The following is a 44,852-nucleotide window of genomic DNA, read 5'->3' as shown; positions in this document are numbered from 1 at the left end:
GCCGAAAAAGGCTGGACCACCCGCACCAACAGCCACGGCCAAACCGAATGGATACCACCGCCACACCTCGACCACGGCCAACCCAGAACGAACGCGTTTCACCACCCCGAACGATTCCTACACGACGACGACGATCCCGTTTGACCGCGAGATGGTCGTTCGGCCAGCGCACGCACGAAAAACATTAGATTGGCTGGCCGCTCGGCCAACCTCCGCATGAAATAGCCGTACCACTGGGTACCGTACGGCACGTACACCCGCACCTGGTTCCCGGCGGCGACCAGTCGCCGCTGCTCGTCGCCGCGGATGCCGTACAGCATCTGATACTCGAAATCGCCCACGCCGCGACTGAACTCGTGAGCCAACCCAGGGACCGCATCGATGATCTGCGGATCATGCGTGGCCACCATCGGATAACCACTGCCGGCCATCAGCACCCGCAGACACCGCAGATAGGAGTCGGTGACCTCGTCCCGGTCCCGATAAGCCACCGAGGCGGGCTCGTCGTAGGCGCCCTTGCACAACCGGACCCGCGCCCCGACCGTAGCCAGCTCTCGGCAATCGTCGAGCGTACGCCGCAGGTAGGCCTGCAAAACAGTACCCAGCCAAGGAAAGTCGACGCGTAGATCACCCGAGATCGACAACGTCGAATCGGTGGTGCGGTGATCTTCGGCATCTACTGTGACCCAGACCCCGGCCTGCTGGGCCCGCTCGCAGATGGTGCGGGCGTTGTCGAGCGCGATCTTCTGGCCGTCACGTTCCAGCGCCTGCCCCAGCGCCGAAAGCTTCACCGACACTTCCAGCGGCCACACACCCTCACCGGCACTGTCGGCACTCAGCGCATCGAGCAGACGAAGGTAGGCCTGCACGGTAGCCACCGCGCCGTCGATATCGGTCACGTCCTCACCCAGATAATCGACGCTGACCAGGCAGCCCGAGCCGCGCAGTGCGGCAACGCTGTTCAGTACCGAGCCAACTGTCTCCCCCGGTACGAACCGGTGTACCACGCCGCGGGTGACCGGCAAACGTTCGGCGGCGCGCCGCAATCGCTCGCTACGGCTCACGGCCAGGATGGCCGGACGCAGAGTGTTTGCGAACAGCCCGGCCATCAGTCCGGCCCCATATGCGGATAGATGTGATCGGTAGCGGGTACGAAAGTCTCCTTGATTGTGCGGGCCGAGGTCCAGCGCAACAGATTCAGCGGTGAGCCCGCCTTGTCGTTAGTACCCGAACCGCGCGAACCGCCGAATGGCTGTCGCCCGACCACCGCGCCGGTTGGCTTGTCGTTGACATAGAAGTTGCCGGCCGCGAACCGTAGCCGCTCCTGCGCGGTCAGCACGGCCCGGCGGTCGTCGGCAATCACCGCGCCGGTCAAGGCATAACGTGATCCGGTGTCGATGACGTCGAGGATCCGTTCGAATTGGTCGTCGGGGTAGACGTGCACCGACAACAGCGGGCCGAAGTACTCGGTAGCGAAGGACTCGTCGGTGGGGTCGTCGGACAGGAAAACGGTCGGACGCACGAAATAGCCCTCGTGGTCGTCGTATTCGCCGCCCACTGCAATGGTCACCGCTGGGGCGCCTTTCGCACGTTCGATGGCGTCGACGTTCTTGAGGAAGGCGCGCCGGTCGATCAGCGCACCACCGTAGTTCGTCAGGTCGGTGATGTCTCCATAGCTCAGCTCCTCAGCCGCACCAAGGAAGCTGTCTCCCATCCGCTGCCATACGGAATGCGCGATGAACGCCCGCGAGGCCGCCGAACACTTCTGGCCCTGATAGTCGAAGGCTCCCCGAATCAGCGCGGTGCGCAACACATCCGGGTGCGCGGAGGTGTGGGCGAGTACGAAGTCTTTGCCGCCCGTCTCGCCGACCAATCGCGGATAACAGTGGTAGCGACCGATATTGGTGCCGACCTGGTACCACAGCCGCTGGAAGGTGGCCGTCGACCCGGTGAAGTGGATGCCGGCCAGCCGCCGATCACCCAGCGCCACATCGGAAACCGCGAAGCCGTCGCCGGTGACCATGTTGATCACCCCGGGCGGCAGTCCGGCGGCCTCGAGCAGTTGCATCAGCAGGTATGCCGAAAGCGTCTGGGTAATAGAGGGTTTCCAAACGACGGTGTTGCCCATCAGCGCCGGGGCGGTCGGCAGATTTCCGGCGATCGAGGTGAAGTTGAACGGCGTGATCGCATAGACGAAGCCGTCCAGCGGACGGTAGTCGGACCGGTTCCACTCTCCCGGTCCGCTGATCGGCTGCTGCGCCAAGATCTGTCGCGCGAATTCGACGTTGAAGCGCCAGAAGTCGATCAGCTCGCACGGCGCGTCGATCTCGGCCTGGTAGACGGATTTGGATTGGCCGAGCATCGTTGCGGCGGCGATCTTTTCCCGCCACGGCCCGGCCAGCAGATCGGCGGCACGCAGAAACACTGCGGCACGTTCGTCGAACGGTGTTGCCGCCCATGCCTTCTTGGCATTCATCGCCGCCTCGACTGCTGCCGATGCGTCGGCGTGCACCGCGTTGGTCAGAGTGCCTAGCTTCGCGGCATGCCGGTGCGGCTGCACCACGTCGATCCGCTCGCCGTCGCCCATCCGATGTCTGCCGCCAATGACATGCGGTAGGTCGATCGGGTGGTCGGCCAACGCCGCAAGTTCGGTAGCAAGTCGGGCACGTTCCGGGGAATGCGGGGCGTAGTCGTGAACCGGCTCGTTGACCGGTGCGGGAACCTGGCTGATCGCGTCCATGCTTGCCAGGATCCCCGCCAAGCGACCCCAAACACTTGGTCGATCAGACAACGATTGCCAGGTTTGCTAGTACGATCGGACAATATGAATGCGGCTGGTGTCGGGCTGGGCCAATTGCTACTGGCGCTGGACTCGACCCTGGTCAGCCTGGTCGAGGCGCCGCGGGGCCTGGACCTTCCGGTTGCGACGGCAGCGCTGATCGATTCGGACGATGCGCGGTTGGGACTGGCCCCGGCCGCAGGGTCTGCCGACCTCTTCTTCCTGATGGGCATCACCGAAAAAGAGGCGTTGCGCTGGATCGACCAGCAGGTCGGGCGCGCGCCGGTGGCGATCCTGGTCAAGGAGCCGTCCGACGCGGTGGTGGGCAGGGCGGTCGCGGCCGGATCGGCGGTGGTTGCCGTTGAGCCGCAGGCCCGCTGGGAGCGGCTGTATCGGTTGGTGAACCACGTACTGGAGCATCACGGGGACCGCGCGGACCCGGCGGATGACTCGGGCACCGATCTCTTCGGCCTCGCACAGTCGTTGGCTGACCGGATCCACGGCATGGTCAGCATCGAAGACGCCCAGTCACACGTGCTGGCCTACTCGGCCTCCAACGACGAAGCCGACGAGCTTCGGCGGCTGTCCATCCTGGGCCGCGCCGGCCCGCCCGAACATCTCGAATGGATCGGTCAGTGGGGCATTTTCGACGCGCTGCGTGCCGGCAGCGAGGTGGTGCGCGTTGCCGAACGGCCGGAATTGGGCTTGCGCCCGCGACTGGCGATCGGGATTCACCACCCACCGGTGGGGGCACGGCGGCCGCCGGTATTCGCCGGCGCCATCTGGGTGCAGCAAGGGTCCCAGCCGTTGGCCGACGACGCAGAGGAAATCTTGCGTGGCGCGTCAGTGCTTGCGGCCCGTGTCATTTCGCGGCTCGCTGCGCGGCCGTCGAGCCATGCGCGGCGGGTGCAGCAACTGCTCGGTCTGAGCGACGGGGATGCCCTCGACGTGGCCGGCATCGGCCGCGAACTCGGCCTGTCCGCTGACGGGAACGCCGCGTTGATCGGGTTCGACATCGCCGGCACCGGGCCACGCCATCCTCGTCTGACAGATGTCTTGGCATTGAGCGCCAGCGCTTTTCGGCCCGATGCTCAGGTCGCTTCATCCGGATCGCGGACGTATGTGTTGCTGCCTGCGACCGCAACAGCCAGATCTGTCACTTCGTGGGTTCGCGGCACGATCGGCGCGCTGCGCACCGAGCTCGGTGTACAGCTGCGGGCCACCGTTGCCGCACCGCTACCGGGCTTGGCCGGGGTCGCCGCGGCGCGCAGCGAGGTGGACCGCGTGCTGGAAAGCGCTGCGCGACATCCGGATTTGGGACAAGTGATCTCGTTGACGGAAGCACGCACCACGGTGCTGCTCGACGAGATCGTCACCTTGGTCGGCAGCGAACCGCGACTCGTCGACCCGCGGGTACGGGACCTGCGCGCGCAGGATCCGGTGCTGGCCGAGACGTTGCGGGTGTATCTCGACAGCTTCGGCGACATCGCCGCCGCGGCACGACTATTACAGGTACACCCCAACACCGTTCGTTATCGGGTGCGTCGAATTGAGAAGCAGCTGTCCACCTCCCTGGCCGATCCCGATGTGCGACTGCTGTTTTCGCTGAGTCTGCGGGTGCTGGAACGGTCATAGGCGCCGCCGTCGACCGTGAGCGTGCAATTCAACGAACGGGCAACGACCGGCCTCGGGCCTCGCTATGCTCAATGCCGTGGCGGAAACGTCGTATGCCTCGTGCGGCGATCTCAGCCTGGCGTATCAGGTGTTCGGCGACGGACCCGTCGAGCTGGTCTTCGCCGGGCCGTTCGTCAGCCACCTCGAGTTGTTCTGGACCGCGCCAGAATTCAAGGCTTTCTTCGACCAGCTCGCGACGTTCTGTCGCATCGTTGTGTTCGACAAGGCCGGGGTGGGGCTGTCGGACCCGGTCCCGCGAGTTCGCACGCTGGATGAACGGGCGGCTGAGATCGAGGCTGTCATGGATGCCGCCGGCTTCAAAAAGGCCGTGCTCTTCGGGTGCAGTGACGGCGGCCCGGCCGCCATGATGTTCGCGACCACCCGGCCAGAACGAACGCGGGCGTTGATCCTCTGTGACACATACTCGTTTCAGCCGGGCGGGTGGGACACCATAGACCTCGATCCGGTCGAGCTTCGGGCGCGCATCCTTCCCGAGGTGGGTGAAGACTACGTCCCGTCGGCGGAGCAGATCGCCCGCCTCCAGGAAATTCACCGCGCCGTCCGCGCCGGGTGGGGTAGCGGTGCGACACTCAGGATCGCTGGGCCGTCAGTGTCGTGGGGATTACGCCAGCTCGCCATGTTTGAACGCATGTGCGCGAGCCCGGGGATGGCGCGGGTGTCGCTCGAGGCGTCGTTCCGGCTCGACGTGCGGCCGATCCTGCCGACGATCACGGCCTCAACCCTGGTCATCCATGCCCGCGGGGACGCGGTGGTTCCAGTACAGTCTGGCCGCTACCTCGCCGACCACATCCCGGCCGCGCGGTACCTCGAGGTCGACGGCGAGCACCTGCCCTGGTTCGCTGAGCCGGACAAGATCCTGACCGAGATCGAGGAATTCCTCACCGGCACCCATGCGGCACCGGCGCCGTCGCGTCGCGCGCTGCGCACGGTGTTGTTCACCGACATCGTCGCCTCGACCGAACGCGCCGCGGCTACGGGGGACGAGCGGTGGCGGGCGCTGCTGGAGCGCTTCGGTGAAATCACCGCCGACCTCGCAGGCCGTTTCGGGGGCACGGTGGTAAAAAGCACCGGCGACGGTCACTTGGCCACGTTCGACGGGCCGACCCAGGCGATCCGCTGCGCCGAGGCCCTGCGCACCGAGGCCGAGATGCTGGGCATCCAGATCCGCGCCGGCATTCACACTGGCGAGTGCGAACTGCTGGATGCGGACATCGGAGGAATCGCCGTCCACATCGCGGCGCGCATCCTCGGCCACGCCGGTGCCGGCGAAATCCTGGTCTCGCGCACCGTGCGTGATTTGGTCGTCGGGTCGGGCACGGGTTTTGAAGACCGCGGCAGCGTCGAACTGCGCGGAGTACCCGGCAGCTGGCAACTGCTGGCGGTCGATCGCGAGGGGCCTCGGGCCGGGTCCGCCGAGGCGCAATTGATATCGACACCCACTCCCGGAGCCCGGAGCGCGATGCGCCGCTCGGATCGGGCCGTCGAGGTGATGGCGAGGCGGGCACCGTGGCTTCTGCGCGGAATGGCCCGCGTCGCTCCGGCCAGCGGACGCAGGTAAACGCTCGACGCGTTAAATGTCGCGGCGGTGAGGCGGTATCAGGAATCACATGGGTCACATATGCACCCATGCCGAACGTTTTGCACGCCGACGATGTCAAAACCGCTTGCCCGGCCCGCAATGGTTATCTTCAGCGTGAAGGAATTCCCTGCGTTGCACGGCTTTTGCCTCCCGCTATCCTGCCAGGGTGGCAGGCACCCCGTCGTCATACCTGGTCTTGGCGTCCCAGCGCAGCGGCAGCACGCTGCTGGTCGAATCGCTGCGCGCGACCGGCGTCGCCGGCGAACCCCAGGAGTTCTTCCAATATCTGCCTGCGACCAGCCAGGCTCCGCAGCCGCGGGAGTGGTTCGCCGGGGTCGAGGACGAATCGATCCTGCGGCTGCTGGACCCGTTGGACGTAGGGACGCCCGACCTGGCGCCGGCCGAGATCTGGCGTGATTACATCCGCACGGTCGGGCGAACACCGAACGGCGTCTGGGGCGGCAAGCTGATGTGGAACCAAACCCCCCTACTGTTGAATCGCGCGCGCCAATTGCCCAATCGCTCCGGCGACAGCCTGCTGGCCGCGATCCGCGACGTCGTCGGCGAGGAGCCCCTGCTGATCCATATTCACCGGCCCGACGTGGTGTCGCAGGCGGTGTCGTTCTGGCGCGCGGTGCAAACTCGGGTCTGGCGCGGCAGGCCCGATCCGGCTCGCGATGCGCGCGCCACCTATCACGCTGGAGCGATTGCCCACATCGTTTCCATGCTGCGCGCCCAAGAGGAGGGCTGGCAGAGCTGGTTCTCGTCAGAAGGCGTCGAACCCATGGAGGTCTCGTATCCGGTGTTGTGGCGCAACCTGACTCAGGTGGTGGCCACCGTTCTCGAGGCGTTGGGACTGGACCCGCGGCTGGCGCCTGAGCCGGTATTGGAGCGGCAGGCCGATCAGCGTTCGGACGATTGGGTGGACCGCTATCGGGCGGACGCCGAAAGAGAGGGACTACCAACATGACTGCGACCGTGGTGACCACCGAACTACGAAGAGTCGACGAACTTCGGCTGCTGGAAGCCGAAGCGGTACACATCATCCGCGAGGTCGTCGCCGAACTCGAGAATCCGGTGCTGCTGTTTTCCGCCGGTAAGGACTCGATTGTGCTACTTCGCCTGGCGGAGAAGGCGTTTCGCCCACTGCCGCTGCCGTTCCCGGTGATGCACGTGGACACCGGCCACAATTTCCCCGAGGTCATCGAGTTCCGCGACCGTCGGGTCACCGGCCAGGGACACAAGCTGATCGTCGCGTCGGTTCAGGAATCCATCGACAACGGCCGGGTACCCGACCCGGGTCCCGGGGCGTCGCGCAACCGCGCGCAGACCCGCACCCTGCTCGACGCGCTGGACACCGGCGGCTTCGACGCGGCGTTCGGCGGCGCCCGCCGCGACGAGGAACGAGCCCGCGCCAAGGAACGCATCCTGAGCTTCCGCGACGAGTTCGGCCAATGGGATCCACGTGCGCAACGCCCCGAGCCGTGGACGCTCTACAACGGCCGCATCAAGAAGGGCGAACAGGTACGGGTGTTCCCGTTGAGCAACTGGACCGAGCTTGACGTGTGGCGCTACATCCAGCTGGAAGATTTGGAGCTGCCGTCGATCTACTTCGCGCACGAACGCGAGGTGTTCGAACGCGACGGCATCCTGCTGGCAGTGTCGGAATATGCCAGCCCTCAGGCCGGTGAATCCTCCGCGGTGGAATGGGTGCGCTACCGCACCGTCGGCGACCTGACCATCACCGGGGCCGTGCGCTCCACCGCCACCGACATCGTCCGGGTCATCGGCGAGATCTCCGCGGCGACGGTCTCCGAGCGCGGCGAAACCCGCGCCGACGACCGCACCTCGGCCGCCGCGATGGAAGACCGCAAGCGCGAAGGATATTTCTGATGACCACGACCGTCACCCGTCAGCTGCTCCGCATCGCCACCGCAGGCTCGGTGGACGACGGCAAGAGCACCCTGATCGGCCGGCTCATGCACGACACCGACAGCCTGCCGCTTGATCACCTCGAGGCCGTCACCGACGCAGAGGGCGTCGCCGATCTCGCCGCCCTGTCCGACGGCCTGCGGGCCGAACGCGAACAGGGCATCACGATCGACGTCGCCTACCGGTTCTTCTCCACCGCAACGCGCAGCTACATCCTGGCCGACACGCCCGGTCACGAGCGCTACACCCGCAACATGTTCACCGGCGCATCCAACGCACACGTGGCGATTCTGCTGGTCGACGCCCGCGCCGGCGTGCTGCGGCAGACCCGCAGGCACGCCCGGATCGCAAGCCTGCTGGGCATCAGGCACTTCGTCGCGACGGTGAACAAGATCGACCTGATCGACTTCGACCAAGCCCGGTTCGCCGAAGTAGAAGCCGAACTGCGCCAGATGACGGCACGGCTTGGCGACACGGACATCACGGTGATCCCGATCGCGGCCAAGCACGGCGACAACGTCGTCCACCGCTCCGATCGCACGCCGTGGTACAGCGGCCCCACTCTGCTGGAGTACCTGGAGGGCATCGAGTTGGCCGCGCCGCAGGCCGAGGCATCGCGCCTGCGGCTGCCGGTGCAGTGGGTGTCGCGGCCGACCGCCGAGATGCGGCGCCGTTACACCGGACGCCTCGCGGCCGGCACGCTCAGCGTCGGCGATCCGGTGGTGTCGCTGCCCGCCGGCACCCGCTCGACGGTGACCGCGCTCGACACGCTCGACGACGACCGCACCACGGCCGTCGCGCCGCTGTCGGTGTCGGTCGAACTGGCCGACGACATCGATGTGGGACGCGGCGACGTGCTGGTCAGCGGCGCCGACGACGCCGTTGCGCCGGTACTGGCCCGCGAAATCGACGCGACGGTGTGCTGGTTCGTCGATACCCCGCTCCGCGCCGGTGACCGGCTGGCGCTCAAACAGGCCACCAAGACTGTGCGCGCAACCGTACAGGCGCTGCACTCCCGGCTGGACCCCGAGACGCTCGACGAGCTCGACGGGCCGGTTGAGTTGGCGCTCAACGACATCGGCACGGTCACATTGCGGACCAGCTCGATCGTGGTGGCGGACAGCTACGCCGAAGGCCGTGGCATGGGCGCATTCATCCTCATCGACGAGTCCACCAACGACACCGTCGGCGCGGGCACCATCGTCGAAGCCCGGGAGGTCAAACCGGGCACTCATCCGCGCACCGACATCCGCTGGCATCCGTCGTCGCTGGACCGCGGATACCGCTGGGGCGCCACCGGCCAACCGGGGGCCACGATCTGGTTCACCGGCTTACCGGCGTCCGGCAAGTCGACGATCGCGGTAGCCGTTGAGCGCGCGCTGGTGGAGTCCGGGCGGGTGGCCTACCTGCTCGACGGCGACAACCTGCGCCACGGCCTGTCCGACGATCTGGGCTTCTCACCGGGCGACCGCACCGAAAACATCCGGCGCGTAGGGCATTTGACCCGTTTGCTCGCCGACGCCGGTGTGGTGGCGCTGGCCTCGCTGGTGTCGCCGCTCAAGTCGGACCGCGAGATCGCCCGCGCTTTGAACGCCGCCGCCAAGCTGCCCTATATAGAGGTATACGTTGCGACGTCGCTGGCCGAGTGCGAGAAGCGTGACCCCAAAGGCCTGTATGCGCGTGCGCGCAGCGGCCAACTCAGCGGACTGACCGGTGTCGACGCACCCTACGAGCCACCGGAGGACCCGGACCTCACGCTCGACACCACCAATGCCGACATCGACGAACTTGCCGCGCAGGTCATTGCGCTGCTCAACGAGCGCAGCCCGCGCACGCCCGGCTAGCTCGTCGCGGGCGGCTATGGGCACGTCGAACGTGGGGGATATGTATGCGGTGCCAGCAACTTTCATCCATATCACCCACGTTCGGCGAATCAGGCGACCGCTAGCTGCCGAACGCGCGCCGTTCGGAGCTCTGCCGATCCGACGCGTACACCTCGGCAAGGAACTGCTCGACCGCCACCGCGGCGTGCGCCGCGCGGGCCGACCCGAAAATGTCGAAAGCGTGTTGCGCGCAAGGTAATTCGGCGTAGACGACGGGGTTGCGGCTGACCTGGCGCAGCCGGGCCGTGAAGCTGCGCGCCTGCTCGACCGGGACCAGCGAGTCGTTGCGGCCATGCAGCACAAAGAAGGGCGGCGCGTCCGCAGAGACGTGGGTGATCGGCGAGGCATTGCGAAACGGCTCATCGATCTCGGTGCGGCTCAGCTTGAACACGTTCTTCGCCACCGTCGGGGTCAGCAACGGATGCGAACTCTCGGACCGGGTGAAGTCGTAGACGCCGTAGAACGGCACCGCCGCTTGCACGCGGGTGTCGGCAGCTTCGAAGCCCGGCTGGAATTGAGGATCGTTCGGTGTGAGGGCGGCCAGCGACGACAGATGCCCGCCCGCCGAGCCGCCGGTGATCGCGATCCACTCCGGGTCTCCGCCGTACTCGGCGATGTGCTCCTTGACCCACGAGATCGCGCGCTTGACGTCGACGATGTGGTCGGGCCAGGTGGAGCGCGGGCTCAGCCGGTAGTTGATGGCCACACACACCCAGCCCAGCTCGGCGAGGTGGCTCATCAGCGGATGCGCCTGTCCGCGCTTGTTCCCCACCATCCAGGCGCCGCCGGGAACCTGCAGCAAAACCGGGGCCCGTCCGCCGCGGTCGAGGTCCGGCCGGCGCCAGATGTCGAGGTGATTCCGGGAGCCGAACTCGCCATAGCTGATGTCGCCGTCGTGCGCGTAGTCGCGGTAGATCCGCATCATCCGCACCAGTCCGGGCTGCTTGGCGCTGCCTCCCCCGGGCTCCGGACGCTTCCACAAATCACCCGACTCGGTACGACGGTTCAGACCCAGCCCTTGGTCCAGCGCCGCGGTCAACGGCTGGTCAGCCGACTGCCCGCTGCGGCGCAAGCCCAGCAACCCCAGCCAAGACACTGCCGACACCAGCCAGCTGAACAAGCGCACCCGTGGAGACAGCCGGCGTGACACCGACGCCAGCGCCGCCAACTGGGCAGCCAGCGTCGGCACCGGAAGCTCTGAGGCGAATAGGCCGAACCCGAATGCGTACAGCGAGGCGTACCCGTTCTTGGTCAGCGGCCGGTAGCCGTTGGCGGTGAACGCCAAACTGAAAACGGACACCAACACCGCCGCCACTCGCCTCACCGCTGACATTCCTTCGAATCCCTCCGAATGCGTCGAATTCTTACTGGTAGCCGAATCTAACTGTCTTCCGAGTCCGGACTTTCACCGGCGTCGGCGGTGTCTGTTTTCGCGGGATCTTCGATGATGTGGTAGGCGGGGTCGACCATCGTTATCGGACGGTTGCCGCTCTGGCGCGGTTTCCCGATGATGCGCAACAACTGACCGGGCTGGATGTCAGCACCTCCGTGGCCGGGGCGGAACGAAATGCTGATCTCGCCCGTGTCATCGCCGACCACTATCGAGCGGAACGTCCGCCGCCCTTTGGCGATGTCCTCGACTTCGCTGACCCGTCCCTCGAAGGTGGCGCGCTGTCCGGGAATCAGGCCCGCCACCGTGATCACTGACGATGGACGGTCGGAATGCTCGGGATGCTCGTAGGCGTCGACGTTTTGCTCTTCGCCCTGAGAGACCCAGGCTTCCAGCTTGTCGAGTTCGCGCGCGATCCGTTGCTCGAAGCGCTCGGGGTATGCCTCCTGGACCCGCGATTGCACGTCGTAAGGAACGATCGTCGCGGCCGCGTCCGGAAGGAGGCTGACCGCGCGGGCGATCTTGTCTGCGGTTCGGTCATGCAGCAATCGGCCCAGCAGCGGCGCATACGTCCGGCGTGGCAGCAACACCGTCACGTTGGTGTTCGGGTGCTCTTTGCTCGCCTTGGCGACCAGTAGCTGTGCGGACCGGGTGACCCGCCGGTCGGGGCAGTCCACCACCCGCAGCCTGGTGTCGAGATCGAAGTCCTCCCAACGCTTTCGCAAGTGCGCGGCGTGGGCCGCGTCGACCATGAAGTGCACCGCGATCAGCTCGTCTGCCCGCAGTCCCTTGCCGTACCGCAGGGCTTCGAGCACCGCGAGGTCAAGCGAGTTGACGAAGATGAACACCCGGTGCCTGGCGTACTTCACCACCTCGGGTCGGTCGGTGCGGAACATCTCGAGGATGGCGGCCTCGGCCCGATATTCCTTGTTGAGCCGGATCAGCACGAACACCAGAATCGGAAAGACCACGACTACCAGCCAGGCACCCTCGGTGAACTTGGCCACCGCGAAGATACCGACCACCACCGTCGACAGGATCGCCGCGGAGAAATTGATCGCCAGTCGGCGCCTCCACCCGGTTTCCCGGTGCGTCAGATGGTGTTTGGTCATGCCGTAGCCGGCCATCGAGAATCCGGTGAACACCCCGATGGCGTAGAACGGCACCAGCGCGTTGACCGACCCACCGGTGATCACCAGCAATGCCACCGACAGCGCGGTGAGCGCAATGATGCCGTTCGAAAACACTAGGCGGTGACCACGTTTCGTCAGCTGTCGCGGCAGGAATCGGTCTTCGGCGACGAAGCTGGCCAGTGCCGGGAAGCCGTTGAAGCTGGTGTTCGCACCGGTGAACAGGATGGCGGCAGTCGAGGCTTGGACGAGAAAGAAGAAGATGCCGCCGACGACTCCCGTGCCGAAGACGGCCTGGCCGACTTGCGAAAGGACCGAAGGATATTCACTCTTGTACGGCGTGGCGTGAGTGGCGTAGGCAAGGTAGGCGACGCCGGCGAGCAAAAAGCCGAGAACACAAGCCATTGCCGTGAGCACGCGACGCGCGTTGCGGCCCTGAGGCTTTCGGAAGACGTCGACGGTATTGGAAATCGCCTCCACGCCCGTCAGCGACGAACCGCCATTGGCGAAAGAACGCAGCAGCACCAGAATCGTTGCGCCCATGACCAATCCGTTGCCCGAATGGACGTCAACCATTCCGTGTTGATGGGTATCGGAAACCGGTAATCCCCAGAATATTTGGCGGATGACGCCGACGACTATCGTCAGTCCGATCATGATGATGAACGAGTACGTCGCCACCGCGAACGGCATCCCCGCTTCCTTCAGTCCGCGCAGGTTGGCGTAACAGATGGCAATGACCACGCCGACGGTGATCTCCAGGCTGTAGGGACCCAATGGCGGGATCGCCGAGACCACCGCCACCGTGCCGGCCGCCGACTGCACGGCCACGGTGACCACGTAGTCGATCAGCAGTGCCGCGGCGGCGACCTGGGCCACCCGGGGTCCGAAATTCTCCCGAGCGACGATGTAGGACCCACCCGCTCGGGTGTAGGCCATGACGACCTGCCGGTAGGACGCGGTGACCAGCACCAGAATCAGCAGGATGACGCCGGTGACGGGGAGCAGCAGAACGAACGCCGCCAGGCCGGCATGGGGTAGCAGCTCGATCAGGATCTGCTCCGGACCATACGCGGTCGACGAAATTGCGTCCGGCGAAAGTGCGCCGAGCGCAACCGGATTCGACAACTTCTCGGCGTGCAGGTCATCGGTGATGAGCGGCTTTCCCAGAAAGACGCGCTTCGCGATGTCGCCGATCGTCAGCGGGATTCGCGGCCGTGGCGTCGAACCCGCCGAACCAGTAGACCCGGCTGAATCAGCCGCACCAGGAGCACCCGCAGTACCAGTAGTAGAAGCCACGACCAATTCCACCGCGAGCGGAGGCAAAATCACACCAACTCGCCGGACTTTTTTCGATTTTGCGCGGTCTGAGATCAGCCGAGCCTGGCGACAGCTGCGCCGATGCGTTCGTCGGTGGCGGTCAGCGCAACGCGCACATGCTGCGCGCCGCGGGGACCGTAGAACTCTCCGGGCGCCACCAGGATGCCGCGGGCTGCCAGCCACATCACGGTGTCCTGACACGGCTCGCCGCGGGTGATCCACAGGTAGAGGCCGGCCTCGGAATGATCGACGGTGAAACCCCCCGCTCGAAGCGCCGGTGCCAAGGCTGACCGCCGCCGCTCATAGCGGTCTAGCTGCACCTTCTGGTGATCGTCGTCCTCGAGTGCGGCCACCATGGCGGCCTGCACCGGGGTCGGCACCATCATCCCCGCGTGTTTGCGCACTGCCAGCAACTCAGCCACTATGCCCGGATCTCCGGCGACGAAGCCGGCCCGGTATCCGGCCAGCGACGAACTCTTCGACAGCGAGTGCACCGCCAGCAGGCCGGTGTGGTCGCCGTCGCTCACGGCGGGATGCAGTACCGACAGCGGTCCCGGAGGCTCGACGTCCCAGCCCAAACTCAGGTAGCACTCGTCGGACACCACGACAACGCCTCGCTCGCGCGCCCACCCGACGACCTTGCGCAGGTGCTCGACACCGAGCACCCGCCCCGTCGGGTTGCTCGGCGAATTGATGTAAATGAGCGCCGGCGACCGCGGGCCCAGCTGGGTCAGCGAGTCCGCGCGCAGCACCTGCGCTCCGGCCAGCCGCGCACCCACCTCATAGGTCGGATACGCCAGCTCCGGTACCACGACCACGTCGGCCGGGCCGAGACCGAGCAGGGTCGGCAACCAGGCGATGAGCTCCTTGGTGCCGATCACCGGCAGCACGGCCGGCTCGGCCAGCCCGGTGATGCCGAACCGGCGGGCCAGCGCGGCCACCGCGGCTTCGCGCAGCTGCGGGGTGCCGGCGGTGGCCGGATACCCGGGCGACCAGGCGGCGGCCGTCAGCGCCTCTTGGATCAGCGGAGCGACGGGGTCGACCGGTGTACCGACCGACAGGTCGACGATGCCGTCCGGATGGGCCCCGGCCAGCGCTTTCGCGTCGACCAGGGTGTCCCAGGGGAACACCGGCAGGGACGCCGACACGACAGCCCGGCCCATCGCAGGCTCCCGCCGCACCGGCGTGCTCAGTCGCCTTCGCCCTGCGGCGGCAGGTCCTTGACCTCTTGCGGGTCGTTCTCGGTCATGCCCACCTTGGCCGCACCGCCCGGCGATCCCAGCTCGACGAAAAAGTCGGCGTTGATCTGCGTGTACTGGCTCCACTGTTCGGGCACATCGTCTTCGTAATAGATCGCTTCGACGGGGCAGACCGGTTCGCATGCCCCGCAGTCGACGCATTCGTCGGGGTGGATGTACAGCATCCGGGCACCCTCGTAGATGCAGTCGACCGGGCACTCCTCAATGCATGCCTTGTCCTTGATGTCGACGCAGGGCTGGGCGATCGTGTACGTCACGGACGTCTCCTCAACGTGTCCTCCATGTACTGGGTGTCCTCCATGTACTGCTCACTCTGGGCTGATGCTGCTCGCCTCGCCGGGAGCCGCCGGGACCCCGATCGGCGCAGCGTTCGGTTACTGATACTAGACGTTGCACATACACGTCGACCACTGGGCACGCCCGCAAATGTGTCCAGCCGTACGCACTGAGTTGGATAGCAGTGCAAAGCCGCGCTGCAGAGGCATTTATGCTGCCGGGATGGTGGGTGCGCGCTGGATCGCCGACGCCGTTCGGACGTTGCGGGAGAACCCGTGAATTCGTACCCGAATCTGTTGTCTCCGTTGGACCTTGGCTTCACCACGTTGCGCAATCGGGTGGTGATGGGTTCCATGCACACGGGCCTGGAAGACCGCCCCGGGCACACCGATCGGCTGGCCGCCTACTTCGCCGAACGCGCCCGGGGCGGTGTGGCACTGATCATCACCGGGGGCTACGCCCCGAACCGCACCGGCTGGCTACTGCCGTTCGCGTCGGAGCTGGTCTCCACGGCGCAAGCCCGGCGGCATCGCCGCGTCACCAGCGCGGTCCATGACTCGGGCGCCAAGATTCTGCTGCAGATCCTGCACGCCGGACGATACGCGTACCACCCGCTTTCGGTGAGCGCGTCGTCAATCAAGGCACCGATCAATCCGTTTCGCCCGCGCGCGCTCACATCGCGCGGCGTCGAAGCGACCATCGCCGATTTCGTCCGCTGCGCCCAGCTGGCCCGCGACGCCGGTTACGACGGGGTCGAGATCATGGGCAGCGAAGGATATCTGGTCAACCAATTCTTGGCGCCCCGCACCAACAAGCGCACCGATTCCTGGGGCGGTACGCCCGCCGGCCGTCGGCGCTTCCCGGTCGAAATCGTGCGACGCACCCGCAAGGCGGTCGGGCCCGATTTCATCATCTGCTACCGGATGTCGATGGCCGACTACGTCGAGGAGGGTCAGAGTTGGGACGAGATCGTCTCGCTGGCAATCGAATTGGAGGCGGCGGGGGTCACCGTCATCAATTCCGGGTTCGGCTGGCACGAGGCGCGGGTGCCGACGATCGTCACCTCGGTGCCCAATAGCGCGTTCGTCGACATCAGCAGCGCGGTCGCCGAACATGTCACCGTCCCGGTGGTGGCTTCCAACCGGATCAACATGCCCCAGGCCGCCGAACAGATACTGGCCGACACCCAGGTGCAACTCATCTCGATGGCCAGGCCGCTGCTGAGCGACCCCGAGTGGGTGCTCAAGGCGCAGTCCGATCGTGCCGACGAGATCAACACCTGCATTGCGTGCAACCAGGCCTGCCTGGACCACGCCTTCGTGAAGAAGTCGGTGTCGTGTCTGCTCAATCCGAGGGCCGGTCACGAGACGAAGTTGGTGTTGTCCTCGACGCGGCGCGCCCGCGCGGTGGCCGTCGTCGGGGCCGGCCCGGCCGGGTTAACGGCGGCGATCAACGCCGCCCAGCGTGGTCACTACGTCACGCTCTTCGAGGCCAACCACTACATCGGCGGCCAGTTCGACATGGCTCGCCGCATTCCGGGCAAGGAGGAATTCAGCGAGACCATCCGGTACTTCTCGACGATGCTGGCCAAGCACGGCGTCACGGTCCGGCTGGGCACCCGGGTCTCGGCTGCGGAGTTGACCGGCTTCGACGCGGTGGTGCTGGCCACCGGCGTGGCGCCGAGGATCCCGGTCATCCCCGGCATCGACCACCCGAAGGTGCTGACCTACGCCGAAGTAATCACCGGTGCCAAACCGGTCGGTAAAACCGTGGCCGTGGTCGGGGCCGGCGGCATCGGCTTCGACGTCAGCGAGCTGCTGGTCACCGATCATTCGCCGACCCTCAACATAAAAAATTGGAAGGCCGAATGGGGTGTCACCGACCCGCAGGAAGCCCGCGGAGCGCTGACCACTCCGCTGCCCGCACCGCCTGCTCGCGAGGTGTATTTGTTACAGCGCACCAAAGGCCCGCAAGGCAAGCGGTTGGGCAAGACCAGCGGGTGGGTGCACCGGGCATCGCTGAAGGCCAAGGGCGTCCACCAGCTCTCCGGGGTGAACTACGAGCGGATTGACGACGACGGCCTGCACATCAGCTTCGGTGCTGATCGCCGGCGCCCCCAGGTGCTACAGGTGGACAATGTCGTGCTCTGCGCAGGCCAGGAGCCGGTTCGCGAGCTGGAAGGCGAATTGCGGCGCCGCGGCGTCGACGCGTACGTCATCGGCGGTGCGGCGTTGGCGGCCGAGCTGGACGCTAAGCGGGCTATCAGGCAGGGCACCGAGCTGGCCGCGCAACTCTAATGCTCTACATGGCGGATTCACAGCTTGGCCGCAAACACGGCGCTGACCTGCGAAAAGTAAGACGTCGAGCGGCTATTGCGATAACGTCCGTGATGGAAGCCGGCCCACGGGGGCTGGTACCCTCAACGAAAGACGGCAGCCGCTGGGCGGATGTAGTCGCCGTCTCTCGCGACGGTACAAATAATCTGGGAAAGGTCCACAAATGGTGAGGTTGTCGTTGACCAAACTGGTCGCCGGGTTCGGCGGTTTCGCGTTCGCCCTGGGCGCCGCGACCGGGGTTGCCCACGCGGATCCGGACGCACTTAACACGACGTGCAACTACGGGCAGGTGATAGCGGCTCTCAACGCGACCGACCCTGCGACCGCCGCGCAGTTCAACAAAAGCCCTGCTGTGCAGGGCTACTTGAACAACTTCCTGGCCGCGCCTCCGGGTTCGCCGGAGCGTCAGCAGATGTTGTCGCAACTGCCTCCGCGGTACCAGGGGACTGTCCAGCGGGTCGCGGCGGTCTGCAACAACTACTGAGCACTCAGTAGCCGCTGAGTAGGCGGCGCACCCGGCCCAAGGTTTCCGGTCCGACGCGACTGCAAATCCGCGACGGATCGCCGGGTCGCCGCCCCCACAGCAGCAAAACTCGCGCGGCGGCGTCGGTTTCCAGAGTTGCCTGACCTTCTGGTTCGGTGAGCTCGATAGCGGTGTGGTAGGCGTCGGCGCTCACTAGCACATCGTCGGCGCCCGGCACTCGCAGCCGGGCCTCGATTTTCTGGCGCAGCTGCTGCGCGCCCTTGGCCAGCAGCGGCCGGCCCACCGCTACCACGCTGTGAGTCGTCATCCAGGGCTCGGCTAGCCGCGCCTGCGCGGCCGGGTCGTCGCCGGTGATGTCCCAGCCGTGCAGGACGAGCTCTTCACGCATGTGCTCGGCAAACCAGGGCACTTTCATCGTGCGACCTGTCCAGGCGACGTCGGTGTCAGTCGGGACCTCGTCGGCTGCAGCTGCGACCTCGTTCAGGCCGGCCATCCGATCGTGCAGCGCGTCCCACAGGTCCGTGTCGTTCATGTTGCGCAGCGGACCCTCGCGTTCTTCGAATGACCTGGTGTTGACGGGCTCGCCTTTCAGGTGGGCGCCCAGCACACGGGCGAGTTCTTCGGCGTTTCCCGCCTGGTGAATGACGATGTCACGCACCGTCCATGCCTCACACCAGGTGCCGGCATCGGGTCGCCGCTGCTGCACCGCGTCGAGGAATGGCTGCCATTCGGGGAAACGCTCGGTGTCGATCCGGTGCCGCATGGAGTAGGTATACCCGCTCATCCCACTGGCGAGCGTGCGCAAAATGCCATGCCCAACGGCGTGTCGCTGTACAACTGCGCACCCTCGCGGGGGGTCCAGAGTCTACGCCTGATGGTGGCGACCCGCTTCGCCCGGCTCCGCCGCGCTCGCGATCGCCACTACGCGGCGAGCGGGGCGTACGTGGTAGTCCGTTGACGTGCGGGGCGGCCGATGCCCTCGGCGATCGCGACCAGCTCGGCGACGGTCTTGGCCGACCCGTGTTCTGAACCGGCCATCCGTGAGATGGTCTCCTCCATCAGCGTGCCGCCCAGGTCGTTGGCACCGCCGTTGAGCATCACCTGGGTGCGCTGCTCGCCCAGCTTCACCCAGCTCGTCTGGATATGAGAGATGCGGCCGTGCAACATGATCCGCGCCAGGGCGTGCACCGCACGGTTGTCGCGATGGGTGGGCCCGGGACGGGAAGCGCCGGCCAGGTACAACGGCGAATTCTGGTGTACGAACGGCAGCGGAACGAATTCGGTGAAACCGCCGGTACGGTCCTGGATGCCGCGCAGCACGTTCAGGTGAGCTACCCAGTGTCGTGGACTGTCGACGTGCCCGTACATCATCGTCGACGAGGACCGCAGGCCCACTTCGTGTGCGGTGGTGACGATCTCGATCCACATCGACGTCGGCAACTTGCCCTTGGTGAGCACCCAGCGCACCTCGTCGTCCAGGATTTCGGCGGCTGTGCCGGGGATGGTGTCCAGCCCGGCCTCGCGCAGGCCGACCAGCCAGTCGCGAATGCTCATGCCGCTCTTGGTGACTCCGTTGGCGATCTCCATCGGGGAGAAGGCGTGCACGTGCATCGACGGGACCCGGGCCTTGACCGCGCGCACCAGATCGGCGTAACCGGTGACGGGTAGTTCTGGGTCGATTCCGCCCTGCATGCACACCTCGGTGGCGCCGGCGACGTGGGCCTCCCAAGCGCGCTCGGCAACCTCGTCGGTCGACAGCGAGTAGGCGTCGGCGTCACCCTTGCGCTGAGCGAACGCGCAGAACCGGCAGCCGGTGTAGCAGATGTTGGTGAAGTTGATGTTGCGGTTGACCACGAAGGTCACCTCGTCGCCGACGACCTCGCGGCGCAGCGAATCAGCCAGCGCGGCAACCGCTTCCAGGGCTGGGCCGTCGGCGGTGGCCAAGGCCAGGTATTCGTCGTCGGTGCAGCCGGCTGGGTCTCGTTCGGCCGAGCGCAGCGCCGAAAGCACGTCGGAGTCGACACGCTCAGGGGCGCGGGCCGCCAGCTCGTGTACGTGCGTCCGAATCGATTCCCAGTCCCCGAAGGCACTGTCGAGGTCGCTGCGGGTATCGGTGTTGCGGCCTTCCGTGTCGATGGCTGCGTTGAGGTCGACGCGGCCAGCGGACTCCACGTCGTCGGGTTCCTGCCAGGGCATACCCATCGGGTTCACATCGCGAGCGAGGCCGGTCGCCGGATCCGCAAGCGCCGCAACATGTCCCCGCACCCGCGGATCGATCCACGCGGCACCCGCCTGTACGTACTTCGGCTGGGCGGTCAAGCGCTGCACCAGCTCGTAACCGGATTCCGCGGTGACGGCGGCCAGTTCGTCCAAGGCCGGCCAGGGCCGTTCGGGGTTGACGTGATCGGGGGTCAGCGGCGAAACGCCGCCCCAGTCGTCGACACCGGCGCCGATCAGGGCCAGACACTCGTCGCGCGACACCAGGTTCGGCGGTGCCTGAATGCGCATGCCAGGGCCGAGCACCAGCCGCGCTACCGCGACGGTGGCCAGGTAGTCCTCGATCCCCGCGTCGGGCACGGCGGCCATCGCGGTGTGCTCCTTGGCCCGGAAGTTCTGCACGATCACTTCTTGAATGTGCCCGAACTCCTTGTGCGACTTACGAATCGCGTGCAAGGTATCGGCGCGCTCGGTCAGCGTCTCGCCGATGCCGACCAGCAAGCCGGTGGTGAACGGAATGGACAGCCGGCCGGCGTCGGTCAAGGCGCGCAGCCGGACCGCAGGGTCCTTGTCGGGACTGCCGTAGTGAGCCAGGCCCTTGGTTTCGAACAGCCGCCGCGACGTCGTCTCCAGCATCATGCCCATTGACGGCGCAACGGGTTTGAGCCGCGCCATCTCCGACCAGCTCATGACGCCGGGGTTCAGATGCGGCAACAGCCCGGTCTCCTCGAGCACCCGGATCGCCATCGCCCGCACATAGGAAAGCGTGGAGTCGTAGCCACGTTCGGCAAGCCAGTCGCGCGCCTCGGGCCAGCGTTCCTCGGGGCGGTCGCCAAGCGTGAATAGTGCTTCCTTGCAACCGAGTTCGCCTCCACGGCGCGCGATGTCGAGGATCTGGTCCTGTTCCAGGTACATGCCCGCGCCCTGGGCGCGCAGCTTGCCGGGCACGGTGACGAAGGTGCAGTAATGGCAGTTGTCCCGGCACAGATGGGTTACCGGGATGAACACCTTGCGGGAATACGTGATCGGCAACCGCCCCGAGGGTCGGCGGCGTCCGGCCGACTCCAGGCCCGCGTCGCGCACCCGCGCCGCGCTAGCGCACAGATCGGCGAGGTCGTCGCCGCGCGCGGTCATGGCGATCGACGCCTCGTCGATGTTCAGCGCGACGCCGTCTCGCGCCCGCCGCAGCACCCGCCGCATCGCCGAAGCAGTGGCCTGGCGCGGGACCCCGGCGCGAGCAAGGGGGTTTGGCAGGGCGATCGGCTCCTCGCCTGGAGTCAGCGGCACGTTGGTGTAACTTCCCGACGATCGATTTTCATCCGCAACAGTAGCGGCAGGACGCGGCGAGCCCGCGCTCGACCATACTGGCCCAACCGTGCAGCCACCCGTCACTGCGGGTGGCTGGTCCGCCAGAGCACCAATACCGGCGGCACGACCCCCGTCAGAATCAGCAGCGGAGCCGCATACGCCATCAGCCCGTTGCCCCCCAGAATGACGTCGTCACCGGGACCGCCCAGGCTCATCGCCGCGACCGTCAACAACCAGGTCCACAACGGCAGTGCGGCCACCCGCGGCGACGTGGTCCAGCGGGCTGCCGCCCACACCAGCGCCGCATTGACCAATCCGCTGATCAATCCGCTGATGGGAATGGGAACAGAGCCGACATAGGAGGGCAGCAGCAGCGCGCCGGCCAGTGCGGACAAGATGCCATCGACGGCCAACAGCGCCAGGACAACTGCGCGAATAGCTGGATCCGCCGCGCCGCTGTCCTCGACCGACGCGGCGCGTGGCTTCGTTTCGGTCAGGTCGGGACGCTGTCGATGTTCGAGAGTATCGAACCGATCACCCACTGAAAGCTGTCAAGTCGGTCTTGCCAGTGCTGCAGGTTGGGGTCCAGGTCGGGGTCCATACGAAATCCTTCTGAGTATTTCCAAGACGGCCTGGATAGGAGCCTACCGCTTATCGGAATCGTTGAGACCCAGTCCCGCGAGCAGATCTGTTTCCCATCCGCGCCGGTCGCGGCCGCCCGCGGAGCCGGCGGCCAGGACATAGTGCTCCTGCGCGGAAATCGGCAGGGCCATATTGTTCGACAGCGCGCAGGCCCGCCGGGTAGGCCCCACGGCGACCTGGGTGGAGTGCGCCAGGAGCGCCGCGGTCTTGGCCGCGTGTGCCTGGGGATCGGCCTCGATCACGGCGTCGATGTCGTCGTCCGCATACCCGAAGTCGAAGTCCTCGGGCGACGGGATCGTCCACTCGGGCCGCAGATCGTCGCGCTGCAGGGCGCGCCAACCCTCCGTCACCGCGCGTTCGGCTAGGACGGTCCAGTAGAACTTCGGCACGGCCCAGGGATTTCCGGGGTAAGAGTCGGCGGCGCCGGCCGCCGTCACTGCCGCGGTGGTGACGGTGTGAGCGTGGACATGATCGGGATGGCCGTAACCGCCTCTGGGGTCATAGGTCACGACCACGTGCGGGCGCTGCTCCCGAATTATCGCGACGAGCGCGCCCACGGCCTCCTGTTCGTCGGCGTCGATGAAGCGCTGGCGGCGCCGCGGCGCGGTGCCTTGCATTCCCGAGTCGCGCCAGCGGCCCGCTCCACCGAGGTAGGTGGGCTCCCCGGCCCCCAACGCGCGCAATGCCTCGGTGAGTTCGCCGACGCGATAACCACCGAGTTGATCGGCCTGGTCGACGGCCAGCGCGGCCCAGCGCTCGCCGATGACCTCGCCTTCCTCGCCGAGGGTGCAGGTGACCACACGCACGTCGGCCCCGCGGGCGGCGTAATGCGCGATCGTCGCGCCGGTGCTGAGACTTTCGTCGTCGGGATGCGCGTGCACGAACAACAGCCGCGGCGTCTCAGCCATGGACGCACCCTACCCGCCGTCCGCCGACGGTCTTCAGTAGTCGGCGGCGTTTCTTATCGGCGTGGCAGCAAATAGGAACGAGAGCGGCTACTATCGTCGAATGGCGCAGCTGACCCGAACCAGCACGAAGGCGGCCCGGAACCGCCGACGAGGCGAAGTGCTCGAACGTGCGCTGTACGAGGCCACGCTGGCCGAGCTGGCTGAAGTCGGCTACGGCAGGCTGACGATGGAAGGCATCGCGGCGCGCGCCCAGACCGGCAAGGCGGCGTTGTACCGGCGCTGGGCCAGCAAGCACGATCTGGTGCGGGCAGCGCTGCTGCATGTGCTGCCGCCGCTGACCGAGCCGCGCGCCGGGCGGTCAGCCAGGGAGAATCTGCTGACGGTGTTCACCGCCCACCGCGATGTCCTCGCCGGGAAGACCGCATTTCCCGGCCTGGGCATCATCGGCCAGTTGGTTCACGAACCCGAATTGCGCGCCATCTTCGCTGACGCCGTGGTCGGCCCGCGCCTGACCGTCGTCGAGGCGATCCTGCAAGCCGCGGTCCGCGACGGCGACATCGACCCGGCCACGCTGACCCCGATGACCGCTCGGGTGGGCCCCGCCCTGATCAATCAGCACTTCCTGCTCACTGGCACCCCGCCGAGCCGGCGGGAGCTCTCATTCATCGTCGACACCGTGATCCCACCGAAAAAGGCTGCCGCGCAGGATAATTGACGACGGCCGCAGGTCAGGCGGGCGGGACCACCGACATTGCCTGCAACGGCACCGTGTTGGCCGCCTCAGCGCCGGCATACGACGCCGCGCCGGAGCTCAACAGCCGGACAAACTGGTCATGGAACAGCGCCGCCTGACTGCTGAGCGATTGGTATGCCTGGCCGTGGCCGGCAAACAGAGTCGCGATCGCTTGTGACACCTCGTCGGCACCCGCCGGCACCACGCCGGTTGTCGCGGCCGATGCCGCGGTGTTGGCCTGGCTGATCGTCGAGCCGATATCCGCCAAGTTGGTCGCCGCGTCAGCGATCGGTTGTGGAACTGCGGTCAGAAAGGACATCTCTGCGATCCTCGCCCTCCGGGCTCGGCCACGATGGCCTCGCTCCTGGACCGATCGTGAAGCTGTCTTGCAATCAGCGGATGGTATCGCGATGTGAGCGCGGCTACGGCGTTTTGGCGGCCTGACTATCTTGCCGGAGCTAAGGGCCCGTTTTGATCCATTGACCGGCGTCGCCGACGATGCCAACCGGTACCGCGCCGGACAGGCTGACGTGCTGCACACTCGGGCCGGCCGCGACGATCGTGGTGTCCTGCAGGATGGGCAGCACGGTCGACATGTTCCACAGCCGCGGTTCGACCGCCGTGATCACGTCGCCGATGCTCTTGGTGCCGTTCAGAGCGGCATCGATATTCGACTGAATGCTGCGGTCGCAGATGCCGGTGAGGTTCGACGGCGCTCGCACCAGCGCGCCGGGGTCTGACGGGCGGCTGGTCGGCGCCGGCGCGGTAGTGCTGGGGGGCGTGGCAGATGGCGTCGCACCCGCGGGTGTCGTGGTCGGCGCATTGGATGGCGGCAGTTGGCTGGTTTGCAGTGCGGGGCAGCCGTATCGCGAGGCCAACACCGTCGCGAGGTTGCCGCCGGCTTGATGCCAACCGACGATGGCGTCCACCCGGTTGTCGTTAAGCGCGTCGCGGTAGAGCGTGACGGGGTCCAGCGGCATGACGGTCGCGGCCATACCGACGCTGCGTAACTGGTCGGCGGCGGTGTTGGCCACGGCCACCGCAGTCGGGTCGTTGGCCGCCACGCCGATGACCAGGGCCAGCTGCTGGCCGTCCTTGCTGATCCGGCCGTGGATGACTTCCGGCGGCCCGGTGCTGGCCGGGGTACCGGACGGACCAGAAGGAGTAGCCGGCGCAGTCGTGGCCGACGCGTTGCTCTCTACCTGGTAACCGGCCGCCGTCAACAAATCCAGCGCCGCCTGTTTGGATATCGCGGGCGGCGCCGTCGGCTCGTAGCCCGGGTCGCTCGGCGACCGGATCTGGGCTTGGGCCAGGGTGACGGTGTTATCGCTGCCGGCGCCCACCGCGGCCAGCAGGTCGACATCGAGCAATCCCAGAATCGCCTTGCGAACCTGGCTGTCGGCCAGCTTGGGCTTGTTGGCGCGCAGCGTGAGCTGCATGACCCGCGGCGTGACTATCCGGGCGGTCCGGACGTCGGGTATCGCGGACAGCTGCGCGAACGCCGCCGAACCGCCGTGTACTTGGGCCACCTGGGTGTCGCCGTTGCGCACCGAATCGGCCAGCGCGGCCGGGGCACCGGCGCGGCGGAACAGGATGAGGGCCGGGGTGGCCGGCGGTCCCCAATAGCGGTCGTTGCGGGCGATCAGGATCTCGTCGCGCTGCGGGTCGATGTTCTCGACGCGGAACTGCCCACCTGTGACGGGCAGGGCGCGGGCCAGCCCGGCCGCGAAACCGCCCGGCACGTCCTTGACGATGTGCGCGGGCAGGATGTTGCTGAACAGTTCCCGCCAGGCCGGGTACGGCTGCGCGAAGGTGACGACGGCCTGCTTGCCACCCTCGAGCGACTGCACGCCGGTGATCAGGTCATAGCCGGCCGGGTCGACGACGCCGGGCTGGCTGACCATCTGGCGCCACAGGTACCAGAAGTCGTCGGCGCCGATCGGGGCGTTGTCCGTCCATTGCGCCTCGGGCCGGATCTTGTACGTCACCGTGAACGGGTTCTGGCTGGTCACGTCGGCCGAGACCAGCAGGGTCGGGTCCATCTCCCAGCGCGAACCCGTCGGCGTGCCGTGGTCGGATACCGGCCGAAACGCGCTGGGCAACACCAGCGCGCTGATCGCCGCGTTCACCGGCGACAGGTCCGACAGCAGATGCGGGTTGAACCCGGCGCCGATCGAGTCGATGCCCATGATGATCTGAATCGGGCGCTGCGGCGGCGGCGGCGAGTTGTGCGGGGTATCGGTGCTTTGCGGAGCGGGCGGCGGGTTGACGGTACAGGCCGCCAGACCCAGGCCCACCATCGCGACCAGCACACCGACCAGCACCAGGAGGTGACGGGCTCGGTGCAGCACGCCCATCAGGGTATCGAGCGTCTGCCCAATAGCCCGGCTGACCACGCGCCGCACAGCTAACCCCGGGCCTTGGCCCGCGCCCTGCTACGGGCCCGCGCGGTGGCGTCCAGCTCGACCTTGCGGACCCGCACGATCTCCGGAGTCACCTCGACGCATTCGTCGGGCGAGCAGAACTCCATGGCCTGCTCCAGGTCGAGCTCGAGCGGCTTGGCCAGCGTCTCGATGACGTCGGCGGTCGACGACCGCATGTTGGTGAGCTTCTTCTCGCGAGTGACGTTGATGTCGAGATCCTCTGGGCGCGGGTTGATTCCGACGATCATGCCCTCGTAGGTGTCCTGACCGGGCTCGACGAAGAACTGGCCGCGGTCCGCGAGTTGCAGCAGCGCGAACGGGGTGATGGTGCCGGACCGATCGGACACCAGCGACCCGGTGTGGCGGGCCCGGATCTCGCCCGCCCACGGCCGGTAGCCGTCGAACACGGCGTTGGCGATGCCGGTGCCGCGAGTAAGGGTGAGGAAGTCGGTGCGAAAACCGATCAGACCGCGGCTGGGCACGATGAAGTCCATCCGGACCCAACCGGCGGCGTGGTTCTTCATCTCTTCCATGCGGCCTTTGCGGCCGGCCATCAATTGGGTGATGGCCCCAACGAATTCCTCGGGACAGTCGATCGTCATCGCCTCGAACGGCTCGTGCAGCTGACCGTCGATCGTCTTGGTGACCACCTGCGGCTTGCCGACGGTGAGCTCGAAACCCTCCCGGCGCATCGTCTCGACCAGCACCGCGAGCGCGAGCTCGCCGCGGCCTTGAACCTCCCACGCATCGGGCCGGCCGATGTCGACGACCCGGATCGACACGTTGCCCACCAGCTCCGTGTCCAGGCGGCTGCGGACCATGCGGGCGGTGAGCTTGTGTCCGGAAACCTTGCCGGCCAGCGGCGAGGTGTTGGTGCCGATGGTCACCGAGATGGCCGGCTCGTCGACGGTGATGCGCGGCAGGGCGTGGGCGTGGTCGGGGTCGGCCAGCGTGTCACCGATCATGATGTCGGGCAGTCCCGCCACGGCCACGATATCGCCGGCGACAGCCTCGTCAGTGGCGCTGCGCTCGACGCCCTCGGTGGCGAGCAACTCGGTGATCTTCGCGCTGGTGATGACGGGCAAACCGTCGACCTCGCGCATCCAGGCCACCTGTTGGCCCTTGCGCAGCTTGCCGTTGTAGATGCGGACCAGAGCGAGCCGGCCGAGGAACGGGGAGGCGTCGAGGTTGGTGACCAGGGCCTGCAGCGGCGCCTCGGGGTCGCCTTTCGGTGGCGGTACGTGGTCCAGGAGCACGTCGAACAGTGGGTCGAGGTTGGTGCCGTCGGGCACCTGGCCGTCTGTCGGTTGCGTGGTGCTGACCACGCCGGCCCGTCCGGACGCATACAGGGTCGGCAGGCCCAGCGCGTGTTCGGCCGCCTTCGCGGCTTCGTCGTCGAGATCGGAGGCGACGTCGAGCAGCAGGTCGTGGCTGGCGTCGACCACCTCGGCGATACGCGCGTCGGGCCGGTCGGTCTTGTTGACGACGAGGATCACCGGCAGATGCGCTGCCAGGGCCTTGCGCAGCACGAATCGTGTCTGCGGCAGCGGGCCCTCGGAGGCGTCGACCAGCAGCAGTACCCCGTCCACCATGGAGAGTCCGCGCTCCACCTCGCCGCCGAAGTCGGCGTGGCCGGGGGTGTCGATCACGTTAATGACCGTCACTGTTCCGTCTTCGTGGTGGCGGTGTACGGCGGTGTTCTTGGCCAGGATTGTGATGCCCTTCTCACGTTCCAGGTCGCCGGTGTCCATCACGCGTTCCTGCACTTCACCGCGTTCGTGTAGGGCGCCGGACTGCCGCAACATCGCGTCGACCAGCGTGGTCTTGCCGTGGTCGACGTGCGCGACGATGGCGACATTGCGGAATGGCACGTCGGTGATTGTGGCAGCGAGGACGTTAGATAGCGAACTTGACAGGGCGGCTTGTCGGCTGCCTGATGGGCGGGAGCCATTCATTCTGCGTCTATGGCGCTCGCCTCTCACACTTCTACACCCTGGACGCAGGATGGATGCCCTGGCTGCACGGACGGCGTTGCCGGCACCTGTAGCAAACCGTAGCTCATCCTGCTACACTTCGCGTATGGCAAGGACAATCGCTCAGCGCGATCTCCGCAATGACAACGCCAAAGTGATCGATGCGGTAACCGCCGGCCAGACGTTCATCGTGACGCGCAATGGTGAACCGGTGGCCGAACTTCGACCAATACGGGTCGTTCGCCGCACGTTCATCACTCGAGATGAAGTCGCGGGGCTGGCCAGGGCAGCGGTGCGCATCGATCATCGCCGTTTCCGCGCCGACCTCGACCGGTTGATCGATCAGAGTCTCTGAGGTGACATCCGGACTCTTGGATACCTCGGTCGTGATCGACTGGCATGATCCGGCAGTCGTGGCAGCACTGCCCGACGAGATGGCGATTTCGGCCATTACCGCCGCCGAGCTAACCGCCGGTCCGCTGCTGACCACGACGCCGATCGAGGCGGCCAAGCGCCAGAGCCGGCTTCAGGAGGTGGAATCGAGACTCGAGCCCATCCCGTTCGACGCTGTGGCCGTGCGAAGCTACGGACTCATCGTCGCCGCCGTAATACGCCAAGGGCGAAGGCCAAGAAGTAGATTCGCCGATCTGCTGATCGCTGCCACCGCGCACGCCAATCACCTGGATCTCTACAGCCGAAACCCCAATGACTTCACCGGGCTCGAGGGACTGATCCGCGTCGTCGCGGTATGAGAGCGTGCCTGGTCGAATGCGGACCGACGCCGTCAGCCGCGGTTGTGAGCTACCAGGACGAAATCCCGGCCTCGACCACCGGTGAATGCGAGCAGACCCCAGTACAGTGCCGCCTGCTCGAGCAGCGCGGCATTCTCGAGGCCGCCGACCGCGAGGGCATCGAAACCCATTTCGCGGGCCAGTTCGACCACCCGATCGCGCACACCATCGTCGTCGGCGGCCACCGGCAATACCGGCGCGACGCCGCCCGGCAGCGAAGGGTCGGCCATGTGCTCGACGCCTAGGACACCGAACGCCTTCGCCACTCGCACTCCGGTGGCGACCAAGCTCTGCACCAACGCGTTTCCGCTGGCATGTCCGTCCGGGACGGTTTCGCCGAATGGGTTGGTCGCGTCGATCAGCACGTCGCCGTCGCTCAGGCCGAGACGGGGTACCACGTCGGCGACCGCTGGGAACGGCACCGCCAGGATGGTCAGGTCGCTGCCCTTCGCGCACCCGTCGATGGCGATGGCCGTGGCACCCGGCGGTACGTCGACGGCCTTGTTGCGCACCGCGAATCGCACTCGGTGGCCGTGGCCGAGGAGATTCGTCCCCAGTGCGGTACCGACGGGCCCGGCTCCCACGATTGTCACCGTCTGCGCAGCCATCCCCGCTCCTTCTATTGGTTACGCTACAGGGCTGTAGCGCAACCTAGGGTAGCGCCAAAACGCTGCGGTTTCAATACGCTGCAGTGCTGTAACTTAACAGGATGGGCAATCCGTCGAATCCTGTTCCCGGCGGCCGGCCTCGCGACCAGGCCATCGACGAAGCGGTGCTGCAGGCGGCGCTCCAGGCCCTGGCCCGCGACGGGCTCACCGGCCTGTCGATGACGAAGGTCGCTGCCAGCGCCGGCACCACGCGAACCGCAATCTATCGTCGTTGGCCAACCAAGACGGCCCTGGCCGTGGCCGCGGTTGCGCGGCTCGCCCAGGCCGACCGGCCCCCCGTGACGGGAGACCCGTTTACCGACTTGGTCGCCGAACTCTCGCATTTCCGGCAGCGCATCAGCGAAGCCGGATCACTGCCGCTGGCCGGGGCAATCCTGGCCGATGCAGCAGAACCTGATGTTCGTCGCGCCTACCTGGATCAGATCGTCGCGCCCCGGCGGGCCCGCTTTCAGGCGCTGCTGCAGGCCGGCATCGACCGTGGTGAACTACCCGCCGATGCTGACGTAGCGCAGGCCGGTGCGAGCCTCACTGGATCTTGGTATGCCTACCAGCTTGCCGGCACCACCCCGCCCGACGACTGGCCGCTGCGAACGGCCGCCTTTGTCTGGCGCGGCTGCGGCGGCACGCCGCCACCCCCAAGGTGACTTACCAACCGCGGCGGCGGGGCGCTGTGCCCACCAACTGCTTTCCCGCGACATCGCGACTGCGGTAGACGATGTAGGGCCGGAACAGGTAGCCGAATGGCGCGCTGAACGCATGCACCAACCGAGTGAACGGCCACAGCGCGAACAGCGCCAGCGCGATCACCACATGTATCTGGTAGTAGAACGCCGCGTGTGCCATAAGATCCCCACGCGGGTCCAGGATCCAGATCGACCGGAACCAGATGGACACCTTCTGGCGGTAGTCGTGCAGCTCGCCGAAATGCGTGGCGCCCGCCAGGGTGCAGCACATCCCCGCGACCAACGCGCACGTCAAAACCAGGTACATCAGTTTGTCGTTGCGGGTGGTGGCCAGGTACACCGGCTCGCGAGTGCGCCGCCGGTAGATCAACAATCCGATACCGAGTAGCGTGGCCGCGCCGGCGGGAACGCCGAGCAGCAGCGCCTGCAGGTGATACAGGTGATCGGTCAAACCGATTTTGCGAGTGAACCATTCGGGGACGAACAAACCCAAGACGTGGCCCATGATCACCGCCAAGCTGCCGAAATGGAACAGCGGGTTGGCGATGGACAGCAACCGCGACTCGTAGATCTGCGACGAACGCGTGGTCCAGCCGAACTTGTCGTAGCGATACCGCCACCAGGCGCCGACAGTCGCAATCGCCATCACGACGTAGGGCACGTCGTCCCAGAAGATCTCGAGTAACTTCATGTGGACCTGGGCCACGTCAGTCCCCTTCGGTGCGCCTGGGCGGAACAGTCAAGGTAAACGGTTGCAGGCCAACGGCTTCCGCGGGAGGGCCGGCCTGCGCCAAACGCTGGGCCCGGCGCACGTCCTGGTCGGTGGCGGCGGGCAGCGTCTCGCAGACCGCGGCCACCGCATGCTGGTATACAGAACCGTTGTCCGCCAGCGCTTTTCGCAACACGTCGATCGGCACCCGGTGCTCGATCAGCAGCCGGCGTCCAGCCTCGGGGTCGACAGTCGCGGCGAATTCCAGCACCACGGGCAGGTGGTCGGGCGCCTCGGTCTGCGGCGGCGCCACCCCCGCGTCACGGTAGGCGGACGCGAAACCCAGCATCTCCCGGCCGCGGTTGCGGGTGTCCCCGGCCGTCCAGTACGTCAGATACATGGTGGCGCGCCGCCTCATGTCGAAGGTCTCGACGTAGTCGGCAGCGGCGGCCATCGGGTCGCGAGTCCGCAACTCGGCGAGCGTCTTCTGCAGCAGCACCGCCGCAGCGCCGCCGATATGACCCAGCAGTTCCTCGACCATGTCGAGCCGCTCGGTCTGACCGTCATCCGGGTAGGCCAGCAGCAGCGAGGCGGCCTGCCATACCAGACGGTCTTGCACCGCCCGGCCGCCCGCCCGGTCCCGTACCGCCGAGAGAAACCTCATCGTCTGGACTCCGGGAACAGTCCTTCGGGCGCTCCGTGGCCGTCCCACGTGAGCAGGTTGACCCGGGAGCGGCCGCCTCCGCCCTTGCCGCCGGCGGCCACTGGCTCACCGTGCTGGCGCTGTTGCAGGGCGTGAAAGGTCTCCACGGCGATCGGCACCGGAAAGCCGCTGCCCTCGCCGAACGGACCGGATTCATACATTCCCGGCCCGCCGTCGAACGACAACGAACACCCTAGCTCCTCCGCCATCGCGGCTGCCGGTACGTCCGCCACATAGGCGGTCGGAATGACATAGCGCTCTTCGTATTTCGCGACAGCCAGCAACCGGTACATGTTGTAGATCTGTTCTTCGGTCATGCCGACGGACTGCGGGATGTGCGGCTGGGTTTCGCGGCCCAGGTTGATGTCGCGCATGTAGGACCGCATGGCCGCCAGCCGGCGCAGCACATTTCCGACGACTTCGGTGTCACCGGCGGTGAACAGCTCGGCCAGGTATTGGATCGGAATACGCAGCGTCTCCAGGGCGCCGAAGAGATTGCCCAGGTCCTCGCCGTCGTGACCGTCGTGGCTGATCGCGTCGACCACCGGCGATAGCGGCGGGATGTACCAGACCATCGGCATGGTCCGGTACTCCGGGTGCAGTGGCAGCGCCACCCGGTAGGTGTTGATCAACGCGTAAACCGGTGAGCGCTGGGCCGCCTCGATCCACTCGTCGGAAATGCCCTCGGCCCGTGCGCCTGCGATCACCGCGGGGTCGTGCGGGTCCAACAGGATCTGACGCTGCGCCTCGTAGAGGTCGGTGTCGTTTTCCACCGAAGCCGCTTCCAGCACCCGGTCGACGTCATAGAGCACCAGCCCGAGATACCGCAGCCGTCCCACACAGGTTTCCGAGCACACCGTGGGCAGCCCGACCTCGATGCGCGGGTAGCACAGGGTGCACTTCTCGGCCTTACCGGTTTTGTGGTTGAAATACACCTTCTTGTAAGGACATCCGGACACGCACATGCGCCAGCCGCGGCAGCGGTCCTGGTCGACAAGCACAATGCCGTCCTCGGTGCGCTTGTACATCGCGCCCGACGGGCAAGACGCCACGCATGACGGGTTCAGACAGTGCTCGCAGATCCGCGGCAGATAGAACATGAAGGTCTCTTCGAGCTTCAGCTTCACCTCTTCGCTGACCTGGCTGACCTTCTTGAGGATCGGATCGTGAGGCACGATTTCCGTTGAGCCGGCAAGATTGTCGTCCCAGTTGGGGCCCCACGACACCTTCATCTGCTCGCCGCTGAGCTGGCTTCGCGGCGCGGCCGTTGGGAAAGTGTCACCCGCCGGAGCCTGCGTGAGGTTTTCGTAGTCGTAGGTCCACGGCTCGTAATAGTCGTTGATGGTCGGCAACCGGGGGTTGGCGAAAATCCGCAGCAGCTTTTCGAATCGGCCGCCATCACGTAACCGCAGTCGGCCTTTCTTGTCCCGTACCCATCCGCCCCGCCACCTGTCCTGGTCCTCGTAGGTGCGCGGATAGCCAACGCCCGGGCGGGTTTCGACGTTGTTGAACCACACGTACTCGGTCCCGGAGCGGTTGGTCCAAGCCTGCTTGCAGGTCACCGAGCAGGTATGGCAGCCAATACATTTGTCGAGGTTCATCACCATCGCCATCTGCGCCATTACTTTCATGTCAGTAATGCACCTCCTGGCTGCGACGGCGCACCACGGTCACCTCGTCGCGCTGGTTGCCGGTGGGACCCAGGTAATTGAACCCGAATGAGTGCTGTCCGTAGCCACCGGCCAGATGGCTGGGCTTGATTCGTACCCGGGTCAGCGCATTGTGGTTGCCGCCGCGCTTGTTATTGGTCTCGGTACGTGGCGTGTCGACGGTGCGTTCCTGTACGTGGTAGACGAACACCACGCCGTCGGGCATGCGGTGCGAGACGATGGCGCGGCCCACGTAGATGCCGTTGGCATTCACCGCCTCGACCCAATCATTGTCGCGCACATTGATTTTCGCCGCGTCTCCCGGGCTCATCCACATGGTGGGACCACCGCGGGACAACGACAACATGTACAGGTTGTCCTGGTAGGTGGAGTGGAACGACCACTTCGAGTGTGGCGTCAAATACCGCACGGTGAGCCCGATTCCGTCGGTTGTGGGTCCCAGCTGCGGCTGGTCGAACAATCGCGCCATGTCCAGCGGCGGCCGGTAGACGGGTAGCTGTTCACCGAGCTCCTCGATCCAGTCGTGGGCGAGGTAGAAATGCATGCGGCCGGTCAGGGTATGGAACGGCTTGAGGTGCTCGATGTTGATGGTGAACGGGGCGTAGCGACGGCCACCGGTTTCGCTGCCGGACCATTCCGGGCTGGTGACCACTGGGACCGGGCGCGCCTGGGTGTCGGCATAGGTGATGCGTTTTTCCTCGCTGCCCTCGGCCAGGTGCGCCAGCCGCTGGCCGGTTCGCTTTTCCAGCTCGAGGAAACCTTCGACGGCCAGGCGGCCGTTGCAGGTGCCGGACAGGGCGAGTATCACGTCAGCCATCCGTGCGGCGGTGGTGATCGCCGGACGGCCCGCGGCCGCACCGGAATTCATCACCCCGAACTTGGCGGCCAGCTCGCTGACCTCACGGAAGGGATGCACGGTGACACCCTTCACGGTGATCCCGAACTGGTCGACGAGCGGCCCCAGCGTCACCCACTTGTCGTAGATCGCCGCATAGTCGCGCTCCACCACGGTCACCTTGCTCATCGACCGGCCCGGCACCGGCACGTCATCGCTGTGCGACCAGTCGTGTTCGGTGCCATCGGGATAGGCCATCGCGTCCGCCGTGTCGTGCTGCAGCGCGGTCAGCACCACGTCGTTGCGGGTGCCGAGATGACGGCGCGCCATCGCGCTGAATACCCGGGCGATGGTGCCGAATGCCTCGAAGTCCGTACGGGTTTCCCACGGAGGGTCGATCGCGGGACTGAATGCGTGCACGTAGGGATGCATGTCGGTACTGGACAGATCTTCCTTCTCGTACCACGTCGCCGCCGGCAGCACCATGTCGGACACCAACGTCGTCGACGTCATCCGGAAGTCGATGGACATCATCAAGTCCAGCTTGCCTTCGGGAATCTCACCATCCCGGACCACGTCACTGGGGAGCACGCCGCTGACCCGGGGCTTGGCCAGAATGTTGGAATCCGTGCCGAGCAGATGCTTGAGGAAGAACTCGCCGCCCTTGCCCGACGAGCCGATCAGATTGGACCGCCAAACGCTAAGCACCCGTGGCCAATTGGCCGGGTTGTCGGGGTCGGTGACCGCCAGTTTCAGCTTGCGCTGGGCGAGTTGCTCGGCGACGTATTCGGCGGCATCGCGGCCGGCCTCCTGCGCTTCGTCGGCGACATCCAGGCTGGACCGGTCGAACTGCGGATAGAACGGGCTCCAACCCATCGCAGTTGCCGACGCCATCACGTCGATCGTGTGCCGGCCGTCGAACCTGCCGCGGCCCAACGGGCTGGTGAGCTTCGCGGCGCCGTAGGAGTCGTAGCGCCACTGATCGGTGTGGACGTACCAGTACGACGCGCCGGGCACCTGCCTCGGCGGACGCGACCAGTCGCTGGCATTCGCCATCGTCTGCCACCCGCTCAGCGGCCGTACCTTTTCCTGGCCGACGTAGTGCGCCCAGCCGCCGCCGTTGCGTCCCATCGATCCGGTCAGCAGCAGCAGCGCCAGCACCGAGCGATACATCACGTCGCTGTGGAACCAGTGGCAGATGCCACCGCCCATGATGACCATGGATCGCCCACCGGATTCCTCGGCATTGCGGGCGAATTCCTTGGCTACCCGGATGGCTTGGGCCGCAGGCACTCCGGTGATCGATTCCTGCCAGGCCGGCGTGTTCTGCTGGCCGGGGTCGTCGTAGCCGGTGGGCCACTCGCCGGGCAATCCCTCACGCCGGACTGCGTAGTGGGCCAGCATCAGGTCGAACACCGTGCACACCAGATGCTCGCCGACCCGGCGCACCGGCACACCACGTGTGACGCTCTCACCGTGGCCGTCGATGGTGTCGAAGCTCGGCAGGTCAACGAGTTTGGCTTCGTCAGAGCCCTGGACACTGAGAGCTGGCACGACGGCGCCCAGGTCCAGGTTCCACTTGCCCACACCGTCTTCGCCGTAGCGGAATCCCAGTGAGCCATGCGGTATGACGACCTCGCCGGTGACCTCGTCGATCAGTGCGGGTTTGAAGGCCGAGTTCTCGACTTCCTCACCAATGTCGGCCGCAGTCAGGAACTTTCCGGGCACCAACGCGTCGCCGCGCTGCTCCAGCTTGATCAGGAAGGGCAAATCGGTGTAGCGGCGGACATAGTCGACGAAAAACGGGACCTGGTTGCGCACATAGCATTCCGAGAGGATCACATGCCCCATCGCCATGGCCAAAGCGGCGTCGGTGCCGGCGGCACACCGCATCCACTCGTCGGCGAACTTGGTGTTGTCAGCGTAATCAGGGCTGACCACAACCACTTTGGCGCCGCGGTAGCGGGCTTCTGCCATCCAATGCGCATCGGGCGTGCGGGTGATCGGGACGTTGGAACCCCACATCACCAAATACGATGCATCCCACCAGTCTCCGGATTCGGGAACGTCGGTCTGGTCGCCGAAGACCTGCGGCGAAGCCACCGGCAGATCGGCGTACCAGTCGTAGAACGACGTCATCACGCCGCCGAGCAGTGAGACGAACCGGGACCCCGCCGCGTGGCTGACCATCGACATCGCCGGAATCGGGGTAAAACCGGCAATTCGGTCCGGGCCATAAGTCTTGATGGTGTGCACGTGGGCCGCGGCGATGATCTCGCTGGCTTCCGCCCATGTCACCCGGATCAGCCCACCCTTACCCCGCGCCTGTTGATAGCGGCGACGGCGCTCGGGGTCGGCCTGGATGTCGGCCCACGCCAGCACCGGATCCCCCAGGCGGGCCTTGGCCTCGCGGAACATCTGGACCAACACACTCCGGGCATAGGGATAGCGGACCCGGGTCGGCGAGTAGCTATACCAAGAGAACGACGCGCCGCGGGGACAGCCGCGCGGCTCGTACTCCGGCCGGTCGGGGCCTACCGATGGATAGTCGGTCTGCTGGGTCTCCCAGGTGATGATCCCGTCCTTGACGTAGATCTTCCACGAGCACGACCCGGTGCAATTGACGCCGTGCGTGGAACGAACCACCTTGTCGTGGCTCCACCGGTCCCGGTAGAACACGTCGCCTTCACGCCCGCCCTGCCGGGTGACGGTACGCAGATCCGATGAGATCTGACCCGGCGTGAAAAACCGCCCGCTGCGCTCCAGCAGCTCCTCGATCACTCCCCCGACGTGAGGCGTGACGGTCAAGAGATAGCCCCCCTACCTGCTAATACTTCCCCCTGTTGCCCCTGTCGCCTGGCCTGACTGCGTGATCCGGCCGGGACCGACTCTATAGCTTGCGCAGCCATCACACCCGCAGGCTTCTGGCCGAAGAGACGCCAACCTGCGGCGTGGGAAACGCCGCCGCAGAAAACCGTCGGGATCACTGCCGACAATCCAAATCCAGGTCAAGTGTTTGTATGGCGTACGGTTCCATTTTGCCATTCGGTGGCTGCATCCGCGCTGTGGACAGCCTGAATGGAAGCTGTGTGGTTGTTTCGAGGTTCCTCAAAGAGCTTGGGCCAAATCCCGCAGCCAGGCGCGGTCGGCGGGCACCCAGTCGACGTCGGGTAGTTCGGCCGCCGTCACCCAGCGCAACGCCCGGTGATCATGGGGATGCGGTTCGCCGCGAAGGAGTCGCACCCGGTAGGCCCGCAGCGTGGTGGTGTCGTTGAGCGGAATGTCCTCGCCCAGGCGGTCGCCCACCGCGAGGTCGCCCACTTCGACACCCAACTCCTCGGACAGCTCGCGGGCCAGAGCGTCGCGCTCGGTTTCGCCGGCCGCGACCTTGCCGCCGGGAAGTTCCCAGCGGCCCGCCAGCTCCGGCGGGCGGACCCGTTGCGCCACCAGGACCGTCGATTCGCAGATGACCGCGCCCGCGACAACGATCTGGGTCGGCATGGGCAGTCACGGTATACGGTCCGGGACGCCGGCGCGCACGGTCGTTCACATCGTCGCGGCCATTGCGCGGTGCGCCTCGAAGCCAGACGAATCTGCGAGGGCGCGGTAGCTAGTGACCAGATCGCGGTAGCTCGCGGGGTCGCCGATGGCGCGCGCGTGCAACGCCCGCAGCCGCAGCAGCAGAATGTCTCGCGCCACATACTCGTGGTCGAACTCGATGGCGGCCATCGTGTCGATCGCTTTCTCAGCTTCCCGGACATCTGTATCGCTACCGCGCAGCAGCAGGTTCTCCACCAGGACACCGGTGGCGAGAATGCACCACGCGAACTGCCGCGCCCGGAACAGATCCTGCACGCCGGCGCGAATTCGCGCGATGGCGCTGTCGCGATCGTTAGGCCGGGCGCTCGCGGCATAGACGTCGATGACAGCCAGCTGAGATGTATTGAACCGGTTCTGCAAGCACATCTCTCGGAGCTGTGCCAGCACTTCGAGTCCACGTTCACGGTCTGTTCGGGAATCACGGTGGACAAGCGCCAGGCCCAACGCCATTCGCGCGGTGCCTACCGTCATGTCGTCACCCAACCGCTCGGCGATGTGCAGCGCCTCGTCGATGTCGCGGAGTGCCGTGTCGTCGGCCGGCAGCAATCCCCACGTTATGGCCGGGCTGTAGATCACGTTGACGGCAAACGCATGTGACATCGGATCGGTGCTGCGCCCGATTTCGACGGCTTGTTTGAAATCCTCGCGCCACCCGTCGTAGCCCTGCGCCCAGCGAGCGAGACCCCGATACGCCAACGCCACCGCCAACGGCGATCCGAGGATGATGTTCCCCTTGGTCGAGTCGCCGCCGGCCAAGTCGATGACCCGCTGTGACCACTGCAGCGCGTCATATATCTCGCCGGTCTCGCACTTGGCGAGGATGGTGGCGAACGACAGTCCGACGATCAAGTCCGGATCGCCGACCGACTCGATCAGACCCATGCACTCAGACGCCAGCTGTGCTCCTTCCAGCACCCGGCCACGCATCATGTGCTCGTTGACCAGCCCTGCCATACCGATGGCCAGCGACGCCTGATCTCCGGCGAGAGCGCATAGCTGCCGAAGTTCCTCGAAGCGGGCAGAGGAGATATTGGCGTGTATCCGCCAGCTATTGCCGCACAGCAGTGTTCGTGGCGCGATACGCATCTCGGTATGGTCGGGGCTGTCGGCCGGCAAGGCGTCAGCGATTTGTCTTGCGCGCTCCCAATGCACCCGCGCGGCGACGATATCGCGCATTGCCGCCCACCTGCCTGCGCGCATGTGCCATGAGTACGCTGCCGAAACGTCGCCCGCAGCCTCCAGATGCTCGGCGATCACGGCCGCGTTCTCGTCGGCAGACGCCAGATCAGCCGCCTCGATCACAGCGAGGCGCCGATGCAGCGCTGCCCGATCGGATTTCAGCTGGGACTCGTAGGCAACCGTGCGAATCAGCGGATGGCGAAATGCGAATTCGGCACGCGGACCGAACTTCACCTCGTCGATCAGTTCAGCCGCCACCAGGTCCGTCAAGACCGGATTGATGCCCAGTTCGCTCAGCAGGTCGGTGCTGAAACGCGATCCGATCACAGACGCGGCGCCCAACACCTGCTTGGCCGAACGAGGCAGTCGGTCAATGCGGGCGGAGATGACAGCCTGCAACGTGGCCGGCACGTGGATCTCCGCGACGTGGACGCGGCATACGTGGGCACCGCGATCGCCTTCGAGAACTCCGCGCTCAGTCAGATCTCGCACCATCTCCTGTGCGAAAAACGGGTTACCAGCGGCGCTTTCGGCTATCAGAGCGGCGACGCCGCGGACGGAGGGGTCAGACCCCAGCAACTCGCGGATCAACGACAAAGTTTTCGAATCACTAAGGGGCCCAAGCGTTACGGTCTGGATGTCAGGTAGTTGCAGCAGCGCCCCGCGGTACTCTGGTCGAGACGTGATGAGCACCATGGCCCGGTTTTGCGGGATCATGCCGGCGAAGTCGACCAACATCGATTCGCTCACTTCGTCGATCCAGTGCACATCTTCGGTGATGTAGAGGGCCGGCGTCGGGTGATCTGTCGCAATTGTCTTGATCAGAGCGGTCAGACGACGCCGTCGCGCGTCCGGATCGATTCTCGGCATCTCCAGCTCGGCATCGCGAATGCCCAGCAGATCATCGAGTAACACGATGTCCTGCGGGTCGGCGGCCGAAAGCCGCGCGCGCACCCGCGCCCGCGCGGCATCCGCGTCCAGTCCCACTACCCGGACCACTGCCCGTAACAGCCGTGCCATCGCGTGGAACGGAATGTCACCCGCGTGCGATTCGCAGAAGGTCGAAAACACCTCGGCACCCCGTTGGAGCGCACTCTCTGCGGTCTCCCGCACGAGCCTCGTCTTACCGATTCCCGGCGGCCCCGACACGCTCACCACGCAGCCGAGTCCACTGATCGATCGGTTCAAGGCGTCCGCGACAGTGTCGATTTCCCGTTGCCGCCCAACGAAAGTCGAGTCGGGACGACCGGGCTGATGCTCCTGCTTCGCAATGGCATGCAAGCGCCACGCGGGCACCGGATGGTCGACACCCTTGATGGTCACCAGCTCCGGCTCGCTGAGCACGGTGCCGTGGCGGACCAGTCGTGCCGTCGATTCGCTGAGTAACACTCCACCGGCGGGCGCCACAGACTCCATGCGTTGCGCGACGCCCACCTGCTCACCGATCGCGGTGTAACCCAACGCATGTGAGCCGACATCGCCGGCGATCACCCGACCGGAATTAAGGCCGATTCGTAGGTGAAGTACGACGCCGTCCCGGCGGTCGATCTCGATCGCCAGCCGTTTGACCTCCTCCTGGATGCCCAGCGCAGCCAGGCACGCGCGAAGAGCATGGTCTTCTAGTGCCAGTGGTGCTCCGAACACCGCCATGAGGCCGTCGCCGGTGAACTTGTCGATGGTGCCGCCGTAGCGCTGTACCACTACACCGGCGCGGTTGACCAGATCGGACATGATCTCGCGCAGCCGCTCCTCACCGACAGCCGCGGCGATGGTCATCGACTGCACGACGTCGGCGAAAAGCACCGTCACCTGCTTGTACTCAGCTGGTCTGCTGGCTCGCTCGATCGATGCACCGCAGGCGTGACAAAATCGGGCGTTCGCCAGCAAGTCGCTGCCACACGACTCACAGGCGCACGGTGCTGTCATGTGGCCCTCGCCCGTCTCGGATGCCCCGATGGGCCCAGGATAGGCTGCGTCGGGGCGACGTCGTGCCGGTATCGGGAGATTGACGAGCTCGTCTTGGTCCCGTGTACCGAGCGTTTCGAACGAATGCCCGCGATATTGCTATTGAACCGGAAACGCAAGTCGCAGGCCGGGACTCGCAGAATTGTCAGGTTGGCTCGGCTACTCTTCGGTCGCGTCTCCCCGAGCCCGGAATGCCAAGTCAGGGCGGACGTGTGTACCCGGAATATGAGTGTGATATGGCGAGTAATCCGACTTAGCCGGCAAACCTCAAGCGTGTAAGACAGCGTTTGCAAAAAGAACTGCACGGGTGAAGTTGGGAAGCGCGTGGGCGTTCAAAGGATGAATTTTGCAAAACATGCCGCCGATTAGTTGTCTCAGAGATATGGTGCCGACGTACGCACTTCGGGGATGGATACCGAACATAGAAGACATCAACGCTGAAAGGGGCCTCACATGAATCGATTCGTTCTGGCCGCCGCCGTCGGTGCCGGGCTGAGTGTGGGACTTGCCTGCCCCGCGAATGCCGCCGGCAATTGGGCTGCCATCGCCTACTCGCCGACCGCCGATTACTCGTATACCTCATACGGCCCGGAGTCGCAGTCCGAAGCCGAGCAAGACGCTCTCAAGAATTGTTCCGCCAAAGGCAACGACTGCAAAATTCTGGCCTCATCGGCGAACTGTGTCGCCTTGACGGACGACGGCAAAAGTGTGCACGGCGGCTCGGGGACAACCGCTCAGGAAGCGGTCAATGACGCGCTTGCCCGCAGCGGGAGCGGGGCTAAAGTGCGAGCCAGCAAGTGCTCGACTGATCCCTAAGTCTCCATAAGCCGAAGGCCGTCATAACTTTCACCTCGCCGGGTGCGCCTTTCGCGCACCCGGCTTAGTGTCTTTTGGTTTTGTCCTCCGCCGAAAGGACGGGGCGGAAGGGCATGCTCCAAGTCATTGCGCCGTTATGCTTCGACGAATCTGTTTACAACTGCATGTATTCGCCCGCCGCGCTGAGGTCACCGTGTTAGGTTGCCGGCTCTGGCGGGTAGGTGGTTACGTATAACGGTATTGGTTCGTCACCCCGGTTTCGTTGATTTTGCTGGGGTGGGTACATCGCACAGGGGTTTAAATGGCTGTGTTATCGGATGAGGAAGTAGACGCCGCCCTGCCCGACCTGAACGGCTGGGAGCGTGCCGACGGAACTCTGCGCCGGTCGATCAAATTTCCGAGTTTCATGGACGGCATCGACGCCGTGCGCCGGATCGCCGAGCACGCGGAGCGCAAGGATCATCACCCCGACATCGATATCCGTTGGCGGACAGTGACTTTCACTCTCGTTACACATTCCGAGGGTGGCATCACGAAGAACGACGTGGAGATGGCGCGCGATATCGACGGTATCGTCGGCGGCTAGGAGTCGACCCGCACAGCGGGGCGCTCGGCATCTGGACGCTCAGCGGCGCCGTCCCGCCTTCCGGCTGCGGCAATCCAGACGAAGGTCGCCAGCGCCGCCACTATGTAGACCAGCCCGGCCCAGGCCAGATACCAAGGCCGGCTGGCCACCCAGATGGTGGGTTGAACGAAGCTCAGCAACCACGGCACGCCAATGATCGTGAGCGCCAGCCAGCCCCAGCCGACAATCGACGCGCCTGGGCGCGCCCGCAGCGGCCCGTGAACCAGCCACATCATCAGCGGCACCAGCCAGACCCAATGGTGGGTCCACGAGATCGGCGAGAGCAGCAGCCCGAACAACTCGACCACGAGCAGCTTGCCGAGCCGGTCGTCGTCCAGCGCCCGCCAGGCCAGGATGGCCAGCACCGCGGTGACCGCGATCGCCGTCAAAACGAGCGGACCGAAACCGGCGTCGTGGCCCAGGAGGCGGGAGATGCCACCGCGCCAAGACTGATTGAACGAGGTAGCGATCGGCCCAACCCGGTGCGCGTCCCCCAGCAGGTCGGTGAAGTAGTACCGGGTTTGATCACCCACCGCCAGCACCGACACACCGATGGTGGCAAGAAACACGACCCCGGAAAACACGGCGGTTCCCCATCGCCGGACGCCGACGAAATAGACACCGGAGATCGCCGGCGTCAGTTTGATCCCGGCAGCCACGCCCACCAGCAGACCCGACAGCCACCACCGCGGGGTGTAAACCGCCCAGAGCACCCCGAGCATCAGGAAAACGTTGACCTGCCCGTAGTCGAACGTGCTGCGCAGCGGCTCGATCCACATGGTGACGGCCGTCCACAACATCGCGATCCGGTGCGAACCGGCGCCCAGCAACCGCTGGGTTATCCGGATCGCGCCGTAAAGCGCGGCCATCGTGGCGACTTGCCACAGAAGGGCAACCAGGCCGAACGGCAGCAGCTGCAGCGGGTAGAACACGACCGCCGCGAATGGCGGGTAGGTGAACGGCAGCGGGAAGTCGGGCGTCTGATCGGCGTACACGTAGCTGTACAAGGTGCCGGGATGATTGAGCGCAGCCGCCCCACCCAGGTAAACGTGCAGGTCGACGAAGTTGGCGCCGTGCCGAGACAGGTACGTCCAGGCCAGCCGCGCTGCGATGCTCACGATCAGCAGCAACGGCGCGGCGGTGCATAACCAAGTTGCCAGCCGCCGGGTGATTGGTGCCGCCGGGGCGGCCTGAATGGTGTCTACAACTAACGACTTTAGCGATCGCGACGGGTCCGATCGCATTCTGCGTCGTCACCGGGCCGAGTGGGTGAGGCGTAACTTTGCCGGTCGTCGCGGCCGGGTCACCGCCACCACACGTATGGGTAACGATCGAATAAATGCCACACGTGTCACTTGAGTCACTTCCGTATCAAAGTAACTTCGGCCCCGGGATCAGTCATCAAACAACCAGGGAGAGTCATGCCAACCATCTGGACCATCGTGCGGGCAGCCGCCGTCGTAGTCGGTTCATCAGCAGCTTTGCTGACCGGCGGTATCGCCCACGCCGACCCCGCGCCCGCACCGCCCCAAATTCCGAACATTCCGCAACAGCTGATCAGCTCGGCAGCCAATGCGCCGCAAATTCTGCAGAACCTCGCGACGGCCCTCGGCGCCACCCCGCCGGTTGCGCCGCCTTCCGCCCCCGGTATCAGCGCCACGTTGCCGGGCGTTCCGCCGGCTGCGGCCACCGCGCCCGCGCAAGCCGCAGCTCCCACCATTCCCGGGATCAACGCTCCGATTCCGGGGATATCGTCACCGGCAGCGGCCGCACCCACCCCCGCGCCCGCCGCAGCCCCGACTATTCCCGGGGTCAACGCTCCGCTTCCGGGGACACCCGCAGCCCCGGCTGCACCAGCGGTTCCGGCTGCCCCGGCGGCACCTGCGATTCCCGGACTGCCTTCCATCCCCGGCCTGACCGCCCCTGTCTCGCCTGCCTCGGCCGCGGTGCCGGCGTCCACCCCGGGTGTGCCGCAGGCGAAGGTCGACATGCCGGCGCTGCCGCCATACCTGCCGGTGAGCGTGCCACCGCAGATTTCGCTGCCGGCCGACCTTCCCGCGCTCACTTCGGGTGCGGTTCCGGGCGCACCGGCAGCGGCTGCACCCTCGCCCGCTGCAGCGCTCGGGCCCTCATCGCTGCTCTCGGCCCTGCCCTGAGCAGCTCCTGAGACGGCTAACCCACCAACGACGACCGGAGGACACCATGGCACGCACTTGGAATCTGTCCAAAGGTTTGGCCGTAGTCGTGACGGCGTGGGGGGGGGGGGGGGGGGGGGGGGCGCCCCCCCCCCCCCCCCCCCCCCCCCCCCCCCCCCCCCCCCCCCCCCCCCCCCCCCCACGCG

Annotated in this window: 35 protein-coding genes; 14 read left to right on the top strand and 21 right to left on the bottom strand. The window is 66.1% G+C overall.

The genetic code is table 11. The annotated features are described in order from the left end of the window. Positions 1-98: 98 nt before the first annotated feature. Together A9W99_RS03890 and pruA are read right to left on the bottom strand one after the other, a co-directional pair. The gene (locus tag A9W99_RS03890) at positions 99-1,109 is read right to left on the bottom strand and encodes a proline dehydrogenase family protein (RefSeq protein WP_067373717.1); all 1,011 of its coding nucleotides are present in this window, start codon (positions 1,107-1,109) and stop codon (positions 99-101) included. Continuing rightward, positions 1,109-2,740: an L-glutamate gamma-semialdehyde dehydrogenase gene (gene pruA, locus A9W99_RS03885; RefSeq protein WP_067373714.1), complete on the bottom strand. Its 1,632-nt coding sequence runs from the start codon at positions 2,738-2,740 to the stop codon at positions 1,109-1,111. Before pruA ends, A9W99_RS03890 begins: the two co-directional genes overlap by 1 nt. An 84-nt stretch (positions 2,741-2,824) precedes the next feature. On the opposite strand from pruA, the gene A9W99_RS03880 reads away from it, so the two are divergent. The 5 genes from A9W99_RS03880 to cysC all read left to right on the top strand — a co-directional run bounded on the left by A9W99_RS03880 (position 2,825) and on the right by cysC (position 9,829). Then, positions 2,825-4,414, top strand: coding sequence for a CdaR family transcriptional regulator (locus A9W99_RS03880; protein ID WP_067373712.1), 1,590 nt, complete (start codon positions 2,825-2,827; stop codon positions 4,412-4,414). Positions 4,415-4,490: 76 nt separating this feature from the next. Continuing rightward, complete coding sequence (locus tag A9W99_RS03875; RefSeq protein WP_067373734.1) at positions 4,491-6,032, top strand: adenylate/guanylate cyclase domain-containing protein; 1,542 nt, start codon at positions 4,491-4,493, stop codon at positions 6,030-6,032. Positions 6,033-6,219: 187 nt separating this feature from the next. Beyond that, positions 6,220-7,023 (top strand): Stf0 family sulfotransferase, encoded by an 804-nt coding sequence (locus A9W99_RS03870; RefSeq protein WP_067373709.1) that lies wholly within the window; start codon positions 6,220-6,222, stop codon positions 7,021-7,023. Next, complete coding sequence (cysD, locus tag A9W99_RS03865) at positions 7,020-7,946, top strand: sulfate adenylyltransferase subunit CysD (protein ID WP_067373705.1); 927 nt, start codon at positions 7,020-7,022, stop codon at positions 7,944-7,946. Before A9W99_RS03870 ends, cysD begins: the two co-directional genes overlap by 4 nt. Beyond that, the gene (gene cysC, locus A9W99_RS03860) at positions 7,946-9,829 is read left to right on the top strand and encodes an adenylyl-sulfate kinase (protein ID WP_067373703.1); all 1,884 of its coding nucleotides are present in this window, start codon (positions 7,946-7,948) and stop codon (positions 9,827-9,829) included. The genes cysD and cysC overlap by 1 nt, the downstream gene beginning before the upstream one ends. Before the next feature lie 100 nt (positions 9,830-9,929). Here cysC and A9W99_RS03855 read toward each other — a convergent pair whose 3' ends face one another. From A9W99_RS03855 to fdxA, 4 genes are all read right to left on the bottom strand, one after another. Beyond that, positions 9,930-11,201, bottom strand: coding sequence for an alpha/beta hydrolase (locus tag A9W99_RS03855; protein ID WP_067373700.1), 1,272 nt, complete (start codon positions 11,199-11,201; stop codon positions 9,930-9,932). A gap of 47 nt (positions 11,202-11,248) precedes the next feature. Beyond that, positions 11,249-13,597: an amino acid permease gene (locus A9W99_RS03850; protein ID WP_067373731.1), complete on the bottom strand. Its 2,349-nt coding sequence runs from the start codon at positions 13,595-13,597 to the stop codon at positions 11,249-11,251. 164 nt (positions 13,598-13,761) lie between these two features. Next, a complete protein-coding gene (dapC, locus tag A9W99_RS03845) occupies positions 13,762-14,856 on the bottom strand; it encodes a succinyldiaminopimelate transaminase (RefSeq protein ID WP_156622926.1) in 1,095 nt (364 codons plus the stop codon). 41 nt (positions 14,857-14,897) lie between these two features. Further along, entirely contained in the window at positions 14,898-15,224 is a 327-nt protein-coding gene (gene fdxA / locus A9W99_RS03840; RefSeq protein WP_067373695.1) for a ferredoxin, read from the bottom strand. Between the two features lie 294 nt (positions 15,225-15,518). On the opposite strand from fdxA, the gene A9W99_RS03835 reads away from it, so the two are divergent. Together A9W99_RS03835 and A9W99_RS03830 are read left to right on the top strand one after the other, a co-directional pair. After that, entirely contained in the window at positions 15,519-17,540 is a 2,022-nt protein-coding gene (locus A9W99_RS03835; protein ID WP_067373692.1) for an NADPH-dependent 2,4-dienoyl-CoA reductase, read from the top strand. 205 nt (positions 17,541-17,745) lie between these two features. Beyond that, complete coding sequence (locus A9W99_RS03830) at positions 17,746-18,063, top strand: hemophore-related protein (protein WP_067373728.1); 318 nt, start codon at positions 17,746-17,748, stop codon at positions 18,061-18,063. Positions 18,064-18,067: 4 nt separating this feature from the next. On the opposite strand, the gene A9W99_RS03825 is transcribed toward A9W99_RS03830, so the two are convergent. The 4 genes from A9W99_RS03825 to mshB all read right to left on the bottom strand — a co-directional run bounded on the left by A9W99_RS03825 (position 18,068) and on the right by mshB (position 23,138). Then, entirely contained in the window at positions 18,068-18,826 is a 759-nt protein-coding gene (locus A9W99_RS03825) for a maleylpyruvate isomerase N-terminal domain-containing protein (RefSeq protein WP_067373726.1), read from the bottom strand. A gap of 158 nt (positions 18,827-18,984) precedes the next feature. Beyond that, positions 18,985-21,567 (bottom strand): bifunctional FO biosynthesis protein CofGH, encoded by a 2,583-nt coding sequence (locus A9W99_RS03820; protein ID WP_067373689.1) that lies wholly within the window; start codon positions 21,565-21,567, stop codon positions 18,985-18,987. Between the two features lie 101 nt (positions 21,568-21,668). Further along, positions 21,669-22,130, bottom strand: a complete 462-nt coding sequence (locus A9W99_RS03815; RefSeq protein ID WP_067373686.1) for a hypothetical protein — start codon at positions 22,128-22,130, stop codon at positions 21,669-21,671. Positions 22,131-22,232: 102 nt separating this feature from the next. Further along, positions 22,233-23,138 carry an N-acetyl-1-D-myo-inositol-2-amino-2-deoxy-alpha-D-glucopyranoside deacetylase gene (mshB, locus tag A9W99_RS03810; protein ID WP_067373685.1) on the bottom strand — a complete coding sequence of 302 codons (906 nt, stop codon included), beginning with the start codon at positions 23,136-23,138 and terminating at the stop codon, positions 22,233-22,235. Between the two features lie 100 nt (positions 23,139-23,238). Between mshB and A9W99_RS03805 the strand changes: the two genes are divergently transcribed. Further along, positions 23,239-23,853: a TetR/AcrR family transcriptional regulator gene (locus tag A9W99_RS03805; RefSeq protein WP_067373682.1), complete on the top strand. Its 615-nt coding sequence runs from the start codon at positions 23,239-23,241 to the stop codon at positions 23,851-23,853. Positions 23,854-23,866: 13 nt separating this feature from the next. Here A9W99_RS03805 and A9W99_RS03800 read toward each other — a convergent pair whose 3' ends face one another. The 3 genes from A9W99_RS03800 to typA form a co-directional block, all read right to left on the bottom strand. Beyond that, positions 23,867-24,190, bottom strand: a complete 324-nt coding sequence (locus A9W99_RS03800; RefSeq protein WP_067373680.1) for a PE family protein — start codon at positions 24,188-24,190, stop codon at positions 23,867-23,869. A 139-nt stretch (positions 24,191-24,329) separates the two neighbouring features. Beyond that, a complete protein-coding gene (locus A9W99_RS03795; protein ID WP_172828802.1) occupies positions 24,330-26,228 on the bottom strand; it encodes an ABC transporter family substrate-binding protein in 1,899 nt (632 codons plus the stop codon). A gap of 50 nt (positions 26,229-26,278) precedes the next feature. Then, positions 26,279-28,165, bottom strand: a complete 1,887-nt coding sequence (gene typA, locus A9W99_RS03790) for a translational GTPase TypA (RefSeq protein WP_067373678.1) — start codon at positions 28,163-28,165, stop codon at positions 26,279-26,281. Positions 28,166-28,373: 208 nt separating this feature from the next. On the opposite strand from typA, the gene A9W99_RS03785 reads away from it, so the two are divergent. Both A9W99_RS03785 and A9W99_RS03780 read left to right on the top strand, forming a co-directional pair. Next, positions 28,374-28,622: a type II toxin-antitoxin system Phd/YefM family antitoxin gene (locus A9W99_RS03785; RefSeq protein ID WP_067373675.1), complete on the top strand. Its 249-nt coding sequence runs from the start codon at positions 28,374-28,376 to the stop codon at positions 28,620-28,622. Position 28,623: 1 nt separating this feature from the next. Continuing rightward, complete coding sequence (locus A9W99_RS03780) at positions 28,624-29,019, top strand: type II toxin-antitoxin system VapC family toxin (RefSeq protein WP_067373673.1); 396 nt, start codon at positions 28,624-28,626, stop codon at positions 29,017-29,019. A 32-nt stretch (positions 29,020-29,051) separates the two neighbouring features. Here A9W99_RS03780 and A9W99_RS03775 read toward each other — a convergent pair whose 3' ends face one another. Then, entirely contained in the window at positions 29,052-29,666 is a 615-nt protein-coding gene (locus A9W99_RS03775; protein ID WP_067373671.1) for an NADPH-dependent F420 reductase, read from the bottom strand. 101 nt (positions 29,667-29,767) lie between these two features. On the opposite strand from A9W99_RS03775, the gene A9W99_RS03770 reads away from it, so the two are divergent. Continuing rightward, positions 29,768-30,370 (top strand): TetR/AcrR family transcriptional regulator, encoded by a 603-nt coding sequence (locus tag A9W99_RS03770; RefSeq protein WP_067373669.1) that lies wholly within the window; start codon positions 29,768-29,770, stop codon positions 30,368-30,370. Position 30,371: 1 nt separating this feature from the next. On the opposite strand, the gene narI is transcribed toward A9W99_RS03770, so the two are convergent. The 6 genes from narI to A9W99_RS03740 form a co-directional block, all read right to left on the bottom strand. Beyond that, on the bottom strand, positions 30,372-31,100 hold the full coding sequence (gene narI, locus A9W99_RS03765) for a respiratory nitrate reductase subunit gamma (RefSeq protein ID WP_067373720.1): 729 nt from the start codon (positions 31,098-31,100) through the stop codon (positions 30,372-30,374). Positions 31,101-31,116: 16 nt separating this feature from the next. After that, the gene (gene narJ / locus A9W99_RS03760; RefSeq protein WP_067373664.1) at positions 31,117-31,782 is read right to left on the bottom strand and encodes a nitrate reductase molybdenum cofactor assembly chaperone; all 666 of its coding nucleotides are present in this window, start codon (positions 31,780-31,782) and stop codon (positions 31,117-31,119) included. Beyond that, positions 31,779-33,452 (bottom strand): nitrate reductase subunit beta, encoded by a 1,674-nt coding sequence (narH, locus tag A9W99_RS03755; RefSeq protein ID WP_067373662.1) that lies wholly within the window; start codon positions 33,450-33,452, stop codon positions 31,779-31,781. Before narH ends, narJ begins: the two co-directional genes overlap by 4 nt. A 1-nt stretch (position 33,453) precedes the next feature. Further along, a complete protein-coding gene (locus A9W99_RS03750; protein WP_067373659.1) occupies positions 33,454-37,134 on the bottom strand; it encodes a nitrate reductase subunit alpha in 3,681 nt (1,226 codons plus the stop codon). A gap of 300 nt (positions 37,135-37,434) precedes the next feature. Next, positions 37,435-37,827: a (deoxy)nucleoside triphosphate pyrophosphohydrolase gene (locus tag A9W99_RS03745; protein WP_067373656.1), complete on the bottom strand. Its 393-nt coding sequence runs from the start codon at positions 37,825-37,827 to the stop codon at positions 37,435-37,437. Positions 37,828-37,872: 45 nt separating this feature from the next. Beyond that, on the bottom strand, positions 37,873-41,031 hold the full coding sequence (locus A9W99_RS03740) for an adenylate/guanylate cyclase domain-containing protein (RefSeq protein ID WP_067373653.1): 3,159 nt from the start codon (positions 41,029-41,031) through the stop codon (positions 37,873-37,875). 492 nt (positions 41,032-41,523) lie between these two features. On the opposite strand from A9W99_RS03740, the gene A9W99_RS03735 reads away from it, so the two are divergent. Together A9W99_RS03735 and A9W99_RS03730 are read left to right on the top strand one after the other, a co-directional pair. Further along, positions 41,524-41,886, top strand: a complete 363-nt coding sequence (locus A9W99_RS03735) for a DUF4189 domain-containing protein (RefSeq protein ID WP_067373648.1) — start codon at positions 41,524-41,526, stop codon at positions 41,884-41,886. A gap of 301 nt (positions 41,887-42,187) precedes the next feature. Next, complete coding sequence (locus A9W99_RS03730; RefSeq protein ID WP_067373645.1) at positions 42,188-42,472, top strand: 4a-hydroxytetrahydrobiopterin dehydratase; 285 nt, start codon at positions 42,188-42,190, stop codon at positions 42,470-42,472. On the opposite strand, the gene A9W99_RS03725 is transcribed toward A9W99_RS03730, so the two are convergent. After that, positions 42,469-43,755, bottom strand: coding sequence for a mannosyltransferase (locus A9W99_RS03725; protein ID WP_067373642.1), 1,287 nt, complete (start codon positions 43,753-43,755; stop codon positions 42,469-42,471). The two genes, A9W99_RS03730 and A9W99_RS03725, sit on opposite strands and share 4 nt — an antisense overlap. Positions 43,756-43,932: 177 nt before the next feature. Between A9W99_RS03725 and A9W99_RS03720 the strand changes: the two genes are divergently transcribed. After that, positions 43,933-44,667, top strand: coding sequence for a hypothetical protein (locus A9W99_RS03720; protein ID WP_067373640.1), 735 nt, complete (start codon positions 43,933-43,935; stop codon positions 44,665-44,667). Positions 44,668-44,852: the final 185 nt, after the last annotated feature.

Source organism: Mycobacterium sp. 1164966.3 (genome assembly GCF_001665395.1).
Classification (GTDB): domain Bacteria; phylum Actinomycetota; class Actinomycetes; order Mycobacteriales; family Mycobacteriaceae; genus Mycobacterium.
Note: the sequence above shows the minus strand (reverse complement) of the source record. Positions and strands in the feature narration are given on the sequence as shown.

Bases quoted from the DNA above. Each gene is read 5' to 3' on its own strand.
- A9W99_RS03805 (WP_067373682.1), top strand. From the start codon at position 23,239: ATGGCGCAGCTGACCCGAACCAGCACGAAGGCGGCCCGGAACCGCCGA.
- A9W99_RS03735 (WP_067373648.1), top strand. From the start codon at position 41,524: ATGAATCGATTCGTTCTGGCCGCCGCCGTCGGTGCCGGGCTGAGTGTG.
- A9W99_RS03795 (WP_172828802.1), bottom strand. From the start codon at position 26,228: ATGGGCGTGCTGCACCGAGCCCGTCACCTCCTGGTGCTGGTCGGTGTG.
- A9W99_RS03785 (WP_067373675.1), top strand. From the start codon at position 28,374: ATGGCAAGGACAATCGCTCAGCGCGATCTCCGCAATGACAACGCCAAA.
- narH (WP_067373662.1), bottom strand. From the start codon at position 33,452: ATGAAAGTAATGGCGCAGATGGCGATGGTGATGAACCTCGACAAATGT.
- A9W99_RS03800 (WP_067373680.1), bottom strand. From the start codon at position 24,190: ATGTCCTTTCTGACCGCAGTTCCACAACCGATCGCTGACGCGGCGACC.
- cysC (WP_067373703.1), top strand. From the start codon at position 7,946: ATGACCACGACCGTCACCCGTCAGCTGCTCCGCATCGCCACCGCAGGC.
- A9W99_RS03880 (WP_067373712.1), top strand. From the start codon at position 2,825: ATGAATGCGGCTGGTGTCGGGCTGGGCCAATTGCTACTGGCGCTGGAC.
- narJ (WP_067373664.1), bottom strand. From the start codon at position 31,782: ATGAGGTTTCTCTCGGCGGTACGGGACCGGGCGGGCGGCCGGGCGGTG.
- A9W99_RS03775 (WP_067373671.1), bottom strand. From the start codon at position 29,666: ATGGCTGCGCAGACGGTGACAATCGTGGGAGCCGGGCCCGTCGGTACC.
- A9W99_RS03890 (WP_067373717.1), bottom strand. From the start codon at position 1,109: ATGGCCGGGCTGTTCGCAAACACTCTGCGTCCGGCCATCCTGGCCGTG.
- A9W99_RS03825 (WP_067373726.1), bottom strand. From the start codon at position 18,826: ATGCGGCACCGGATCGACACCGAGCGTTTCCCCGAATGGCAGCCATTC.
- A9W99_RS03855 (WP_067373700.1), bottom strand. From the start codon at position 11,201: ATGTCAGCGGTGAGGCGAGTGGCGGCGGTGTTGGTGTCCGTTTTCAGT.
- A9W99_RS03725 (WP_067373642.1), bottom strand. From the start codon at position 43,755: ATGCGATCGGACCCGTCGCGATCGCTAAAGTCGTTAGTTGTAGACACC.
- pruA (WP_067373714.1), bottom strand. From the start codon at position 2,740: ATGGACGCGATCAGCCAGGTTCCCGCACCGGTCAACGAGCCGGTTCAC.
- A9W99_RS03730 (WP_067373645.1), top strand. From the start codon at position 42,188: ATGGCTGTGTTATCGGATGAGGAAGTAGACGCCGCCCTGCCCGACCTG.
- cysD (WP_067373705.1), top strand. From the start codon at position 7,020: ATGACTGCGACCGTGGTGACCACCGAACTACGAAGAGTCGACGAACTT.
- A9W99_RS03745 (WP_067373656.1), bottom strand. From the start codon at position 37,827: ATGCCGACCCAGATCGTTGTCGCGGGCGCGGTCATCTGCGAATCGACG.
- A9W99_RS03770 (WP_067373669.1), top strand. From the start codon at position 29,768: ATGGGCAATCCGTCGAATCCTGTTCCCGGCGGCCGGCCTCGCGACCAG.
- A9W99_RS03720 (WP_067373640.1), top strand. From the start codon at position 43,933: ATGCCAACCATCTGGACCATCGTGCGGGCAGCCGCCGTCGTAGTCGGT.
- A9W99_RS03740 (WP_067373653.1), bottom strand. From the start codon at position 41,031: ATGACAGCACCGTGCGCCTGTGAGTCGTGTGGCAGCGACTTGCTGGCG.
- narI (WP_067373720.1), bottom strand. From the start codon at position 31,100: ATGAAGTTACTCGAGATCTTCTGGGACGACGTGCCCTACGTCGTGATG.
- mshB (WP_067373685.1), bottom strand. From the start codon at position 23,138: ATGGCTGAGACGCCGCGGCTGTTGTTCGTGCACGCGCATCCCGACGAC.